Source organism: Pseudoalteromonas sp. MelDa3 (genome assembly GCF_002863625.1).
Taxonomy (GTDB): Bacteria; Pseudomonadota; Gammaproteobacteria; order Enterobacterales; family Alteromonadaceae; genus Pseudoalteromonas; species Pseudoalteromonas arctica.
In genome coordinates this window covers 1-49,238 of record NZ_PJBR01000014.1, presented here as the reverse complement: position 1 = coordinate 49,238, position 49,238 = coordinate 1, and the positions used below count along the sequence as shown (strand labels likewise).

Here is a 49,238-nt window from a genome sequence, read left to right as displayed (position 1 = left end):
ATTAGCGCCTTTTTTAGTTAGTTAAAAACTTACTTATAGTTTTCGTAAATTTTATCGAGCGGTTCTGATAAACCACTTTCTTGCACTATACGTACATGTTCACGTTTTAATTCGCGTGCACTAGTCACACCACAAGAATGGGCTATTAGCCCAGCTCCGTAATGAATGTATTTATTATAGTTAGCTACTCGTTGCGCTTTATCAGCTACATTTAAGCCGCGTTGCAAACGCTCGTTATGCGTAGTGATCCCGGTCGGACAGGTATCTTTATTACATTGCATTGCCTGAATACAGCCCAGTGCAAACATATGCCCTCGAGCCGATACAACAAAATCAGCACCGAGCGCTAACGCCCAAGCAACCTTTGAAGGAACAATTAATTTACCAGACGCGATTATTTTAATACGATCTCGCAGTCCATGTTTTTCAAGCATATTAACTACAAGCGGTAAACTTTCGCGCAGTGGTAAACCCACCGAATCCATAAGCGGTTGTGGTGCTGCGCCCGTACCACCATCAGCACTATCTATAGTAATAAAGTCAGGTGCAGACTCTATACCACGATGGTTTATTTCAGCGAACAACGTTTCTAACCATCCGTAAGCACCAATAACGGCTTTAAACCCTGTAGGTTTACCTGTCGCGTTACGCACAGTGGCAATCATATCGAGAATATCGGCTGGGTTTTTAATTTCAGGATGACCATTGGGGCTAATAGAATCTTGCCCTTCTGGTATGCCCCTAATTTTAGCTATTTCGGCGTTAACTTTGCGCCCTGGTAACATACCGCCTTTACCTGGTTTTGCACCTTGGCTCATTTTAAGTTCAAACATTTTTACTTGTTCGTGAGCCGCTATTTCTTTTAGCTTTTCAGTACTTAAATTTCCATGCTCGTCTCGTGCACCATATTTAGCTGTACCAATCTGAAACACTAAATCGGCACCACCTTCTAAATGATAAGGACTTAATCCCCCTTCACCGGTGTTCATCCAACAACCCGCTAGTTTTGCCCCTTTTGATAAGGCTCGTACAGCTGGCTTTGAAAGCGCACCAAAACTCATACCAGATACATTGAATAACGAGTTGGTCGTGTAAGGTGTTTTACAGTATGGACCCAAAGTAACATTACTCGGGTCGAGCGCTTCTTCGTCTAAAGTAGGAAATGCACAGTTCATAAACATAACCGTACCTGTTACTTCTAAGCTTTGCGTGGAGCCAAATGCAGCCGTACGGTCAACATCTTTTGCTGCACGATAAACCCAACTACGCTCTGCGCGGTTAAACGGCATTTCTTCTCTATCTTGAGCAAAAAAGTACTGTCTAAAAAACTCACCTTGGCGTTCAAAAAAATATCGAAAGCGACCAATAACAGGGTAATTACGTCTAATTGCATGCTTGGTTTGTGTTACATCTCGAATATAAAAAACGACAACGATTAAAACCAATAACCCTAAAACAACAATAAACATACTTGCAAATACATCAATACTAAACATTATAAAATTACTCACCCAAGGCCCCTTGATGACTGTTTTTAAAATAAAAAAGTGCTATATCACCAAAATGACATAACACTTTTATTTGTTCAAGGCTTTAACTGCCTTATATCTAATTCTGTTGTTTAGCTAACTCTGCTTTTATATATAAACGCACTTGCGTTTCAAGTACCGATAAAGGCACTGAACCATGGCGTAGTATTTGATGATGAAATTCACGAATATCAAAGCTTTTTCCTAGCGCTTGCTCTGCTTCAATGCGTAAACGCTTAATAGTAAGCTCACCTATTTTGTACGAAAGCGCCTGTGCAGGCCATGTAATATAACGATCGGTTTCGGTTTTAACGTTATGCAACGAAAGCGCTGTATTTTCGCTCATAAAGTTCATGGCACGCTCGCGACTCCAGCCATACATATGCATACCTGTATCAACAACTAAACGCGCTGCTCGCCACATTTCATACGTTAAACGACCAAAACGGCTATATGGGTCTTGATAAAAGCCGGCTTCTAAACCTAAATATTCAGAGTAAAGCCCCCAACCTTCGCCAAATGCCGAGAGGTAAGCATCACGACGATAGCTCGGCAGATTTTCAAGCTCTGCATTAAGTGATATCTGTAAATGATGACCTGGCACTGCTTCGTGCAGCGTTAATGCTTCTAAAACATACAAAGGGCGCTTATCTAAAGCGTAAGTATTTACCCAATAATACCCTGCTTCATCATCTCGATTAGAGCCTGAATATCGACCGGTTGTGTATTTAGGTGCAATACTGGCCGGTACAGGTGCTACACCATAAGGTTTGCGTGGTAAGGTATGAAATAACTTAGGCAGTTGTGCATCCATTTTTTTAGCAATATAAGATGCTTCTTTTAAAAGTTGCTCTGGTGTTGTGGCGTAAAATTGTGGATCAGTGCGTAAAAAGTGGATAAATTCGGCAAACGTGCCTTTAAAACCTACCTCTGCTATTACGCTTTCCATTTCACTACGAATTCGCGCAACTTCTTTTAAGCCAAGTTCGTGAATCTCTTTAGGTGTCATATCGGTAGTGGTGTAATACTTAGCTCTATTTTTATAAAACGCTTCGCCATTAGGTGTATCTGATATACCAATACTTGTACGTGCACCAGGTCGATATTGCTGCGTAAAAAACGCTAAATAATCTTTATAAGATTTTATAACCTCTTCTTTTATAATATTTTTAGCTTTTTGTTGTAGTGCTTTAAATTCACTTTCACTTAAACCAGCTGTGTTAGTTAAAAATGGTTTATAAAATTCAGACGTAGTTACATCGTCAACAATGTAGGCATTAATTGAATCTTCATAACCTTCCAATACAGCTTTAGGTTGAGTAAGCCCTGTCTCAAGCCCTTTTTTCATCCAATACATGTTTTGCTCAAAAAAGCGTGGAACTTGCGCCAATCGTGCAAGATACACTTGGTAGTCTTCCGGGTTTTTATATTGAGAACTATTTATTATGTACGACAAACCAGAATGAAACCCATATTCAGAGGTGAGCGGCATATAGTGCGCATTAAATACATATTCATCGACACTGTTTTGTACTTGAGCTCGAATAATATCGAAGTTAATTTGATTTTCGTCGCTTAGCTTTTCAATATTAATAGTGTCTAATTCAGCAAGTAATTGCGTTTTATTTTTATATTCTTGCGCTAAAAATTCAGGGGATAAATTTGGTAATAAATAACCTTCAACACCACCTACACTATCGTAAGGGTTAATGCTTTCTCTATAATCAACAATACTTTGCGCTACTTGAGTAAATTGTTGATCTGAATTTTGCATGGTCATCTGGCATGCACTTAATGAGCACAAAACCGTGATACCAAATAAAGATTGGCGAAGTGGCTTAATTAAAAAATGATTCATTATAATGTAACTTAGCAGTGTTATTAATTTCATAAAGCTATCGTAGGGTAAATAAATAGCAAGTAAATGAGACCAACCTCATAGTAATAATCCCTACTTATACTAAGTGTATTAATACGTTACATACATTAAATGAAGTAAAAACAAGCTTAATTGATGACAAAAACAGCTATTGAGCCGCTAAAGTAAAATTTAAGTTCCCTAACTCTCATTTTTCCTTTTAAATAGCGATTATAAAGATTACTGTAGATAAAAATAATAAAAAGCTGGGATGCATAACCGCCTCATGGAATGAGATATTTTAAAATTTGCACTTATGCGTACTTAGTTGGTATTTAAAATGATGTTCCATGATTCCATGGCTATTGCACAAGAAAAAATGACCAAAGTGTGTGTTTTTTTAGAGCGCTATACGCTCCCACCTACGCCGCTGAATTATCAAGTTATTTATGCTTATACCAGTCAAACTAATCTCAAGCTAAATAAAGCTTTAGACCGTGCTATCGCTGTTGAAGACAATATAGATAGCGTTTTAATTGAACAACTACATTCTGAGTTTTTAAATACTGGCCACAAAGCGCAAGTCAACATGATTCAAAATGTTGATGGTGTTATAAACTCACTTTCTCAAAATTCTCAAGCTACTGAAAAGCAAATAATTCGCTTTGCGGGTCAAGTGAGCGAATGCGTACATTCGCTAGATGAGAACAACATAGAACAAAGCCGTCAAGCGCTTGAAGTTCTTCATAATCAAACCGCCGAATTACTCAACCAACATAAGCAATTTAAGCAAGAACTAAGCAAAGCCAAACAACTACACGAAAAAACACAAAAGCAGCTAACTCAACTTCGTAAACAGCATATTATTGATAGCCAAACAGGGCTTTATAAGCGCCATTATTTAACGCAACAAACCCAAGTGTGGACTAATCAACAAAAATCTATTTGCGCAATAGCGATTCAAATAGACAACCTTGATCACTTTACTAAAAATTATGGTGATATTATTGGTGAAGTCATTTTGAGTAAAGTTGCTAAGCAAGTGCAAAAATATGTTTTTCAAAGTGGCTTACCTGGTCGCACAGCTAAAGATCAATTTACTGTTTTGCTCGCCGACATCGACCCAGATACGGCCAATGTGATAGCCGAGAAAGTAAGAAATGGGGTCGAAAAGCTACGCTTTGTTAGTTCAAAAACAGGTATCAAGCTACCAAGTATTGGCTTATCACTAGGAATTGCTCAGCATCAACAAGAAGATGATTTTAATCAGTTAGCAAAAAAAGCATCTCATGCGGCTTTTAAAGCACGGTCATTAGGTCAAAGTAGTTACACTGCAGGGCAATAAATTACCTGATAAATCATATTCAAATTGCACCTACTGTGTACAATAAAGTACACTAACCTCTATTGTCACGATAGAGATTAATCATGAACGAAACCGAACAAAAGACCACGCATTTTGGTTATAAAACAGTAGCCGAGAACGATAAAGCTTCTATGGTTGCTGATGTATTTCACTCAGTAGCTGCAAAATACGATGTAATGAATGATTTAATGTCTTTTGGTGTGCATCGTTTATGGAAACGTCAAACTATTGCAAGCTCAGGTGTTCGTAAAGGCCATCATGTACTCGATTTAGCCGGCGGCACTGGCGACTTAACGGCAAAGTTTAGCCAATTAGTGGGCGAAACGGGTCAAGTTGTTTTGGGTGATATAAACTCATCTATGCTTAAAGTTGGTCGTGAAAAACTGCATAATCTTGGATTAGTGGGCAATATCGACTACGTACAAATGAATGCAGAAATGCTACCGTTCCCAGATAATAGCTTTGATGTGATCACTATTGCCTTTGGCTTACGTAACGTTACCGATAAAGACAAAGCATTACGCTCTATGTACCGCATTTTAAAGCCAGGTGGTCGTTTACTTGTTTTAGAGTTTTCAAAACCAGAGCATGACGTACTTAGTAAAGCTTACGATTTTTACTCATTTAATTTATTGCCTACAATGGGTAAGCTAGTTGCTAACGACAGTGAATCGTATAAGTATTTAGCTGAATCTATTCGTATGCATCCAGATCAAGACACGCTAAAAGCGATGATGGAAGATGCAGGCTTTGAGCAAACAACATACCAAAACCTCACAGGCGGAATTGTTGCGCTGCACCGTGGTTTTAAATATTAAGGCTAGCAGTTATGGCGCTTGAGAAAATAACAAAAAATAATGATGCAATGCCATCTGAATTTTTTATGTTACCTAATTTTGTACTTTCGCTTATTGAGCGTGTACTAAATCAAGCACTTAGCCTTGACCCACAATTATCTCAAAAGCTAAGCGCCGTTAAACATCAGCGCTTAGTGGTTGAAGTAAGAGATTGGCAACAAAGCATCCAACTTGTTTATAGCGCTGAGCAATTACACTTATACAGTGCTCAAAATAATGAAAACGCAGATTGTATGATCAGCGCAGACATAGACACGCTTTTAGCGCTTAAAAACCCAGCTATGCTTACCCAGTTAATTCGCCAAGATAAGCTCGACTTACAAGGCGATTTAAATATTGCGCAAACTTATAGCAATGCGTTTTCAGGCATTGATATTGATTGGCCTGAACAGCTCTCTAGATACATTGGTGATACCCCCGCTCAGCAGTTATATCTGCACTTAAAAAAACTAAAACAAAAGAGCAGCAAAACCAACACTAAAATAAGTACAATGCTTACAAGTTTATGCCAAGATGAGCTCGCTATTACTATTCACCCATTAGAACTTGAGCAATTTAAACAAAAAAATAGAGAACTCAAAGGCCAAGTCGCTGCTGTTGAGCAGCGTATAAATACCTTGTTAAACTCTTTTTCACCTTCAAACACCCGCTAAGGATTTTTTGTGTCGACTGCACGTTTGTATAACATCACCAAAACATTACTTAGCTATGGGTTAGACGAGCTAATTCCAAAACATAAGATCCCTTGGTTTGGTAAAGTAGCTCGTGGCAGTTTGTTTTGGCTGCGTAATCAGCACAAAGAAAAACCTGCAGGGCTACGCTTACGTTTGGCACTACAAGAGCTTGGTCCTGTTTGGATTAAGTTTGGCCAAATGCTCTCAACTCGTCGTGACTTACTCCCTCATGATATCGCTTTAGAGCTTGCGTTTTTACAAGATCAAGTTCAGCCATTTGAAGGCGCACTTGCACAAAAAATCATAGAGAAAGCGCTCGAAATTAACGATATAAGTGAATTGTTTAGTGAGTTTTCACAAACTCCACTGGCCTCTGCATCTATAGCGCAAGTACATACAGCAAAGCTTATTGATGAGCAAAGCATTGAGCAGGATGTCGTAATTAAGGTTATTAGACCCAATATTTACGAGCAAATTAATGCCGACTTAGCGTTAATGGAAAAGCTCGCTAAGGTACTTGCAAAAGTCCATAACGAATCAAAACGTCTACGCCCCGTTGAAGTGGTTAAAGAATACAAAAAAACACTCCTAGACGAGCTCGACTTAATGCGCGAAGGTGCCAATGGCATTCAACTAAAACGCAATTTTGAAGGCTCTGATTCACTATATATCCCTGCAGTTTACAGTGATTACAGCCGTAGCAATGTGCTGGTAATGGAGCGTATTTACGGTATACCTGTGTCTGATACGGATGCATTACTGGCGCAAGACACTAATATGAAATTACTTGCTGAGCGCGGCGTAGAAGTGTTTTTTACGCAGGTGTTTAGAGACAGCTTTTTTCATGCCGACATGCACCCTGGTAATATATTCGTCTCTCGCGAGCATCCTGAAAATCCAATGTATATCGGTATTGATTGCGGTATAGTTGGTACGTTAAGCAAAGAAGATAAACGCTATTTAGCTGAAAACTTTATCGCCTTTTTTAATCGTGATTATCGCCAAGTTGCACAGCTACACGTAGATTCTGGTTGGGTACCACCAGATACTAGCATTGAAGAATTTGAATTTGCGATTCGCACAGTTTGCGAGCCTATATTTAATAAACCTTTGGCCGAAATTTCATTTGGTCACGTGCTCGTAAATCTATTTAATACTGCACGTCGTTTTAACATGCAAGTACAACCGCAATTAGTATTGCTACAAAAAACCTTATTATACGTTGAAGGATTAGGGCGTCAGCTTTACCCGCAACTCGACTTATGGAAAACAGCCAAACCCTTTTTAGAAGATTGGGTGAAGCAGCAAGTTGGACCGCTATCAGTATTGAAGCAAATGTATGCTAACTTGCCATTTTGGGCTGAAAAAATGCCTGAGTTACCTGATCTAATTTATCAAAATTTAAAGCGTACACCACACATTCAACCTCAAGAACAAAAGGTATCTCATAAACCTTTAATATTGAGTTTATTTGGTAGTGCTACAATGATTATGGCAACACTTTGTTATTTACAACACGATTTAATAGCTGCAAGTATTGCAATAAGCTTATCGGCTATTAGCTTTATAGCGGCATGGCGCAGCGCATAAACTGGGTGCTATTTGCGCTAGTGAGCGTATGATTAGTATTTAAAATAAACATTTAACCGTTTTATATATTGGAGAAAACCATGGGTTTTGGTGGTATTAGTATTTGGCAATTATTAATTGTTTTAGCGATCATAGTTTTACTTTTTGGCACAAAAAAACTACGCGGTATGGGTGGTGATATTGGAGGCGCTGTTAAAGGCTTCAAAAAAGCAATGTCGGACGACACAGCGAGTGAGCAAGAAAAATCAGAGCAAATTCAACAATCAGAAAAAAGCACCGTTGACGACTCAACCAATACTGAAAAAAACAAAGATAGCAATAAGGTTTAATTAGTATGGGGATGTGGGAGCTTGTTGTTATTTTTATTGTTGGCTTAGTGGTGCTCGGTCCTGAGCGCTTACCTGTTGCGATTAGAACAGTGAGTAAATGGGTTAAAACCGCTAAATCACTTGCCAACTCAGTAAAAGCCGAAGTAAGTGAAGAGCTTCGTATTCATGAGCTGCACGAAAACCTTAAAAAAGCAGAACAACAAGAACTAAAAGACTTAAGCCCTGAGCTACAAAGTTCATTAACAGAGCTACAAAAAGCGGCTGAGTCAGTTACTCACAGCTACAAGAAACAACAATCTGATACATCAAATAACCAACAACTTGATGAAAAAAAGTGAAATTTATTTCTCACTTTGTGGTCAACTTACTACATGGTATAAAAAATAATGGCTGAGGAAGTAAAATCGGGGTTTGTAGCGCATTTAATTGAGTTACGTGATCGGCTAATAAAAGCACTATTGAGCATTTTAGTTATTTTCATTGCCATAGTATATTTTGCGAATGATATTTACGCCTTTGTTGCACAGCCGTTAGTTTCGCATTTGCCAAGTACTGCGACTATGATTGCAACCGATGTAACTGCACCCTTTTTTGCACCTTTCAAACTTACTTTATTTGTCGCTTTATTTGCGTCGATTCCGTGGATATTGCATCAAATTTGGGGCTTTATAGCACCGGGGTTATATCAGCACGAAAAGAAAATGCTCATGCCCATTCTCGCCTCAAGTATAATATTATTTTATGGCGGCATAGCTTTTTGTTATTTTGTAGTTCTGCCAATTATTTTAGGCTTTTTTACAAGTACCGGCCCAGAGATGATGACTCTTGCGCCCGATATAAGTAGCTATTTAGGGTTTGTATTAAAACTATTTTTTGCATTCGGTATCGCTTTCGAAATTCCAGTAGCTATTATGCTGCTATGCTGGAGTGGCGCAACAACAACAAAAAGTTTAAAAGAAAAGCGCCCTTATATCGTCGTGGGTGTTTTTGTAGTGGCTATGTTCCTAACACCGCCTGATGTTTTATCACAAACATTATTAGCATTTCCGATGCTTCTTTTGTTTGAACTAGGTTTAATTTTAGCAAAATTTTATACCGCCAAACCACAAAAAGAATCTGAGGAATAAAATGAAAAAACAACTACTCTCACTATTGGTTTTATTAAGTACGCCTACTTTTGCTACGCAAACTGAATTGAATACTCAGGCCCTGCAAGCATGTAGCTTTATTGAAAATGACTTTAACCGATTACTTTGCTATGACAATACAATTACTGGTAAATCACTAACAAAGCCAACAATAACAAAAACGCTCACTCCACCAACGGCTAACAATGTACCTCTAGTCGTAGCTGCTGCACCAATGCAAGCAAAGGCAAAAACCGACGATTTTGGCTTAGAGCACAAAGAATCACAGGTAGAAAAAGAGACTGAAATTAAAGCTATGGTTACTTCAGTGAAAGAAGCAGCTTATGGCGAGTTAATTATTTCGCTAGATAACGGCCAACAATGGCGTCAAATTGGCTCTGACCGCATGCGTTTAAAAGAAAACGATACAATTGTAATCAGCCGTGGTGCATTTAACTCCTTTTTACTGAAACAAGACGGTAAAAACCGCTCTATTCGCGTTAAACGTACTAAGTAATGTCATATACGTTAATTGATGCTGGAGTTAACTTAACTAATCATCAATTTGATGACCAGCATCATGATGTAATTACCCGTGCAAGCGAAGCCGGTGTTACAAATATGCTTATGATAGGTTGTGATATTGCGAGTAGTCAGCAATCACTTGAACTTGCGATAAAACATCTTCAATATTCTACGGCGGGTGTCCACCCACATGATGCTAAATCGGCGACGAATGAATTAGAAGCACAATTAACTGCACTTGCTAACAATAAGCAAGTCATAGCGATTGGTGAATGCGGCCTTGATTATAACCGTGACTTTTCACCTCGCGATGTACAGCGTAGTGTTTTTAGACGCCACCTAGCACTTGCCGAAAAATTAGATTTACCTGTTTACTTACATGAACGTGATGCAAGTGACGACATGCTAAGTATTTTAAAAGAGTTTAATATTCGCGGTGTACTCCACTGCTTTACAGGTAACTCAGCAGCTCTAAAACAATATTTAGATTTAGGTCTGTATATTGGTATAACGGGTTGGGTATGTGATGAAAGGCGTGGTAAAGATTTACAACAACTAGTGCCTAGTATTCCTCTAGATCGATTATTAATAGAAACTGATGCACCATTTTTAATTCCACGAACAGTTAAGCCAAAGCCTAAATCGCGTAAAAATGAACCCGCTCTGCTTCCTTATATTTGCCAAACAGTTGCGCAACTTTATCAAATAGATGAAGAAGTTGTGGCCCGCAAAACTACAGAAAACTTTTACAATGTTTTTGGTTTAAAGAGCTGCTAATGGCGTGCGCAAAAGCATTACTAAGTCTATTGATGCTTCTTTGCACTTTTTGCTCTTTCGCAAGCCCTGTAATAATAAAACATGATTTTAACTCCCAAAACATTAATAACCTGCATTACTCTTTTGAACCAACTTCGCTATTAGATGCACATCAAAGTAGCCATATACAGTGGCAAAAAAACACAGGTAAACCTCTTAACCTAGGTCTTGAGCAGCGTTCTGTATGGATGAAATTTAAAATAAAAAACACGCTTAGTTATAATACCGAACAACTGTTGTCACTAAACAACCCTCTGCTAAACGACGTTCAAGTATATCAGTTACATAACTCGCAATTAATTTCTCACACCCAAATTGGCGATGCATACCCCCTTGATAAACGTGCGATTAAGAGTGAATCTTTATTAGTTAAACTAATTAGCCCTGCAAATAGCGAAACCATTATTATTATGAGAGTGACGAATAGCTCCGGCTTGCGAGTCCCTTTAACGCTGTGGCAACCAGAAGCTTATTTGGCACATAAAGGTAAACTTAATTTACTCTATGGCTTATTGATTGGTTTTATATTTTCTTTAGGCGTGAGTTGCTTAGTTTTATATAGTTTTTCACGTAAACGTTATTTTGTTTATGCTGGTTTAATTACCCTCACATTAGGTAGTTTATTAGCCTACATTTGTGGCTTTGGCCTAAAATATATTCACCCTAATTTGCCAGCGTTACAGCAAGTTATGATCCCTATATTACTTATGCTTATTGCTTTAATGTTTTTGCCTTTACAAAAGCAAATTTGCCATCCAAAGCCCTCTTTTTTACTAACGGTTCAAAAAGTGATAGTTAACGCATTAGGTGTCTCGTTATTGTTTATTTGGCTATTTCCAAACCATATAGTGACACTATTTTGCTTAACTACTATCCCAATCGTTTTAGGCTTTTATATTGCAACTACACTTATGTGCATACGTTTATCACCTTCTAAACCTAATAAAGCGCTACTGCTCGTATTAGTTTTTTTCTTGGTGGTGATGCTTTATTTTATTGTTGCAGTAATAGGGCTATACGCCTTTGACAGAAGTACATTAGCATTTGTATTTACATGCTTTTTTAGCTGCACATTTTGTCTATGCTACAGTGTAATGAAGTTATTTATTTTGCAACGTGATGAAGAAGTAATTGCTCAGCAAACCTTGATTGCTGAAAATGCAGCTCAAGATACGCTACTTAAAGAGCGCTTAAAGTTACAAGAAAAAACACGCCAAGAACTCGAATCACAAGTCGACGAACGCACCTTTGAATTGCAAGTTACACTCAGAGAACTTGAAGAAAAAAACCGCTCACTTGAGTTACTCAATACCGAAGACGCTTTAACCGGAATAAAAAACAGACGCTTTTTTGATAAAAAGCTAATAATGGAGATTCGTCGGTCTCGTCGAGAACAAACGCCGCTTAGTATTGTTATGCTTGATATAGACCGATTCAAAAGCATTAACGATACATACGGACACATAATTGGCGATCAAGTTATTAAAGCTGTATCTGACCTTATAAAAGATCATTTAAAGCGACCACTCGATGAAGTTGCTCGTTATGGCGGTGAAGAGTTTGTGGTGCTATTACCTAATACCCCCAGCGAAGGTGCACAAGACATAGCTGAAAAAATACGAGCAGCTATCTCAGCCAGTACAGTAACGGTTGCCAATAATGATATTCAATTTACAATTAGCGCTGGTGTATACACCAGCATTGCTGATGATGTTAGCAACCCTCAAATTTTTACTGAGTGCGCCGACAAAGCACTTTATTACGCAAAGCAACATGGCCGTAATCAAGTAATCACTTTTCCATTACCACAGTAGGAGCATATTAATATGGCCCAATCAGGATTAGACCTTTTCCCATATACTCGCATGCGCAGAATGCGCCGCAGCGACTTTTCTCGCCGCTTAATGGCCGAAAACCAACTTAGCGTAAACGATTTAATTTACCCTGTATTTGTACTAGAAGGTAAAAATCGTCGCGAAGCAATTGAATCAATGCCTGGTATTGAACGTCTATCGATAGATTTACTATTACTTGAGGCAAAAGAACTTGTTGATCTTGGCGTACCTGCCGTTGCTATTTTTCCAGTAACCCCTGCGGACAAAAAGTCACTATTTGCCGAAGAAGCATATAATGACGATGGCTTAGTGCAACGCACTGTTCGCGCTTTAAAAGAAGCCTTTCCTGAGTTGGGTGTAATTACTGATGGTGCACTTGATCCATTCACGACGCACGGTCAAGACGGCATTATTGATGACACAGGCTATGTAATAAACGACGTAACCACCGAAATTTTAGTTAAACAAGCACTCTCGCATGCAGAAGCGGGCGCTGATGTAATTGCCCCTTCGGACATGATGGATGGCCGTATTGCTGCAATTCGTGAAGCACTTGAAGCTGATGGGTTTGTGCATACCCGTATTATGGCCTACTCAGCTAAATATGCATCTAGCTACTATGGCCCATTTAGAGACGCAATAGGTTCTGCTGGGAACTTAAAAGGTGCCGATAAAAAAACCTACCAAATGGACCCAGCAAACTCTGATGAAGCAATACGTGAAGTCGCATTAGACTTACAAGAAGGCGCTGATATGGTCATGGTTAAGCCTGGCATGCCTTATTTAGATATTGTACGTCGTGTTAAAGACGAGTTTGGTGTACCTACTTTCGCATATCAGGTAAGTGGCGAGTATGCAATGCACAAAGCAGCTATTGATAACGGTTGGTTAAGTGAGGAAGCTACTATAATGGAGTCTTTACTTGCATTTAAGCGTGCAGGCGCTGATGGAATATTGACCTATTTTGCTAAGCAAGCCGCACAATACCTAGCTAAAAAGTAAGGTTTTTATAAAAAGGCGGTTAAACCGCCTTTTATTTACATTTGTTTACATTTTTGTATTATTTTCGTCATATTTATTCTCTAAACTGGTGTCCCATTTTGGGATTAATACACGGGAATAATAAAAAAATGTTTAAAACAAAAATAACACCACTCGCACTTGTTATAGCAAGTCTCAGTGCGCCAGCCTCTGCAGATCTAATCATTTCAGAATACATAGAGGGAAGCAGTAATAATAAAGCAATTGAGCTTTATAATAACTCGTCATCTCCACTAACTCTTGATCAGTACTCACTAAGTTTGTATGTAAATGGCAAAACTACAATTCAATCAACTCTTGATTTGTCTGGTACTTTGGCAGCTAACAGTACCTTTGTTGTTGTTAATTCAAGTTCAAATGATGCACTAAAAGAAAAAGCCGATTTAGAACATGGTGTTGCTAACTTTAATGGTGATGATGCATTAGTCCTAATGCAAGGTAGCACTGTAGTCGATAGCTTTGGCCAGCGCGGTGTAGATCCCGGTTCGTTTTGGTCTGAGGGCGCAGTACAAACACAAAATAAAACACTTCGTAGAAAAGATAGTATTACCGCAGGTAGAACAACACCTGACGCAGAGTTTAACCCAAGTGAAGAATGGGTACAGTTTGACCAAGATGACTTTGATGGCTTAGGTTCACATGCAGGTAATGGTGGGACAACACCTGAACCAATTCCAGAACCAGAACCACTTGAACCACTTGTTTGTGGCGCAGAAAGAGTACTAATTAACGCTATACAAGGCGATAGCTCTGCAAGCCCGCTTGTTGATACTTTAGTAGAGTTTGAGGGTATTGTAACCGCAGACTTCCAAGATGATGATCAATTAAAAGGCTTTTTTGTTAGCTCACTTGCTGCTGACATAGATGCAAATCCTCTCACCTCTGAAGGTGTATTTGTTTATTTTGCAGATATTGACGTAAACGTAGGCGACCATGTACGTGTACAAGGTACTGTAGAAGAATATTTTGATGCAACACAAATCGGCAGTGTTAGCCAAGTTGCCATATGTGGCACTGGCTTAGCTGCAGCAGCTACAAAAATCACTTTACCTTTAGCTGATACAACTGATTTAGAAGCTTTTGAAGGTATGTTAGTTACATTAGAACAACCATTAGTAGTAACTAATAACTTTGGCCTTGGTCGATATGGTGAAGTTGAATTAGCAACAGAACGCTTGTATCAAGGTACCCAAGTTGCATTACCTGGAGATGCAGCTAATGCAGTTGAAACTGAAAATCTACTTAAAAAGATTTTACTAGATGATGGCTCTACAGTACAAAACTTAGACCCTACAGCCTACCCAACTCCAGGCTTATCAGCAGAAAATACATTACGTACTGGCGATACAGTTAATACGGTTACGGGGGCACTTGCTTATAGCTTCAGCCTTTACAGAATCCACCCAACTGTAGCACCTTCGTTTATTGCAACAAATCCACGTGAAAATGCGCCTGAACTTAATGCTGAAGCAGATTTACGTGTAGCTAGCTTTAACGTACTTAATTACTTTAATGGTGATGGCCAAGGCGGAGGGTTCCCTACAGCCCGAGGTGCAGATTCAGAAGCTGAATTTACTCGCCAAGAAGCTAAAATTGTAAGTGCCATTAGCGCTATCCAGGCCGATGTTGTTGGTTTAATGGAAATTGAAAATGATGGTTTTGGCGAATTTAGTGCAATTGCAAGCTTAGTAGATTCATTAAATGACGCTGATAGTGCTAACAACTATGCATTTGTTGATTTTAACGTAGATCAAATTGGTACCGATGCAATTACTACCGCACTTATCTATCGTGCTAACAAAGTAGAAGAAGTAGGTACTGCTGCTATTACGACTGAGGCTCCATTTGATTTTAGTAACCGTGCTCCAATTGCACAAAGCTTTAAATCATTAGAAACTGATGAAGTATTTACTGTTGCTGTGTCACACCTTAAATCTAAAAGCTGTGGTAGTGCTTCTGGAAACAATGCAGATTCAGGTGATGGACAAGGCTGTTGGAATGAAATACGCACAGAAGGTGCTAATGCATTCGCAAATTGGCTTGATAGCAAACCAACCGGTGTTGACGACGAAGATACTATTTTAGTCGGCGATATGAATGCTTACGCAATGGAAGATCCTATACGTGCATTTGCTGATAAAGGCTACAAAAATGTAGTTGCAGAAATTGATGGTGATACGCTTGGTTATTCTTACAGTTTTTCTGGTCGCGCAGGTAGTTTAGATCATGCAGTAGCTACCCAATCACTACTTAGCAAAATTGTCGCAGCAACAGATTGGCACATCAACGCAGATGAACCTATTTCTCTTGATTACAATGTAGAGTTTAAAAGTGAAGGTCAACAATCTAGTTTGTACTCTGAAAGTGCATACCGCGCATCAGATCACGACCCTGTAATTATTGATATTAAATCTGAGGTAATTTTAACTCCTGAGGAACAAACACCAGTCATTACAGCCGCTCAAGCATTCTCAATTGATGAAAGCAGCTCCGTCGGAACAGTAATTGGTCAGCTCGTATTTAGTGATCCAAATCCGGATGTATCGCCAGTGGTTGAGTTTATAGTGTCGGGTAGTGAGACAATTTCAGTCAATGAACAAGGTCAACTTATTGTAGCCGGTGAACTTGATTTTGACGCTGAAGGTACAATTACACTATCAGTGCAAGCGAAAGATAGCGTAGACAACGTATCTGAATCGGTAACGGTTACAATTAACGTCACTGAAGCGAGCTCTGATGATGACGATTCAGGTTCATTATTATGGTTATCACTTCTTTTAGCACCACTATCAATAGTGCGTCGATTTAAAAAGAAATAACTAAGTTAAATCTAAACATTTAAAAGCCGCTCTTGCGGCTTTTTTATTTTATACAAATGTAATTCAGACAAGCTTCATTAAACCCCACGTACTATGTTCATACGATCCGTAAATCTTCTAGTCATTAATCAGTAACAACTACATACATTTGAGTGAATTTTACACAAAAAACCTCAATGAGTTACATGTGATAAGTTTACCTATTGAAAAATATAAACTTTTAAAGGGTTCACTTCTTGCTTTAGTAATCTAGAAGATACTTACAAAGAAATCAATATTTACCCTAAACGTAAAAATAAGTCGTGTTTTTATAAAGGAATGAGAATGAAACAACTAACCCAAAATCTGCCTAAATGGCAAAAGAAGTCAGCACCACTACTGGGTCTACTTATTATTTTTTCGACTTGGGGCAATAGCAACCAAGCGATTGCTGCAACCGTTGATGTAGCAATCCCACAAAGTAGCTTATTTGACGTAATTAGCGCCCGCGCTAAAAAGTTAGCAAGCGAAGAATACGTGGCGCCTAAAAACATTGAGCTTGAAGCACTTAACAATATTGATTATCAAGATTACCGTTCAATTCGATTTAAAAAAGACAAAGCAGTATGGAAAGATGAAGGCCTGTACGAGCTGCAATTATTCCATCCTGGTTTTTTATATAAAACACCTGTGACAATAAATACCGTTGATAGCGACTCTAAACGCAGTCGCTTACCTTTCAGTACTGACTTTTACCAATACGATGGCACTGCTGCACCACTACAAGAAGAAATAGCTAAAAGTGTTGCGGATACTCAACTAGGCCATGCTGGATTTCGTGTGCATTACCCGTTAAATACTAACGAGTATAAAGACGAAGTAATGGTATTTCAGGGAGCATCGTATTTTAGAGTTGTTGGCCCTCAGCAAGTTTATGGATTATCAGCTAGAGGCCTTGCCATTGATACTGCAGAAAATTCAGGTGAAGAATTTCCAATGTTCAAAGAGTTTTGGTTAGTTAAACCAAAGGCCGACCAAACCCAAATTACCATTTTTGCATTATTAGATAGCCCATCCATATCGGGTGCATACAAGTTTAGTGTTGACCCTACAACTAATATGCTAGTTGATGTTGATATGCAGATATTTGCACGTAAAGACATTAAAAAGCTCGGCGTAGCTCCATTAACGAGTATGTTTTACCACGGTGAAAACAGTACCAAATTTTTTGATGACTATCGCCCTGAAGTTCATGACTCGGATGGCCTATTAACTCAATCTGCTGATGATAAATGGGTATGGCGCCCTCTTAACAACCCTTCACAGCTAAGTGTAACTTCGTTTTCATACAATAATCCAAAAGGTTTTGGGTTAGCTCAACGAGACAGAGATTTTAATAACTATCTGGACACAGAAGCACATTACCACAACCGCCCTAGTCTATGGATTGAACCACAAGGTGAATGGGGAAATGGCCGTGTAGAGCTTGTAGAGATACCTACTGACACAGAAACTAACGACAATATCGTCAGTTACTGGGTACCAGAAAAGCCAATGAAAGCCGGTGATTCATTAAAGCTAAGCTACAAAATGACGACCTTTAATGCAATTTTAACTCAGCACGAAAAAGCGAGAGTACTGCGCACAAGGATCGGTAGCGCCGCTTTACCAGGTGAAGACAATCCACCACCAAAAAGCCACCGCCAATTTACTGTTGATTTTACTGGGTCAGAAATAAATCAACTCTCTGAACAGTTAAAGCTAGATGCCGACATTCAACTTACAACAGGCGAAGTAACCGACGTGAATGTACAAAAACTGCCTGATTCACGCGGATGGCGTGTAGCCTTTAAAATTGCACCACAGGACGATCAACCCGTTGATATGCGTTTATCGTTAAAACTACGTGACAAAGAAATTAGCGAGGTATGGAGTTATGTTTGGTACCCAAATGACATCAAGTAATAAAGGTAAGGGCACTCCAATGCCATTCAAAACATTAAGAGTTTGGCTATTTGCTATTGCAGCGCTTGGCACATCTGGCTACGGCATATCTATTATGTTTGAGATTTTAAGCTCAAACGGTATGACATTACTTGAGTATGCTCTTTTAGTATTATTCTCAATCACTTTTGCCTGGATTGTAACGGCATTTTGTAGTGGAACAATCGGCTTTGTATTACAGCTATTACGAATTGACCCACTTACGCTAAAGCGTATTAAACCAATTGAGTTCAATAGTGAGGCAATTAACGCCCAAAAAACCGCCGTTGTAATGCCTATTTACAACGAAGACACCCACCGTGTTATCGCGGGCTTTGAAGTTAGTCTGCAATCGTTAAAAGAAACAGGTCAACTTGCAAACTTTGATTTTTACTTATTAAGCGACACGCAAGACCCAGAAATAGCTAAAAACGAGCTAAGTGCATGGCATGCATTGTGTGAACGTTTAGGTGATACGGCTAAAAACGTTTTTTATCGTCGTCGCGAAGATAACAAACACCGTAAAGTAGGTAACCTAACCGACTTTTGTGAGCGCTGGGGCAGCCAGTACGACCATATGATTGTACTTGATGCAGATAGCGTAATGACCGGAAAATGTATGTTAGAGCTTACTACAAGTATACTCAACAACCCACAAGCAGGCCTGATCCAAACTATTCCGATCCCTGTTCGTCAAGATACCTTTTTTGGCCGCTTTTTACAGTTTGCGTCAGTGCTATATAGCCCAATGCTCGCTACTGGCTCAGCTTTTTGGCAAACTGATAAAGCCAACTACTGGGGTCATAATGCAATCATTAGAGTTGAAGCATTTATAACGTGCTGTGGCTTGCCAACACTAAAAGGTAATGCACCTTTTGGCGGCGAAATTTTAAGTCATGACTTTGTAGAAGCTTCACTACTTCACAGTGCTGGTTGGGATGTATTGTTGCTATCAGATATTGAAGGTAGCTATGAAGAAGTACCAAGTAACATTCTAGACTACGCTGTACGCGATAGACGCTGGGTGCAAGGTAATATTCAGCACTTAGGTTTACTATCATCATCAAAATTAAAATTAATGAGTAAGCTGCACTTTTTACTCGGTGCGACAGCCTATATTTCATCACTAATTTGGCTCTCAATGCTAGCGCTAAGTAGTATTGATGCAGTAACGCGCGCATTAAATAGTGATGTGTACTTTAACCGTGTTTATCAATTATTCCCTACATGGCAAATAGCTAAAACCGATCTGATTGATTCACTCTTGTATTTAACTATTGTTATTTTATTAATGCCTAAACTAATGGGCATAATAGTAACCTTAATACATAGAAACAAACGCTTTGGTGGTTCAATTAAGCTCATACTAGGTTCAATCATTGAAACCATATTTGCTATTATTGTTGCCCCATTAATGATGGTATTTCATGCTTACTTTGTACTTTGTGTGTTTTTAGGTAAAAAAGTGAAGTGGGATGCACAACCGCGCGAAGGTCGTATGGTTCCGTGGAAAGAGGCGTTTGGTTATACGTTATTCTCAACTATTGTGGCTATTGCATGGGGTTGTACGGCTTACTACTTCACGCCCGTATTCTTTTGGTGGTTATCACCTATATTGCTGGGCTTAGTATTAGGCGCTCCGATTATCCGTTATACCAGTAGCATTAAACTCGGTGTACAACTAAGAAAGTTAGGTATATTTATTTGCCCTAGTGAAGTTGATAACGACTCAACTCTAGAGGCACTTAAAATACATCTAAAAGAAATTTCGGTACCAGAGGAAGGTGCTTATCCACAAACAATACCAGCACTACCACAAGAGCAGTTGGTAACAATGCCTATCCAGTCTTTTAAGAAGCCACGCAGGCTAAAGATGAAAGCGCTAAAAGCTAAGGCTATAAAAAAGTTTAATTAGCGCGTTATAAAATACAAAAACAAAAAAGGAGCGATTAATCGCTCCTTTTTGCTATCTAAATTAAAGATCAAGCATTGCATTTATCGCTAATATTTTCAATTTTGTTAGCTAACTTATTGCAGTACATTTTAGAAATAGCTGATTGCGTTTCATCATCAAGTTGCCAGTTATAAAAATGGAACGTTTTACCATTATCTAACTCCACCTTAAAAATGGTGAAAAGAAAAAACGAACTAAATGATACGCAACTAATTTCCTCGCTATTGATATAACGCTTTGTGCATAAACGCGTATAACAAATGCCTGCTTTATAACAATGTAAAAAACGAAGATGAAGAATATTAAAAGTAGTAATAATCAGTAGAGCTGGCATTACAGTGAGAAAAACAATTTTTAGGTTCACAGAAAATATAACATGAATTAAAAATATTAAGCTGAATGCTAAAACGCATTTTGTAAATTGTAGCCACCAGTTTGGTGCTAATTTAATAGATTTCATGATTGTTACGTCTTATATAGAATTAATAGCAAACGTCTCTGCTGCGGAGACTTCCTTATCTGACTTTAGAGCTCTAGTCTAAAAGTGCTAGTATTCTACATTACGTATATAGACGCATCAATAGAAGTTCTTAAAATTCATATGGTTACATTTAATTTACAATTAACCTATTATAAACCAACCAATTAAGTAATTGAGGTAAATAAATTGCTCTCTAGTACCTTTTTATTAACTAGTAACATAGGACTAATTAATAATAAAAAGTAGTTATAAACAACTACAAAAAAATAAAACCAAATTATAGGCAATAAAAAACCCGCAACATGTGCGGGTTTTTTAAAGAATTAAAGAGCTAATTACTTAGCAGCTTTTTTCTCTTTTTCTGCAGCGATTACTGTATCAGCAACGTTTTGCGGACATGCAGCGTAGTGTGAGAACTCCATAGAGAACTGACCACGACCAGATGTCATTGTACGTAGTGTACCGATGTAACCGAACATTTCTGATAACGGTACGTCAGCTTTAATACGGCTGCCTGTTAAACCAGCTTCCTGGTCTTTCATCATACCACGACGACGGTTAAGGTCACCGATTACGTCACCAACGTGATCTTCTGGAGTGAACACGTCAACATTCATGATTGGCTCAAGAAGTTGTGCGCCCGCTTTAGGGATCGATTGACGGAAAGCGCCTTTAGCAGCGATTTCGAACGCGATTGCAGATGAATCCACGGCATGGAAACCACCGTCGAAAAGTTCAATTTCAACGTCAAGTACAGGGAAGCCAGCTAGAACACCAGTACCCATCATTGACTTGAAGCCTTTCTCAACTGCAGGCCAGAATTCTTTAGGTACGTTACCACCAACTACTGATGATTTAAACGTGAAGCCTGAAGCAACTTCGCCTGGCTTGATGCGGTAGTCGATTTTACCGAACTGACCAGAACCACCAGATTGTTTCTTATGCGTGTAGCTATCTTCAATTTCTTTAGTGATAGTTTCACGGTAAGCAACTTGTGGTTGACCAACAATAAGGTCTACGCCGTAAGTACGCTTAAGAATATCTACTTTGATATCTAAGTGAAGCTCACCCATACCTTTAAGGATAGTCTCGCCTGAATCTTCATCAGTCTCAACTTGGAAAGATGGATCTTCTGCAACCATTTTACCGATAGCAACACCCATTTTCTCATTACCGCCTTTATCTTTAGGCTGTACAGCAATCGAGATTACTGGAGTTGGGAATACCATTGGCTCAAGTGTTACAGGGTGCTTAGGATCACATAGAGTGTGACCAGTTTGCACGTTTTTCATGCCTACGATAGCAATGATGTCACCAGCTTGTGCGCTAGTTAATTCGTTACGGTCATCTGCTTGCATCTCAACCATACGGCCAACACGCTCAGTTTTACCAGTAAACGAGTTAAGGATAGTGTCACCCTTGTTTAGTTTACCTGAGTAAATACGTACGAATGTTAATGCACCAAAACGGTCATCCATTATTTTGAATGCTAACGCTTTGAAAGGTTCGTCAGTAGATACTACTGCGAACTCGCCATTTTCGTTACCTTCTTCATCCATAAGAGGTTGAGGATCAACTTCTGTAGGACATGGTAAGTAATCAACAACAGCGTCAAGAATAAGCTGCATACCTTTGTTCTTAAACGCAGAACCACAGTATGTTGGGAAGAAAGCAAGGTCACGAGTACCTTTACGGATACAACGTTTGATGTCTTCTAAAGAAGGTGCTTCACCTTCCATGTAAGCTTCAAGTAGTGCATCGTCTTGCTCAAGGGCAGTTTCAACAAGCATTTCATAATACTCGTCAGTTTTATCTACCATGTCTGCAGGGATGTCTGTGATTTCGTAGTTTTCAGGAAGACCAGTGTCATCCCAAACGTATGCTTTTTTAGTTAAAACATCTACAACACCAACAAACTCATCTTCAATACCAATTGGTAAAGTCATGATTAGTGGAGTTGCGCCAAGTACTTTACGTACTTGCTCAGTTACACGGTAAAAATCAGCACCCATACGGTCTAATTTATTTACGAAGATAATACGTGCAACTTCTGAATCATTAGCATAACGCCAGTTAGTTTCTGATTGTGGTTCAACACCACCAGAACCACAGAACACACCGATGCCGCCATCTAGTACTTTAAGTGAACGGTAAACTTCAACTGTGAAGTCAACGTGTCCAGGAGTATCGATAACGTTAAAGCGGTGATCTTTCCAGAAACAGCTTACAGCCGCAGACTGAATAGTAATACCGCGCTCAGCTTCTTGTTCCATGAAGTCAGTAGTAGATTCACCATCATGAACCTCACCAGTTTTATGGATTTGACCAGTAAGCTTTAGGATACGCTCAGTAGTCGTGGTCTTACCCGCATCAACGTGCGCGAAAATACCAATGTTTCTGTACTTCGATAAATCTGCCATTAATTTTGCTCTTAATAAAGTCGATAAATTATTCCGCAGGAGTATAACATCACTTAAAGCGAACATCACCATACAAGCCGCTTAAAATGCAATCAATTCAACATATTTTTTTTATCGTCAGTATCTATTAAATATCAAACATAACAAAAAAAACGTAAGACACTGAAATAAATAGCATTTAATATTTTAGCATCAGGTACACAAAGTTACTTCGCTATTTTATAGCAACGTTCAGGGCGGCCAATACTGCCATAACTTTGATCCGCTGTTAACTTACCTGATTCAAGCAAATACTCCAAGTAACGGCGTGCTGTAGAGCGACTAACACCAACCAAATCGCCCATTTGCTGAGCGGTAAATGCAGTGGTTGCGTGCTCTACAAAAGCATCATGTATTTTTTGCAGGGTAAGTTGATCGACCCCTTTTGGTAAACGAACAGACGTGTTGGTTTGCTGCTTTGAACCAAATAACGTATCAACCATTGACTGCGTTACTTCACTTGCATCAGAAAAACATTGTTGACGTGATTCAAAACGTGCAAGTGCTTGATCAAGTCGGTTTAACATTAATGGTTTTACTAAAAAGTCGCATGCACCTAACTGCATTGCTTTTTCAAGGGTTTCGACCTCTTTTGCAGCAGTGAGCAGCATAACCTCACTTTTAATCGTTCGACGTCGTAAGTCGGTCAATAAATCAAGTCCGTTACCATCAGGTAAATGTATATCGAGTAAAATCAAATCGGGTTCAATTGCATGCAGTAAGGCTGTTGCCGTGCTTAAATTACCTGCAATGCCCACTACCTGATACTGTGCTTGCCTTAAACTTTGCTTTGGCGTTTGACTACCTGCGACACCATTTGGTAATAACAAGTACTGCGCTAATAGCTGTGCTACCTCTACTTCGTCTTCAATTATTACTACTGAATACGTCATGTTTAATGCTCTTATTATTTTGGAATGTAAACACTTAGTCTTGCACCAAGTAGGTCTGACTCACCAATTTCTAACGTGCCACCGCATGAGTCTAAATTTGTTTTTACTAAATATAAACCAATACCATGCTCTGCTCCTGATTTAGAGCTGTACTGAGGGGTAAAAATAACATCATGGTCAGAACCTAACCCAAAGCCTGTATCTTCTACATCAAATAAGAGAGTTTGGCTGGTTTCATCAACGGTTACCCGTACTTTTGCAGAGCGAGAGTTCGATGACCTAATAGCAGCCTCAATCGCATTATCTATAAGGTTACCTAAAATAGATACAACTCGCTCGAGCATATCTTTACGTGCAATAACACCAAGTAGGCTGTCGGGGTTAAGCTCAAGCGCAACATTTAATTCTCTTGCTTTATGATATTTACCCACCAACAAACCAGCAAGCACAGGGTCTTGTATGCGCTCTAACAAGTTATGAATTTGCGCCTGAGAGCCCTGGCTTTCTTGCCCTATTATTTCTATAGCTTGTTCGTTTTTGCCCATTTGCACTAACGCACCAATTAAGTTGAGCTTATTAGAATAGTCATGAGTTTGTACCCTTAAAAGCTCTGCAAAAGCCTGAACTTTAGTAAGTTGTTGGCTTAAATACTCAAGTTCATCAGAGGGGCGCATACTCAGTAAAATACCATCCGCCTGCCCTTGCACTTGCAAAGAAAATCTCGATAATATAAGGCGTTTATCGGCGGCAAATAATTCAAAACCCACTATTTTACGTCGCTGATTACGCAATAAAAATTCTGCATGTTCAGGTAATAAATCGTTTAAGCTGAGGTTCTGATTAATAATTGAAGTTGGTTTATCTAATATTTCGCAGGCGCGTTGATTGAGTTTTCGTACTTTTCCGTCCGGGTCGAGTGCAATAATACCGCTGCGTACCGTATTTAAAATTGCATCTTGTTCTGAAAACAAACGTGCAATTTCATCTGGCTGCAGGCCAAAAATAGCATTTCTGACACGCTGTCCAATATAAATAGCCGCCAGTATACTTAAACCTACAAGTATTAAGCCCCATATTAAAATTTCACTACTGCGAGAGAGAATAAGCGGATCGATTGATTGTACTAAAAAACCAACCGATACAACGCCTACTATTTCATTATTACCTGCGTACACCGGCACTTTGCCACGAATTGATTCACCTAAGCTACCATGGGCCACCGAAATATAGCGTTCACCTTTTAATGCAGCTTGGCTATCGCCTCCGACCATTTTTTTGCCAATTTTATCTTCATCTGGATGCACAATACGAAGCGCATTTTCATCGCCAACAACAATAAAATCAGCACCTACAAGCTGTCGTAAATCTTCAATTTGCATGTTAATAGCGGTTAAGTCACTAGGTATTTTCAGTGCATTAATTACATCAGCACGTGTGGCAATACTGCTTGCCACAGCTAATGCTTTATCACCAATATGGTTATGTAAGCTTTGCGCTGTAAGTTGATACACCAACGCGCCAAATAATAAAGCCTGCAATACACACAATCCTGTTACCCAAATAATTAATCGTGTTTCTAATCGCTTAGGTTTTGTGACCATGTTTTGCAATGGATTTAGCTTGTTGGTGTTTTTCATTTCATTCTCAATTATGCATTTACTTTGTCTGCACGGCGTTGCATTAAATAATCTTTTAACGGAAACAACAGCACTAAAATTGAAATTACAAATATGCTCAATGTTAGCGGACGATCCCATAAAAAGCTTAATGAGCCATCAGAAATCATCATTGAACGACGGAAGTTTCGCTCAATCATATCTCCTAATATAAAACCTAATAATAATGGTGCCATAGGAAATGACAGTAATCGCAATACTAGCGCAACCACCGCAAATCCTACCATCATAAATAAGTCGAAGGTATTGAAGGACACTAAGTAAACACCAATTAAGCTAAAGAACAATATCATCACGGTGAGTACCGACTTAGGCATTGCTAATACTTTTGCAAAGTAAGGAATAAGCGGCAAATTTAAAATAAGCAGTACAATATTACCAAAGTACATACTTACAATAACCGCCCAAAATACACTTGGGTTTTCTTGCATAAGCATTGGACCTGGTTGAATGCCGTAAGCAATCAAAGCACCTAGCATAATTGCCGTAGTACCTGAGCCCGGAATACCAAGCGTTAACAGTGGAACAAACGATCCTGTACACGCCGCATTATTTGCCGACTCTGGCGCAGCTAAACCACGTAATGAGCCTTTACCAAACTTTTCTTTCAAACCTTTTGGCGCTAAATTTCGCTCTGTTGCATAAGCCATAAAGCTTGCAATAGTTGCACCAGCACCCGGTAACACCCCCACTATAAAACCTAAAATAGACGAGCGACCAATCACTGGTGCTATCTCTTTAATCTCGGCTTTACTTAACTTGGTTGAACCTATTTGCGGTGTGTCTGAGTCATTAATGTTTTTAGCATCTTTTTTCTCTGGTTTTACAACATTTACAAGCGCCTCGGCTAATGCAAACGTTGCCATAGCAACCAGTAAAAAGCTTATTCCGTCGAGTAAATCAGGTTGCCCAAAGGTAAATCGGTCAGTCCCTGATGATGGATCAATACCAACCGTTGCTAGCATCAAGCCAAACACAGTCATCATCATTGCTTTTAAAAATTGCCCTTTATTTGAAAATGCTGCAATAGCTGTTAAGCCTAAAAACATCAACACAACATAATCAGGGGATTGAAAACTCAATGACACTTTTGCTAATAAAGGTGCAGCTACCATTAATAATATGGCGCCAATCGTTCCGCCTATAAAGGAGGAATAAGCAGCAATTGCCAATGCTTTACCTGCGTGCCCTTGTTTAGCAAGCGGGTAGCCATCAAAGGAGGAAGCTACCGTACCCGCCACGCCAGGCGCATTAATTAAAATAGATGACGTAGAGCCACCAAAAATAGCGCCGTAATAAACACCCGCCATTAAAATCATGCCCGAATCGGCGCCAATGCTGTAAGTAATTGGGATCATCAAGGCAATTGCGGTAATTGGCCCCAATCCTGGTAACATACCTATAAAAGTACCTACCAAGCAGCCAGCTATAACGTACATTAAATTATTAAAGTCGAGCACGGTCGACAAACCAAGCATAATTCCATCAAACATAACTTAACTCCACAAATCGCCCGGAACCAAGTAAATACCTAATACTTGAGTCATCAAAAACCAAAAAACCACCGCAACCGGTATCGATGCAAATAGCAAAATTCCCTTACGTCTTTCGCCCATCACAAAAAAGCCCGCAAGCAAAAACGCACTAGTAGAAATTAAAAAACCAATTGGCTCCAGTGCCGCGCTATAAATTACCATTAATATTAATAAACCAAAGGTGCGCAGTACGTGTGACTTTTCAAGAACATCATCAGTATTAGTTTTCTCTCTTGGTTTAAGCAATGTTGAACCAATAGAAAGTAAGCACACCACAATACCAAACCCGGCATATACTTTAGGAAGTGTCGCTGAGGTAACCGTTTCGTATTCTTCAAACGGTAGTAGCGGAATTTGCCATGCAACCACAGCGTATAAAGTAAATAGCGCCAAGAATAAACTTGGCCCTATTAATTCTCGATTCGTCATTTTAAAACCTCGATTACGGCAATGTGCGGATAAAGCCAAGCTCTTCCATTACAGCTCTAAGCTGCACTTCTTGTGCTTCTAGTGACTTAATAAACTCATCTTTTTCTTGAAAAAGATTTAGCCAACCGTTACGAGCTCGTACAGCTTCCCACTCAGGTGTACTTTGCAACTCACGTAGTTTTTTTGTGTACTGTGCTAACTTTTCAGCGGGTAAATTAGGCGCAGCAAAAAGACCACGCCAATTAACAAATTCCATATCGTAACCTAGTGACTTAAGTGTGGGTATTTTTGGGTAATCAGGTAAGGGCTCACCCGATGTAACCGCTAAAATACGTGCTTGACCACCGTTAGCTACTTCAAGCGCTTCACTTAAGCCAGTAGAAAGTAAATTCACTTCGCCTGAAAGCAACCCAGCCTTAGCTTTACCGCCTGCATCGTAAGGAATATAACGTAGGCGTCGACCATCTATACCCGCAGCTTTAACTGCTTGAGCCGCCACTAAGTGATCCATACTGCCGCGAGCAGAACCGCCCGCTACTTTTACCGAACTTGGATCTTCTTTTATTGATTTAATAACATCCTCCCAAGTTTTAAATGGAGAATCGTTACGCACTACAAACGCGCCATAATCTGCAATCATACTGGCTACAGGTGTTAAATCGCGATAGCTATAAGGAATTCGGCCACTTAACGCGCGCAATACGATAGGCGTTGAGTTAACCATTAAAATATCGCCCTTTTTAGTGCCCGACTCAATTAAATACGCAATAGCACGACCGCCTCCACCACCAGACATATTTTGAAAAGATGCATTATTTTCAATGCCTGACTTAACTAAACCTTCGCCTATACCACGGGCTGTTGTATCCCAACCACCACCAGGTCCGCCAGGGATTAAAAAGTGAGTGTCGGCCATTGCCATTGGGCTGCTAAGTACTAATGATGCTGCAAGTATGGTCGTTTGTAATGATTTAAATAATTTCATTGTGTGTCCCTTTAAAATAAATACTGCATACGTGCACTAAAGCCCATACCAGAGTCTTCGTCGCCAACCAGCGCAGTAGTACCGGCACCTTCTACATCGCTGTAAATTAGATTACCCATAAACTTAATATCACTACTTACGTAATAAGATGTACCTAATGTATAAGTTGTCGCTTTTGTGCCTTGTAAGCTACTTGTAGCATCTACTTCTGAAACACGTGCCACCAACTCCCATGCATCTTTAATATTTTTAGGTTGTACAAATAATGCAGAGCTCGCTTTGTATTGGCGCTGTTCTCCACCTAAAAAGTAACTTGCCGATACATGAAAACCATCAAAGCGCTCGCCATCTAAAAAATCAGCACTATTAGCGGCATCAAGTGAGCGGCTTGCATATTCAGCCTCAAGTGTTAAAGAATCCGCCTGATAAGCAAACTCAAGACCGGTTTGCGATAAACTATCAAGTGGGCTTGTTACACCACCAGCAGCATAATCAACAAGGCGAGTATTAGTCTCGCGCACTTCACCACGCGCAAAACGTGCGCCTAATTCATTGCCACCCATATCGCGATATGAATGCCACACGCCTAAATGAATTACATCGCCAGGTGATGTACTCGACCATGTAGCACGCCCAGTAATAGCAAGAGTAAGCTTATCGTTTTCATCGCTACCTGTTGCACCAAATGCATCATTTTTATAAACGCCTATCGCGTAACGAAAGCCAGAGTCTTTAAAATATTGATAGGCAGAAGCGCCCCAACGAAAAAATGGGGAGAAAGTATTGGCAAGCGAACTACGCTCAATTGTATTAATGTGCTTTGAACTGGTTAATGCATTTAGCGATATATCTTCGCGAATTTTACCTGCTTTAACTTTAAGTCCGTTATCAAACGCATAACGAACACGCGCCATCACTATTTCAGCAGTGCCTTCGGCAAACTCGAGTAACAACTTGTGATCCCAATTTCCGTGCTCACTTTCAACGTAAGTACGAATACGACGAGGGAAAAAATCGCTCCCGCCAGAGCCCTCGTTATCAGCATTGTAAGCACCATCAAAATAGTTGTAGTCGAGCTGAACTCGTCCACCAAACTCTAAATTAAAACCACTGGTTGTTTTTAATGCACTTACTTCTTTTTGTAACGCATCTAATTGCTCTTGTAGTTTTTGCGTATCGTTATCGGCTAAAACGGATGTACTTGCTAATGCAGCAGCAACTGCCAAAGCGAGTTGTGTGTTACTTGCTTTCATTATTTTCTCCACGCTTGTGTATGTATTTATTGTCAGGTAGATAAGCGACGACAAACTGCTATCTAACTCGCAGCTTATTGTTAACGTGAAATTAACTAAATATTTAGAAGGTAAGGTGCATTGATGATCGTTATGTGCTTTTTGCTCATAAAGTTCATGAACAAAAAGAGCAAAAAAAGTTACTGTTATATTTTGATTTATAAACACTTTTAAAGGTTTGAATGATTACCGTACGAATAAATAGATAGGATTTTTGCAGCTCTAACAAAGCCCACAATAAAGTAGGCTTAGCTAATTATGATTTAGCAATACAACTAAAAAATCATTTTAGGAACATTTGAGGGGGGGGTTAAGCGTTTCGCACTTACATAGCAGTTTATTTATATACTATTAATTAACTGCTCCACAATGAATTTGTTAACATCTCATTGTCAAAAAAGCCTAAATTTGGTACATTATTCCTTCAATAGTATTTATAAAAACGACTATAAGACCCTACAATGAAATGGAACTTCCTTCGACTCAGCTCTTGGCTAATTGCACTTACCTTATTAATTTTCTCTCATAATATTTTTGCGCAGCAATATAAAATAGATAAACCAGCTAATTGGGTTAATACACATATTATTGAGCAACCCAAGCATTCCGACATAACCAAGGTACGTGACGGCACACTTTATTTGTTACTCGATAACCAATCCTATATACCGAGCAGACAAAAACAGCAACGCTATACGCGTTTGGTTATGAAAGCTTTAAATCAAAGTGGTGTTGATTATATAAGCCAGCTTAATCTTGATTTTGATCCAAGTTACGAGTCGCTAACACTAAACAGCTTAACGATTATTAGAAATAATGAGCGCATTGATAAGCTCGGTAGCGCGAGAATGACGGTTATACAAGGTGAATCTGAATTAGCTGATCGTATTTATAATGGTAGCTTATCACTCAACATTATTATTGATGATATGCGCAGTGGCGACATACTCGATTACAGCTACACAGTGACAGGTAGCAACCCTATATATGCTAATAAATTTAGTACAAGACGCACGCTTAACTGGTCGGTACCTGTAGTGCAACAAAATATGCGTGTACTTTGGGGTAAACAAACGCCTTTACATATTAATACAATAAACGGCGCAGCTGATATTCAAGAAACGCTTAACGAATATGGCAAAGATTATTCTATAACTCTTTTTGAAGAACCCTTACTCGAGCAAAATTCTCAAACCCCAACGTGGTACGACCCATATACACAAGTTTACTTTTCTGAGTTTGACGATTGGGGTCAGGTAGTTAACTGGGCATATCCACTTTATCAATCAGCCATAGAAACCCCAAACAGCATTTTGGATGTAGCTGAAGAAATAAAAGCAAAACACACAAAAACATCAGACAAAATTGCAGCAGCACTGCGCTTTAGCCAAGACGAAGTTCGATATTTAGGGCTTGAAATGGGCACTAACTCGCATCAACCAACGTCAGCTTCAGAAACGCTTTCGCTACGATACGGCGATTGTAAAGATAAAACAGTACTGCTTATTTCGTTATTAAAAGCGATGGATATAGAGGCCTTCCCTGCGCTAGTTGATACAGAGGAAACCAAACGTTTAAAAGAACTTCCACCTTCTGCAAGTGTATTTAATCACGTAATTGTTACGCTTAAACAAAACGGAAAACGCTACTGGCTCGATCCTACGGTTAGCTACCAACGAGGTACTCTCGAATATTTAGCACAGCCTGATTATGGCTATGCCCTAATTATTGATAAAGGTGAAACCACTTTAACTTCAATGGCGCAAAAACCTGTACATACAAATGTATCTGTAGAAGATAACTTTTTTATTGCTGAAAAAGTATCTGAGCCATCACGTTTTGAAACCCAGTACACTTATGCTGAATTTGAAGCGATTAACCGAAGAAGCAATATAGCCAGCAGTGGTCTAAATAGCGTTGCTAAATCTTACTTCGAGTATTACCAAGGCTTTTTAAATGGTCTATCAATCAATGAAGCAATGACTATTAGTGAACAAGAACAAACGGGTAAACTAATAACCAAAGAATCGTATTTAATTAGTGAATTTTGGGAAAAAACAGACGAAGGCTACGAAGCTAGTTTTTACGCGAATGAAATACAAAATAGCGTTTACGAACCAAAGCAGGTAAATCGCACCGACCCACTCTACTTTGGCTACCCCAATATAATTAACACCACAATAAAACTGCATTTTGCAGAAAAAGGTTGGGGATTTGATAGCGATCAAGAAGAAATTGATAACGACTACTTCAACCTAAAAACAACTACTGAATTTAATTATAACGTTTTAACACTGAGTTATGACTATTACGCAAAACAAGATCATATTAAAGCCGCTCAAATAGATGATTATTTAGCACAGCGTAAAAAGTTAATATCAGCAACCCATTACCCTATTCTAAAATACGCGGAAACGACCGAAACGCCTCAAACAACAGCTGATGTGCTAGATAGCTTTGGTTATAGTTGGCTTAAATATGTGTTGGCTGGCTATATTTTAGTACTCATATTCTTTTTCGCCGATTGGCGATTAGAGTCAGCAAAAAAAGTGAAATTTGAAGATAGTCCATTTTATGCAGTATCTGTAAGTAAGTTTATTATTTACAGTATTTTAAGTTTAGGCATATTTGTTAACTACTGGAGTTATCGTAACTTTAAAGCCATTAAAGAGCGCGATAACTCAAGTATTATGCCTATTGCTCGAGGTATATTTGCATTTTTATGGTATTACCCTTTGTATCTCGCACTTGCAGAGCACAGCCAACAACAGTTAAACAAAAATAGAGTAATGCCTAACTGGACTGCCTTAACACTCTGGCTAATGGTACTTGCCAGCGCCTTTGCTTATCGAATGGACGAATACGCAACCATAGTGATTTGTATAATGCCATTTTTATGGTTGCCTCTAGTTAGTTACATTGAACAAACCGATACAAGTAAAGAAGCCCTACATTACAACTCGTACTGGCGAATTAGACAGTATTTAATCTCGCTTGCGTTTGCACCTCTATTATTTTTAGGCGTACTTCAAGAAATAAATATTTTACCCAATGCCGCAATTATAAAAGGCGATAGTTTATGGTCTTACCAAGTACACTTTTTAAAACGTAATCGCCTATCACCTGAAAACGAAGAAATACTTTATTTTTATAGCGATGCAGTATTTGATTACCGAGAAGACGGTAACGGAATAACCGAGAACTATATTTTTAGTTACTACAAAAACGATGACGGCAGGCTTGAATCGGATCTTAGTCACTTTAAAGACATAGAAAAAATAGAAACCACCTACGGTAAAACCAAACTTGATAACACAAGCATTAAAGTAATAAAAACTGACGGTAGTGATTTCTTGCTCATTGTAGGGCGTCTAAACAAGCAGGATAAAGTACTAGTGGAGCAGATTAATTTACGTATAACAGCAAATAAAGTGCGTTAGTGGCTGTTGATCTTCGGGGGCTAAGATTTTACAAGAGACTATTTGATTTGATATCAAAGCAGTAGCTGTCTTGGAAGGCGATAAAATCATTCCTAGCTTGAATTTATTTTAACTTTGAAAGATCAATACTTTTATAATAAAAATTCATATCAAATTATTCAACCAAGATAAGCATTTTTATGAAATGGCAGTGCTAACTAGCCGATTTATATATGCATAAAAAACAAGCGCCGCAATAATAAGAATTATTTGCATTTAGGTGTTGACAGATAGTTAGATCTAACTGATAATCAATATCAACAAGACGGATTGCATACCACTTGTTAAGGAATGAATTGATTTGTTTCTCGACCCTGAAACAACGTGTGGCGCACGTAAACAGCTATGGTTACTTGTTATGAACCGCAACGCCCCTTGATGTTGATGATGAGTAACCGCCCTACTATTTTACTTGCTACATTGCTCATATCGGTGACGGTAGATATGAAACTAAAAAAGCCCTTACGGGCTTTTTTTATGTCTGTAATTTAGTAAAACTAAATCTCTTTAATTAAATAACCTGAACTCTGGTTAAATATTAACGACGGTTTTTACGAGCTCGCGCTCGGCGTTGAAGCTTTTCTTCTTCTTTAGCTGCTTTTTTAGCTTCTGCAGCGGCGCGTAAACCAGCAACCATTACTTCTTCTTCCTCACGCATTTGCGGAGTTTCCATAGTAATACGGCCAATAATACCGTCGCGTAATTCGTTGATTAGTATTTCAGACATTTTATATGTGTCTATTTGATTACCACCACGAATACAGCCGCGTTTTTTACCTGCCATTTCAACAAATTCCCAATCACTTTCTGGTAATTCGTCTATTTTATAACGCGCTTTTAAAAGCTCAGGGTATGCACGCAATAAGTACTCAGCTGTATAACTTGCTACTTCTTCATACTCAAGCGCCGTATCACGAATGGCACCGGTAGCGCCTAAGCGATAACCTGAGTTTTCATTCTCTACTTTTGGCCACAACATACCTGGCGTATCGTAAAGCATAATACCGTCTTCAAGCTTAATGCGTTGTTGTGCTTTGGTTACCGCAGGTTCATTACCTGTTTTTGCAACTATGCGTCCAGCCAGTACATTAATTAACGTAGATTTACCCACGTTAGGAATACCCATTATCATGGCTTTAATTTGCTTATCTGCACCCACTTTATGCGGCACTAACTTTTTACAAAGCTCATTTATACGACTTACTTCAGCTGCTTTATCATGTCCAAAAGAAATCGCTTTAACACCGTTTTCTTGCTCAAAATAATCTTTCCAGATTTGAGTCATTTTAGGATCAGCTAAATCAGCTTTGTTCAAAATTTTGATGACCGGCTTACCTTCACGTAAGGTTGCCACCATCGGGTTTTCACTACTGTAGGGAATGCGCGCATCAAGCACTTCAATGATCACATCCATTTGTGGCATTATTTCTTTAATTTCATTGCGGGCTTTATTCATATGCCCAGGGAACCACTGGATAGCCATTTTTAACTCCTAACGTATAATTAACCGCTATTTTAACTGGCAATTCATTTAATTGCGCTATACTGACGCAAATTTTTTCAGATTAGTTGTTATGGCTCTTAAATCCACCATTATGAAAGTGCAGTTATCGCTTAGCGATATGGACCGCCACGTTTATCAAGATTTTAATTTAACCTTGGCTCAACACCCATCAGAAACCGATCAGCGGTTGATGATTCGCTTACTCGCTTTTGCACTCAATAGCTGTGATGGTTTAGAATTTACTAAAGGATTAAGCGCTGATGATGAGCCTGAACTTTGGCATGTAAGCTATAGTGAAGAGATAGAGCTGTGGATTGAACTTGGCTTACCAGATGAAAAACGCCTTAAAAAAGCCTGTAATAAATCTAAAAAAGTGGTGCTATATACTTATGGTGAAAACAATCAAGCAATTTGGTGGCAAAAACACCAACCTAAATTGTATGAATTTAAAAATCTAAGTATTTTTAGCCTTGATTATGCAGCAACACAAGCACTTGCTGCTTTGGTTGATCGTGGAATTAAGCTCGCCATTACCATTCAAGATGGTGAAGTATGGGTAAATACCGATACAACCAATATTGAAATAAAACCGCTGCAATCAATGTAATTACGGTAGTTATACCAATTGCATTAAATTAGTTATCTATTATAGCGACAAATAAATAAGTCGATAACAAGGCGAAAATTATGACATATAGTTGTTCTATATAAATAATTTTTAACGCAGGTAGCGGATTATTTAATACGCTAGAATGATCATGTTTTTAATAAAATTGGTATTAGGGAGCATATGAAAGTTAAACACGTTATTGTTTTACATGGCTTGTATATGTCTGGCTTTGTTATGCGCCCACTTTGTTCACGACTTGAAGAATCGGGGATGACGGTATTAAACATTACCTATAATACGCTCGACCCTCACCGCGATACCATATTTGCACAAATTGATGAGTGTATTTCTAACGAACCTGCAGCGCTTGTATGCCACTCAATGGGAGGGCTTATTGCACGTGCTTACCTAGAGGCAAACTCCCCTGCTAGCCAGAATGTTACGAAGGTAATTACACTGGGTACTCCACATAAAGGCAGCCATATAGCGCAAAAAATGAAACAAAAAGGGTTTGAATCATTTTTAAAAAATAGTGTTGAATTTTTACTCACTAAAAATGGTAATTGGCCTTTTAAAGCTAAGCTTTACAGTATTGCGGGCGATTTACCTATTGGGCTTATGCCCTTAATAGTTAAAGGTAGCCGGTCAGATGGCACTGTATTACTAGATGAAACCAAACTTAAAGGTATGGCCGAACATAAAGTGTTTCATTTAAGCCATACCAGTATGATTTATTCGCGCCAAGTACTCGATTACATTTTAAAGTGCTTAAACGAGAAAGATTAATCCTCAGCATTGGCTGCTATTTTATAACTAATTAAAAATACCACTGCCAATATAAGCGGAATCGGCGCCGCAATGTAGCCAAAAAAATCTGAGTTCGCAAAGCTTGCACCCGCTAAGTGCGCTACTAACCCAAGTACAAATGCGATGACTGCAATTCCTACCACTATTAACTCTGCTTTATTTTGTTTCGCTGTTTTTGCATGCATGTTATCTCTCCTAATTATTTCGACAACATTATTATGCGCCGTTAGGGTGGATGATTTTTGACCTGCATCAATAAAAAAATAGCTAAGTTATTACCTTGAATAAAGTTTGTTTTAGATCATGATTTATATACTTTTGAGGTTTATTTACTTTTGAGGGGTAGTATTTTTATTAATCAGACCCACTTCTATTAATAGTCTAAAGTGAATATAGGTATCAAAAACAGCTAATAGGTTAAAACTATTAACTAGATACATTTAAACGATTTTACTAATTTATCGAAATTAGTAATACTTATCACAAGTTCACAAACAAACGGTTATTCAGGAGCAAGTTATGTCACATGTAAACGCAATTGGTCTAAACAGCGCAAAAAGCGAAGACATCATAAAGTCACTCAATACATTATTGAGTAGCTACCAGATTCAATACATGAACGCGCGTGGCTTTCACTGGAATATTAAAGGCCGTAACTTTTTTGAACTACACGTTAAGTTTGAAGAGATTTATAACTTACTACTTCTTAAAGTAGATGAAGTTGCAGAACGTATTTTAACGTTAGATGGCGCACCTCTACATGCATTTTCTGATTACCTTGAAGTAAGTAAAATCAAAGAAGCTAAAGGTATTAGTGATGGCGTTACAGCCGTAGAAAACCTACTTGCTGGTTACAGCACATTAATTCACATGCAGCGTGATATTTTAAGCCAAGCTGGTGATGCAGACGATGAAGGTACAGCCTCACTAATGAGCGATTACATCTCAGAGCAAGAAAAATTGGTTTGGATGCTAAAGGCTTACTTAGACTAAACTAGCAAAAAAAAGCCCTCAATGAAGAGGGCCACAAATAGGGATAAATCGTTAAATAATCAAGCGATTCGGTTACTATATTAGTCTCCTCCCAATACTAAACAACGCCCCTGTTACCAGTGGCGTTGTTTTTGGTTTAAGTGGGCACAATGCTCATATATTGGGATAAACAATGTATAAGCATTACTACTACATTATTTTTCCCCATGAAAAAGCCCCAGCAATACTGAGGCTTTGTGAACGTTACTAATTAAGTAACTATATTAGTGTCGTTATTGTTGGTTAGAATTTACTTCTAAAACCTATGTAGAATGATTGACCAATTGGGTCGTACGTACCAGCATCAGTTTCAGTACCAGTACTTGAACCGCTCACACCCGATAAAATGCGTGGTGGCTCTTTATCAAATAAGTTACTTGCACCAGCGTAAAGCTCTGTTGAATCGCTGATATGGTAACTTGCTTGAACATCATGATACGTTACTGAACCAATCCCTACTCCACCTGGAGCAATACCAAAACCACTTAAGAATTGATCATCAAAGTCTGCAGCGCCAATGTAAGTTAAGCTCCAGTTAAAATCAAAGTCGTTAAGTTTATAACCAAAGTTCCAGTTAGCTTTATGCTCTGATGCACCAATTTCTCCAGCAAACTCATCTTTATCAGCGCCTGGAAGTGGAATGCTATAACCATCGATTAGGTAAGTATAAGCAAGGCGAGTTCTAAACGCACCCGGACCAATATCAGCAGAGTACGTTAGTGTTAAATCAACACCTTCTGTACCTAAACCACCACTGTTAGATACACCACTGTCGATAAATTCTAGTGAACCAGCACTATTATTACCTGATGGCGCACTACGACGAGTTACAAAGTCACAAAAGCTTGTATCGCCGCCGCCATAACATTGGTCAAGAATAAACTGACGAGGTGTTGATACGATTGCATCTGTAATTTCGATATCAAAGTAATCAAGCGTAATATCTAGTCCTGATATTAGGTTTTCTGGTGTAAATACTAAACCTACTGTTACAGAGTCACCAACTTCTTCTTTTAAATCTTGGTTACCACGGTTAAAGCCACTAATGCCTTGTAAGTCAGACTGGTTAAGCGTGAACTCACCATTTGAAGCGATATTAGTTGTAACACCACCATCTGTTCTACAAGCATCGCCAGCAGCACCACCGCCACTATTAGTAACACCTAAACATGGATCGTTTAAACCACTTGGGAAAGTTTGTGAAGGCGGAGAAAATAGTTCATCGATATTTGGAGCCCGTGTTGAACGAGCACGAGTAGCACGTAAACGTAAGCTATCCATTACTTCCCAATCAACACCCACATTCCAACTTTCAGTGCTACCTACAGTTGAATAATCAGATAAACGAACTGCTGCATTCATCGTTACAGAATCAAGTACTGGGATATTTGCTTCTACATAATACTCAGTTACATCAAACGAGCCTTCTGTTGCTGGGATTGCATTACCCGCATTAAGACCTGCTTGCTGTAGTGCATCAAATTCACTGCGTGAAAATTCTTCGCGGTATTCAAAACCAGCTGCAATACCTACCGTACCTGCTGGTAAATCAAATAAATCACCTGAAATATTACCACCAATGATTTCTTGCTCAACCGACGTTGAAAGTGAGCTAGGTGCACTTACAAAATCAATAGCACCTTGCGATAACGAATTAAAACCATAAATGTCTACTGGTGCACAATTAAAGCCACGTGCTGTCGCATCGATACAGATAGCCTCATCAGTAATACCATCACCATCTAAATCTTGGCTATCGATCACAGCTTCTAAACCTTGACGGAAGCTTTGTACATTAACTAGACCGCCTGAAACTTGTTGCTCTTTTGTTTTACCGTATACATAGTAAGTATCGTAAAACCAACCATCGGCTATTTCACCTTGAAAACCAAGTGCTAAACGGAATGTATCACGCTCTGCTCGTGCTCCACGATTACCGATATCACTTAAACGTTTTGCAAAGAAGATATCTCGTGCGCCATCACCGTCGGTATCGGTTGCTGCGTTATATATATCGTCTGGAACAAACGCGTTACGTAAAAGCTCACCATTTACATTAAATTCAATTGGTACCTGGCCATTTGCATAAATGTCGTCAGAGGCAAAAGGAAATGGCTCTAATTCAGAAACGGTTGTTGTTGCAGCGTAAGTGCCTTCATAAAAAAAGCTATGCTTGTCGCTTAACTCGTAGCTACCATTTGAGGCGAATAAGTAACGCTCTGTAGGTATTGCTATTGTACGTACACCGCTTCGGTTAAAACCATTTGCAGCTACGCCATCGCCGCCATTAGTACTAAATGAGTTTTGTAGGTTGTTTGCATCATTAAACGTAAATGTTTCATCCCCAGCGCTAAAACGACCTTGTGGTGGAAATGAAGATAAAAACGGGCTTACTGCATCAAATACAGAACCTGGATTTGCTACTGGATCATCTTCGAAGAAAATACCTGAAAATTGGTCTACCGCTGAGCGATCACGGTCACGTGAGAAAACAGCGCCTTGATCAGAGTAACCAAGATGAAACATTGCGTGTCCTTTACCATCTGAGCTTGATAAGCCTGAGGTAAAGTTAAATTGGCGTGACTCATCATCACCTTCACTCGATTCACCGTACTGACCATCAAACTCAACGCCTTCAAAGTCATCTTTTAAAACAAAGTTAACTACACCAGCAACAGCGTCAGAGCCATAAACAGATGAAGCACCACCTGTCATAATTTCAACACGTTCAATAAATTGGCTCGGAATAGTGTTTAAATCGACAGCAGAGCTACCTGGTACACCTGATACATAACGACGACCGTTAACTAATACCAATGTACGGTTAGAACCTAAATTACGTAAATCTACAGTCGCAACACCTGCACTAGCTGTACTAAAGTTTGAGTTAGTACGACTGATTGCCGGTGAACCAAATGCTGGATTATCTAGTAGTAAATCTTGAATATTTAATGAACCAGATGCGTCGATTGCTGTGCTATCTACAACTTGAATAGGCGCTGATGACATCGCCTCAGCTGAACGAATGCGAGAGCCTGTAACTTGTACACGTTCTATTTTAGTAATTTCGTCATCTTCTGCAGCCACACCTTGAAATGAAATGCTTGCAAGTATCGCGCTGCTTAGCGCAACTGTTAACGACGATTTTTTAAATAATCGCGCGCTACCTTTGTTAGTTAATGTCATATAATTCCCCTGAATTGTTATTTTTGTAACTAAATAGTTACTTCGCGGATTACAGTAAGGGGATTTATTTAAACACTCTACGTACGTTATTTATTAGGCGTAATCTTTGGTATGAATAGCTAGTTTGATGGGACGAATTAGTACGTCACAATTATTTTATAAATATATTGTACTTTTCATAACAGTTTTTCCGCTAAGCACGGTCTTTATTATTATATACAGCAAGAGATATAAAATAATGGTCGCTTCTTTTCATGCATTAACTTTTGTTAGTAACACTAAGTTTGCAACATTTTTAACAAAGCGCGTGCAAGAGCACCGACACTTTGAATCTCAATCTTTTATTCAGGCAAACAGATTAGATCAGATAGATACAGATCAATACAACGTACTGTTTTACGAACTAACTAATCTGGCAGACCCTATGCAAATAGTGCATTTAACGGAGCTCGCTAAAAAGCTTAAGTTAGTCATTATTGCCCAGTCGGGTCATTTTGCGAGTTTTGCTTTTGAAGTTGGCGCTGTTGATTTTTTAATAGTAGATTCAACTGCACCACGTATCGATAAATGCTTTGATAAACTGATTCACCTTTGCCCGATTGCAAGCGCGGCCGAACGTCAATATCAACAAAGCACACAAACCGAAAAACCATCATCACATATCGTAGTTAAAGATGTGGGTAAGGTAAGGCTAATTGATATAAAAGATATTATTTGGATTAATGGTGCGGGCAATTATGTAGAGCTGCATTTTACCCAAGGTAGTACACCGGTATTACACCGCGAAACCATGAAAAATATTGAACAGCAGCTAGAGCCAGAAGGGTTTATTCGTATTCATCGCTCAACGCTGGTAAGAAAACAAGCTATCTGCGAACTGATGCCTACTGACAGTGGCGATTATAAAGTCAGACTTAAAAACGATATGTGCTTAAACCTTTCAAGGCGCTATAAAGGGTGTTTAGAGAGTATTATAAGCCCTCTTCAGTAGCGGTTTATAATACTCATATTAATTACCAGTTCTGTTTTATATAACTATCACTTGGATGCACTAATAAATAGCTTTCGGTATCTTTATAAAAATTAACTTCTACATCGCTATTTTTCCATACTTTTTCAAACATGTTTTTAGCTATGATATTAATGTTTATATAGTCAACTCGTTGATAGCCACGTTCTTTTACACCCGCAAAATAGGCCTCTAACGAATCAAGACTATCTAAAGTTAACAGTTCAAACTCTTTTAAGTTAACAATCACAAACTTAATCGTATTTTCAGGGTGAGTGCTCAATTCTTGAATAACACCATTAGTTAATGATGTTATACCTTCATTGTTAAAGCTCCCCTTCAATTTTAAATACATATGAGGGGGCTGTGAACAAATCTGAAATTCGCCATGTGCTCCAAACATAAATTACCTTATATATATCAACTTCTATATATAGAGTAATACAATTTTCCGATTTTGCAGTTAATTTAACAGCGCAATAAAAAAGGCCATTTCGAGGGCTTTTTCTTCTAAGCTTTTAAAACGACCTGATGCACCGCCATGACCTGCATCCATATCGGTTTTAAATACTAAAATATTACTGTCTGTTTTAAGTTCACGCATTTTTGCAACCCACTTCATAGGCTCCCAATACTGTACTTGTGAGTCATGAAGACCGGTAGTAACGAGTATGTTCGGGTAGTTTTGTGCGCTAATATTGTCATAAGGTGAGTAAGCTTCAATTACATCATAAAATTGAGGCTCATTTGGATTACCCCATTCATCGTATTCATTTGTTGTGAGCGGAATACTCTCATCAAGCATTGTGGTTAATACGTCTAAAAATGGTACATGGCAGCCAACACCGCAATATAACTCGGGTGCCTGGTTTACAACCGCCCCCATTAATAGGCCTCCGGCACTGCCACCTGAGGCAAACACCTTATTGCTATCACAATAACCTTGATCAACAAGCGCTTTTGTCACATCAATAAAGTCACTAAAGCTATTTTGTTTATGCTCTTTTTTACCTTGCTCATACCATTCGCGACCTAGCATTTCAGAGCCTCGAACATGCGCAATAACATAAACAAAGCCACGATCGAGTAAGCTCAGTGACGAACTAGAAAAACTAGGATCAATCGTATAACCATAGGCGCCATAGCCGTATTGAAATAACGGATTTGTGCCATCTTTTTTAAAGCTGTCTTTTCGATAAACAACAGATACAGGTACTTTAACTCCGTCGCGAGCAGTTACCATTAATCGCTCCGACTGATAGTCATCGGCATTAAAACTACCGAGTACTTTTTGCTGTTTAAGTAGTGTTTTTTCGCCAGTTGCTAAATCAACATCATATAAAGAGCCTGGTGTGGTTAAACTTGAGTAATAAATACGCGCAGTGCGTGTGTCTGGCTCTGGGTTCATTGCTATTGCAGCATAATAACAAGGATCGGCAAACTCAAGTGCCATACGATCCCCTAGCCTATTAACAACTACAAATCGAGCTTGCCCTTGCTCGCGTTCACTCAATACTAAAAAGTCATTAAATAACTCTACACCTTCAAGCAGTACATTTTCTCTGTGAGCTGTATGCTCAAACCATTGTGTTTTATCAGCAATCGTTTCGTTTGTTGCCGTCATTAATCTAAAGTTTTTAGCTTGCCAGTTGGTCACAATATAAAATGTGTCACCTAGCTTATCTACGTCAAACTCGTGGCCATCTTCACGCGGCATTAATGCTTTAAATTCGTCAGTGGGCTTATTAGCATCAAGCACCCATGTATCGTTGGTCTCTGTCGATGCTAAATCAATAATAATTAAGCCTTCGTCGCGGCTTTTACCAAGCCCCATAAAAAAGCTGCTGTCTTGCTCTTCGTAAACCATTACGTCTTGGCTTTGCTCGCTGCCAAGCTCATGCCTAAATACTTGGTATCCTAGTAGCGTTTTTAAATCTTTTTTTACATAAAAAACTGTTTTATTGTCGTTAGCCCAAACAACCTGCCCTTCTGTATTTTCAAGTACATCAGGTAGCATTTCACCGGTCGCTAAGCTTTTAAAGCGAACATTATAAATACGACGCCCTTCAGTATCTTCAGAGTAAGCCATAAGCTGCTCGCATGGGCTTAGTGCGACTTCTCCTAGCTCAAAAAACTCAAATCCCTCAGCTAATATATTCACATCGAGTAAAAGCTCTTTATTATCAGCCTTTATGCTCGTGCTTCTATAATGGCGAGAGTACTCATCATCACCACGAACTTCTGAGTGATACCAGTATTTCCCGTCTTTAACGGGTACCGAGTTATCGTCTTTTACAATGCGTGCTTTTAACTCTTCAAAAAGTGTATTTTGAAGTGGCTTCATTGCAGCTAACTGTTCATCGCAATATGCATTTTCAGCATGTAAATGAGCAAGTACTTGCTCATCCTGACGATCGTCATCACGCATCCAATAGTAATTATCAGTGCGTATTTTATTATGAGTACTTAATGTATGGGCTTGCTGTTTAGCAATCGGGAAATTAGGTAATAAACTTAAAGAATAGTCAGGACGAGACACAACAAAACCAATTAAAAAAATAACGTGATTTACAGTTTATCATAAAAATAAAAAAGCCCATCCAATAGTTGGATGGGCTAAAACGGTAAACGCTTCATCACTAAAACAGCTATACCTTTGGGAAGATAATTCACTAACAGCCTTATATTTGCTGCCAAGCCATAGCCCAACTTTGTCCAACACCGGGCTCGAACATAAACTTTTTATCGTTACTCGCGCGGCAAAACTCATTAAATGGCCAAGGCCTACATTGATAAACATACCCTGTTTTTGGCTGTAATACCTTTGTACCCGCATTATAGTTTTCACAATTTTCAGGGTACACGTAATCATAAGTATCAAGGTTATTAACAACACGCTCATCGCATTTTGCAATACAATGAAAATCGACATGCGCTTTACATATACCACTGCTTTGCAAAGCAAAAATTTCATTGTTTCTATAGGCTACAATTAAACCTTGTTCGGTCATTTTACCTGCGCTAACAAGGGGTACATGCACGTTAATATGCTCGGCAACTAAACGTGGCCATGCGTGAGGTTCACCTTGTTCAAGCGAGGTGATTTTGTAATCAAATGATAAACTAACTAGCTCTCCTTGCATGTCATAAAAGGTTACACTCACCACATCGCCAATAAACAATTGGGTATGATGATTTAAGCAACCTATTGTTGACCACTTTCCACAGGCCAACGACGTATGCATAAACACGGCAACACCTTAAGAGTTACAAAATCTTATCCATACACTATGGATACACAAAAAATACACTGAGGGCAAGTGATACATAACAACACGTTATGCAGTAGTCCCGCTACCATAGCTTTATAAAAAGCCTTAGACCGGAAACTTTGCGCCCTAATCTTTCGATTAGTTTGCCAGCAATGCGGCGATTATAATTCGGCCTCGCATAACAATCAAACAAAAGAATGTAACCAAAAATAAAAACCAACCCTTTAAGATTGGTTTAATGTGTTTTTAACTAAATAAATAAGTTAAAGGTTCTTTTGCCCACGTAAATATCAGCAACACCAATAAAGATATAAATATTAGCCACGCAGGCCAAGACGCTTTTGTTACTTTAGCCTCAGAGTCATCCGCTTTTAACTCTTTTGAGCCTGTGATCATCGCCTTAACTAGCGGCTTACCTTTTATTCTATAAACAATAATAGCTAATACATGTAGACCAATAGCATAAAGTAAAATGTCAAAATTCAGCTCATGTAGCCAATTTGCAAAATCAATCGTATCGCTAGACACATATTGAGCAAGCGGGCCGTCAGTTAAAATGCCATCACTACTCATTAACCCGGTAATAAGCTGCGTAATTATAATTATAAAAAATACTATTACCATACAACTGCCAGGTGCTGAATGACCTAGCGAGTCGCTTGGTGTCTTTAGTGCCTTTAAAATAGCACGAGGAGAGTGCAGCAACCCACTTAATCTCGCGGTTTTACTTCCGATAATGCCCCATATTAAACGCGTTACGATGAGTGCTAAAGTAAAGAACCCAGCAACAAAATGAAGCTCAATCATGCCCTCTTCAATACTAAAATAAAGCACCGCAATACTTACAACCAAAAACCAATGAAAGCATCTAATAAACCCATCCCACACTTTTAACGTCGTCATTGCGCCTATCCTTAAAAAAACAGTATTATCTAATTCGTTAACTACTTTAACATCATAATATTAAGGTATCCTTATGAGCCATTCTACAAGCCGTGCGAGTAAATATCATGCAACCAGTTAAAAAAGCTATTTTAAAAGGCTTTTTAGATATGCTACCACTGTGTTTAGCTGTTGTTCCTTGGGGCATTTTATGTGGTTCTTTAGCGATTCAAAATGGCTTTAGTGCACTAGAAACCCAAGCAATGTCGTTATTAGTCTTTGCAGGCTCTGCACAGCTTGTTGCGATTGAACTTATAGCGGGCAACACACCATTGCTCACAATTTTATTCACAACATTTATTATTAGCTCTCGGCACTTTTTATACGGTTTAGCTGTGCGTCATAAGGTAATTGACCAACCTATGCGTTGGCGCTTACCAGTAAGTTTTGTATTAACCGATGAGCTATTTGCATTTTCTCACCATAGAAAAGCATACAGAACAAAAACACGTTTAATATACGCATTGAGCGCTGGTTTTAGCTTTTATATTGCATGGAATATTTGGACGTTAATTGGCATTGTAGCAGGCACAATGCTGCCCGATTTAACTAATTTAGGGCTCGACTTTGCCATTGCTGCCACGTTTATAGCTTTGGTTATTCCGGGCATTAAAAATTTGGCCTCACTCGTTACGGTAATTGTAGCAGGCATTACCGCAACGCTTTTAAAAAGCACAGGATTTGAGTTATGGCTTGTTTGCTCAGCGCTGCTGGCAATGGCCGCAGGTTACAGCACTGCAAGACTAACCACTAAAAAGGAAGTAACGCCATGATGACGACTATTTTACTCATGGCGTGCATTACATTTTTTACGCGTTATTTGTTTTTACACCGTGCTTTGCCGTTTAAAGTAGGCCCTAAAATGCAGCAATTTTTAAGCTTTAGTGCACCGGCAGTGCTTACAGCAATTTGGGTGCCTATCGTGCTTTTGAATGAAGATGGCATTAACTTAAACTGGCAAAATCCTTATTTAAGCGCAGCAATAGTCGCCATTATTGTTGCCTACAAAACACATAATATTTATTACACTACGCTTGCCGGTATGGGGCTATTTCTAATTTTAAATTAGTGCGATCTTTATACTTTATGAAATATTGTACTCAGGTTAAAATACGGCTAACAACAATAAAAAGACGCCAATATGCACAAATTCCATCAATTAAGCGCAACAAGCTTGCAGGGTCAACCTATCAACTTTAATGATTTTGAAGGGAAGGTTGTGCTTATTGTTAATACCGCAAGTAAATGTGGATTTACCTACCAGTACGAGTCACTGCAAGCTTTGCACAATAAGTATGCCAGCCAAGGTTTAGTTATTCTGGGATTTCCGTGCAATCAATTTGGTCAGCAAGAACCCGGAGACGCTACACAAATAGAGCAAGGGTGCTTAATTAATTTTGGTGTGAGTTTTTTAATGGCGGCCAAAGTAGATGTAAACGGTGAGCATGCACATCCTGTATTTCGTCACTTGAAATCGGCTTTACCTGGTTTTTTAACACGTAAAATAAAGTGGAATTTTACTAAGTTTTTAATTGCTGCAGATGGTACGCCAATTAAACGTTATGCACCTTTTACTAAGCCCGAAAAGCTAGAACTTACAATTCAAAAAGCATTAGCACAGGCTAAAAGTACGCTTTAAAAAGTAATAAAGAGGCGCAAGGCCTCTTTATTGCCAATACTATTGAAACTTAAACATACGCATAACTGCACATTTAAACTCTCAATATTAATTGGTATTTTATTTATACTAGTGAAATTTAATCGGTGTAATCGCTTAAATCGTCTTCGCCTAGATTTTTACGCAAGCGTTTTTGCTCAAGGTAGTCTTCCAACTTCTTTTTAACCTTTTGCTTGTTCTTATCGTGTTGATTACGTCCGAGCATTTCGTACTCGTCTTCAACAAAATCGTCATCTAGCGCATCGTAACTAAATGTCTTACCCACAACCCACTCCATAAAGTGTTTGAGACCAACCAAGGATTTTATTATCGCAATAGCCGGTAAAATTAAAAATGTTTAATGCCAAAGTGCTCTGCAAATTAACATCAAAATAAAGCCACGCGACTACTGTAAATAGTCTTCATGTCAGTAATGTGAATAAATAGCGCTAAATTTGAATTGAGGAAAGTGAGAGTTTTTTATCGTATCGATAAATAAAATTTATTAATTTTTATTAGTTAGCCAATTTGACTAAAAAATAGCTATTTATTAATTATTTTGACTTGCTGAAAAATAAAGAAAAACACTTAATCAATTGTTTTTTATGAAAAAATAAAACTGGCATCAAACTTGTTATTAATTAATCGTCATCAACAAAAAGTAGAGAACAAACATGAAAAAATTACTATTAGTTAGCGCATTAATTTGTACGCCAGCCGCTATGGCTCATAACGACAACGATTCTACAATTTCATTTAGTAACGATGAATGTAACGTCGAATTTAAAAACGATGTACGTATTAAACCAAACGAATTAGAAATTTTTACTGCCAATAATAAAACTATGCAATTTAATGCCCATGGTGACTTAACCGTAAATGGCGAGCTTGTAGCGCTTAATAGCTCACAACGCGAAGCACTGAATAAGTACTCTGACAGCTTACGCACTCAATTACCTGAAGTAGCTAACATAGCGTTAGAGGGTGTTAAAATTGCCGGTGTGGCATTAGAAGAAGTAGGCAATGCATTTAATATTGACGGTCTTGATAATATGTCTGAGCTTATGGACGACATTAAAATTGAGGTAGAAAACACATTTTACCAGCAAGGTACATTTGTAATGGGCCAACAAAGTTTTAATCAATTTGGCGAAAACTTTGAACAACAATTTGAGCAGCAGATAGAAACAGCGGTTGAATCAGCAGTAATGCAATCAATGGGCAGTATTTTAGTGGCTTTAGGTTCTGAGTTACTTGGTTCAGGCGGCGATATGGATGCCTTTGAACAACGCATGGAAAATATGGGTGCACAAATAGAAAAAAAAGTAGAGCTACATGCAAGCGCACTTGAAGAGAGAGCTAACTCTTTATGTGAAAACTTTGCTGATATTGCAAAACAAGAAGAGCAATTAGTAATGCAAGTGCCAGAGCTTAAAGGTTACCAGTTATTTAGCTTTAAACACAATTAGTACAGCAAACGTTATTTAACATCCCTTTGGCAGCACTTAAGTTTACTTAAATGCTGCTTTTTTGTGTTTCCCAAAGTTATACCAACCTGCATAAATCTTTGATCAATTTAACGAATTAAATTGCACTATAACTTCGTTAAAAATTTTTTATTTAGAACAACTAGATACAAAAACTTTTGCCTAGTTCTAGCGTAATTTTCTTAACGTTAAATAGACCCCATATATAAGCAGATTGGTAT

Annotated in this window: 40 protein-coding genes and 1 riboswitch; of the genes, 23 read left to right on the top strand and 17 right to left on the bottom strand. The window is 38.7% G+C overall.

From position 1 onward, the window contains the following. Positions 1-29 precede the first annotated feature (29 nt). Positions 30-1,496, bottom strand: coding sequence for an FMN-binding glutamate synthase family protein (locus CXF89_RS05220; protein WP_007579865.1), 1,467 nt, complete (start codon positions 1,494-1,496; stop codon positions 30-32). A gap of 112 nt (positions 1,497-1,608) precedes the next feature. Beyond that, entirely contained in the window at positions 1,609-3,387 is a 1,779-nt protein-coding gene (locus CXF89_RS05215) for a DUF885 domain-containing protein (protein WP_121953989.1), read from the bottom strand. A gap of 358 nt (positions 3,388-3,745) precedes the next feature. Between CXF89_RS05215 and CXF89_RS05210 the strand changes: the two genes are divergently transcribed. From CXF89_RS05210 to mdoH, 14 genes are all read left to right on the top strand, one after another. Further along, the gene (locus tag CXF89_RS05210) at positions 3,746-4,732 is read left to right on the top strand and encodes a GGDEF domain-containing protein (RefSeq protein WP_007579862.1); all 987 of its coding nucleotides are present in this window, start codon (positions 3,746-3,748) and stop codon (positions 4,730-4,732) included. Between the two features lie 83 nt (positions 4,733-4,815). Continuing rightward, entirely contained in the window at positions 4,816-5,571 is a 756-nt protein-coding gene (gene ubiE / locus CXF89_RS05205) for a bifunctional demethylmenaquinone methyltransferase/2-methoxy-6-polyprenyl-1,4-benzoquinol methylase UbiE (protein ID WP_024589468.1), read from the top strand. An 11-nt stretch (positions 5,572-5,582) separates the two neighbouring features. After that, entirely contained in the window at positions 5,583-6,263 is a 681-nt protein-coding gene (locus CXF89_RS05200) for a ubiquinone biosynthesis accessory factor UbiJ (RefSeq protein ID WP_121953988.1), read from the top strand. Positions 6,264-6,272: 9 nt separating this feature from the next. Beyond that, positions 6,273-7,874: a ubiquinone biosynthesis regulatory protein kinase UbiB gene (gene ubiB / locus CXF89_RS05195; RefSeq protein ID WP_121953987.1), complete on the top strand. Its 1,602-nt coding sequence runs from the start codon at positions 6,273-6,275 to the stop codon at positions 7,872-7,874. Between the two features lie 80 nt (positions 7,875-7,954). Continuing rightward, positions 7,955-8,203, top strand: coding sequence for a Sec-independent protein translocase subunit TatA (gene tatA, locus CXF89_RS05190; RefSeq protein ID WP_007579853.1), 249 nt, complete (start codon positions 7,955-7,957; stop codon positions 8,201-8,203). Positions 8,204-8,208: 5 nt separating this feature from the next. Further along, a complete protein-coding gene (gene tatB / locus CXF89_RS05185; RefSeq protein ID WP_024597077.1) occupies positions 8,209-8,541 on the top strand; it encodes a Sec-independent protein translocase protein TatB in 333 nt (110 codons plus the stop codon). A 48-nt stretch (positions 8,542-8,589) separates the two neighbouring features. After that, positions 8,590-9,330, top strand: coding sequence for a twin-arginine translocase subunit TatC (gene tatC, locus CXF89_RS05180; protein WP_121953986.1), 741 nt, complete (start codon positions 8,590-8,592; stop codon positions 9,328-9,330). 1 nt (position 9,331) lies between these two features. Then, positions 9,332-9,847 carry a hypothetical protein gene (locus CXF89_RS05175; protein WP_121953985.1) on the top strand — a complete coding sequence of 172 codons (516 nt, stop codon included), beginning with the start codon at positions 9,332-9,334 and terminating at the stop codon, positions 9,845-9,847. After that, on the top strand, positions 9,847-10,632 hold the full coding sequence (locus tag CXF89_RS05170) for a TatD family hydrolase (protein ID WP_121953984.1): 786 nt from the start codon (positions 9,847-9,849) through the stop codon (positions 10,630-10,632). The genes CXF89_RS05175 and CXF89_RS05170 overlap by 1 nt, the downstream gene beginning before the upstream one ends. After that, positions 10,632-12,485: a sensor domain-containing diguanylate cyclase gene (locus tag CXF89_RS05165; RefSeq protein WP_007579840.1), complete on the top strand. Its 1,854-nt coding sequence runs from the start codon at positions 10,632-10,634 to the stop codon at positions 12,483-12,485. The genes CXF89_RS05170 and CXF89_RS05165 overlap by 1 nt, the downstream gene beginning before the upstream one ends. 12 nt (positions 12,486-12,497) lie before the next feature. Then, positions 12,498-13,508 carry a porphobilinogen synthase gene (gene hemB, locus CXF89_RS05160; RefSeq protein ID WP_024609387.1) on the top strand — a complete coding sequence of 337 codons (1,011 nt, stop codon included), beginning with the start codon at positions 12,498-12,500 and terminating at the stop codon, positions 13,506-13,508. A 128-nt stretch (positions 13,509-13,636) separates the two neighbouring features. Continuing rightward, the gene (locus tag CXF89_RS05155) at positions 13,637-16,366 is read left to right on the top strand and encodes an ExeM/NucH family extracellular endonuclease (RefSeq protein ID WP_121953983.1); all 2,730 of its coding nucleotides are present in this window, start codon (positions 13,637-13,639) and stop codon (positions 16,364-16,366) included. Between the two features lie 324 nt (positions 16,367-16,690). Further along, the gene (locus CXF89_RS05150) at positions 16,691-18,310 is read left to right on the top strand and encodes a glucan biosynthesis protein G (protein ID WP_121953982.1); all 1,620 of its coding nucleotides are present in this window, start codon (positions 16,691-16,693) and stop codon (positions 18,308-18,310) included. Next, positions 18,282-20,243 (top strand): glucans biosynthesis glucosyltransferase MdoH, encoded by a 1,962-nt coding sequence (mdoH, locus tag CXF89_RS05145; protein WP_121953981.1) that lies wholly within the window; start codon positions 18,282-18,284, stop codon positions 20,241-20,243. The genes CXF89_RS05150 and mdoH overlap by 29 nt, the downstream gene beginning before the upstream one ends. Before the next feature lie 855 nt (positions 20,244-21,098). On the opposite strand, the gene fusA is transcribed toward mdoH, so the two are convergent. From fusA to CXF89_RS05105, 7 genes are all read right to left on the bottom strand, one after another. Next, on the bottom strand, positions 21,099-23,183 hold the full coding sequence (gene fusA, locus CXF89_RS05135) for an elongation factor G (protein WP_010554859.1): 2,085 nt from the start codon (positions 23,181-23,183) through the stop codon (positions 21,099-21,101). A gap of 206 nt (positions 23,184-23,389) precedes the next feature. After that, positions 23,390-24,115 (bottom strand): response regulator, encoded by a 726-nt coding sequence (locus tag CXF89_RS05130; protein ID WP_024589479.1) that lies wholly within the window; start codon positions 24,113-24,115, stop codon positions 23,390-23,392. Positions 24,116-24,129: 14 nt separating this feature from the next. Beyond that, a complete protein-coding gene (locus CXF89_RS05125; RefSeq protein WP_121953979.1) occupies positions 24,130-25,752 on the bottom strand; it encodes an ATP-binding protein in 1,623 nt (540 codons plus the stop codon). An 11-nt stretch (positions 25,753-25,763) separates the two neighbouring features. Next, on the bottom strand, positions 25,764-27,284 hold the full coding sequence (locus CXF89_RS05120; protein WP_008136529.1) for a tripartite tricarboxylate transporter permease: 1,521 nt from the start codon (positions 27,282-27,284) through the stop codon (positions 25,764-25,766). A gap of 3 nt (positions 27,285-27,287) precedes the next feature. Next, a complete protein-coding gene (locus tag CXF89_RS05115; protein WP_008136528.1) occupies positions 27,288-27,755 on the bottom strand; it encodes a tripartite tricarboxylate transporter TctB family protein in 468 nt (155 codons plus the stop codon). Between the two features lie 13 nt (positions 27,756-27,768). Beyond that, on the bottom strand, positions 27,769-28,740 hold the full coding sequence (locus CXF89_RS05110; RefSeq protein ID WP_008136527.1) for a Bug family tripartite tricarboxylate transporter substrate binding protein: 972 nt from the start codon (positions 28,738-28,740) through the stop codon (positions 27,769-27,771). An 11-nt stretch (positions 28,741-28,751) separates the two neighbouring features. Beyond that, entirely contained in the window at positions 28,752-29,993 is a 1,242-nt protein-coding gene (locus CXF89_RS05105) for an OprO/OprP family phosphate-selective porin (protein ID WP_121953978.1), read from the bottom strand. Between the two features lie 500 nt (positions 29,994-30,493). Here CXF89_RS05105 and CXF89_RS05100 point away from each other — a divergent pair, with 500 nt between their 5' ends. Continuing rightward, complete coding sequence (locus tag CXF89_RS05100) at positions 30,494-33,472, top strand: DUF3857 domain-containing transglutaminase family protein (protein WP_121953977.1); 2,979 nt, start codon at positions 30,494-30,496, stop codon at positions 33,470-33,472. A 577-nt stretch (positions 33,473-34,049) separates the two neighbouring features. Here CXF89_RS05100 and ylqF read toward each other — a convergent pair. Beyond that, positions 34,050-34,994, bottom strand: coding sequence for a ribosome biogenesis GTPase YlqF (gene ylqF, locus CXF89_RS05095; protein WP_024589485.1), 945 nt, complete (start codon positions 34,992-34,994; stop codon positions 34,050-34,052). Between the two features lie 91 nt (positions 34,995-35,085). Between ylqF and CXF89_RS05090 the strand changes: the two genes are divergently transcribed. Then, positions 35,086-35,622 carry a YaeQ family protein gene (locus CXF89_RS05090; protein WP_121953976.1) on the top strand — a complete coding sequence of 179 codons (537 nt, stop codon included), beginning with the start codon at positions 35,086-35,088 and terminating at the stop codon, positions 35,620-35,622. 183 nt (positions 35,623-35,805) lie between these two features. Next, positions 35,806-36,411: an alpha/beta fold hydrolase gene (locus tag CXF89_RS05085; protein WP_024609379.1), complete on the top strand. Its 606-nt coding sequence runs from the start codon at positions 35,806-35,808 to the stop codon at positions 36,409-36,411. On the opposite strand, the gene CXF89_RS05080 is transcribed toward CXF89_RS05085, so the two are convergent. Next, on the bottom strand, positions 36,408-36,617 hold the full coding sequence (locus tag CXF89_RS05080; RefSeq protein ID WP_007579816.1) for a hypothetical protein: 210 nt from the start codon (positions 36,615-36,617) through the stop codon (positions 36,408-36,410). The two genes, CXF89_RS05085 and CXF89_RS05080, sit on opposite strands and share 4 nt — an antisense overlap. Before the next feature lie 334 nt (positions 36,618-36,951). Between CXF89_RS05080 and CXF89_RS05075 the strand changes: the two genes are divergently transcribed. Further along, the gene (locus CXF89_RS05075) at positions 36,952-37,425 is read left to right on the top strand and encodes a Dps family protein (RefSeq protein ID WP_004334993.1); all 474 of its coding nucleotides are present in this window, start codon (positions 36,952-36,954) and stop codon (positions 37,423-37,425) included. A gap of 282 nt (positions 37,426-37,707) precedes the next feature. Here the strand turns inward: CXF89_RS05075 and CXF89_RS05070 are convergent, their stop codons facing one another. Beyond that, positions 37,708-40,650 carry a TonB-dependent receptor domain-containing protein gene (locus tag CXF89_RS05070; RefSeq protein ID WP_007579812.1) on the bottom strand — a complete coding sequence of 981 codons (2,943 nt, stop codon included), beginning with the start codon at positions 40,648-40,650 and terminating at the stop codon, positions 37,708-37,710. A 238-nt stretch (positions 40,651-40,888) separates the two neighbouring features. Between CXF89_RS05070 and CXF89_RS05065 the strand changes: the two genes are divergently transcribed. Continuing rightward, positions 40,889-41,641: a LytR/AlgR family response regulator transcription factor gene (locus CXF89_RS05065; RefSeq protein WP_007579810.1), complete on the top strand. Its 753-nt coding sequence runs from the start codon at positions 40,889-40,891 to the stop codon at positions 41,639-41,641. Between the two features lie 22 nt (positions 41,642-41,663). Here CXF89_RS05065 and CXF89_RS05060 read toward each other — a convergent pair whose 3' ends face one another. The 4 genes from CXF89_RS05060 to CXF89_RS05045 all read right to left on the bottom strand — a co-directional run bounded on the left by CXF89_RS05060 (position 41,664) and on the right by CXF89_RS05045 (position 45,834). Then, on the bottom strand, positions 41,664-42,062 hold the full coding sequence (locus CXF89_RS05060) for a hypothetical protein (protein ID WP_007579808.1): 399 nt from the start codon (positions 42,060-42,062) through the stop codon (positions 41,664-41,666). 60 nt (positions 42,063-42,122) lie between these two features. Continuing rightward, complete coding sequence (locus CXF89_RS05055) at positions 42,123-44,198, bottom strand: S9 family peptidase (protein WP_121953975.1); 2,076 nt, start codon at positions 44,196-44,198, stop codon at positions 42,123-42,125. A gap of 142 nt (positions 44,199-44,340) precedes the next feature. Next, a complete protein-coding gene (locus CXF89_RS05050; RefSeq protein WP_121953990.1) occupies positions 44,341-44,904 on the bottom strand; it encodes a chitin-binding protein in 564 nt (187 codons plus the stop codon). Positions 44,905-45,000: 96 nt separating this feature from the next. Further along, positions 45,001-45,089, bottom strand: a riboswitch (cyclic di-GMP riboswitch). A gap of 88 nt (positions 45,090-45,177) precedes the next feature. Continuing rightward, positions 45,178-45,834: a cytochrome b/b6 domain-containing protein gene (locus CXF89_RS05045; RefSeq protein ID WP_121953974.1), complete on the bottom strand. Its 657-nt coding sequence runs from the start codon at positions 45,832-45,834 to the stop codon at positions 45,178-45,180. Positions 45,835-45,941: 107 nt separating this feature from the next. Here CXF89_RS05045 and CXF89_RS05040 point away from each other — a divergent pair, with 107 nt between their 5' ends. From CXF89_RS05040 to CXF89_RS05030, 3 genes are all read left to right on the top strand, one after another. Continuing rightward, on the top strand, positions 45,942-46,646 hold the full coding sequence (locus tag CXF89_RS05040) for an AzlC family ABC transporter permease (RefSeq protein WP_101163143.1): 705 nt from the start codon (positions 45,942-45,944) through the stop codon (positions 46,644-46,646). Continuing rightward, positions 46,643-46,942: an AzlD domain-containing protein gene (locus CXF89_RS05035; RefSeq protein WP_101163144.1), complete on the top strand. Its 300-nt coding sequence runs from the start codon at positions 46,643-46,645 to the stop codon at positions 46,940-46,942. Before CXF89_RS05040 ends, CXF89_RS05035 begins: the two co-directional genes overlap by 4 nt. A 72-nt stretch (positions 46,943-47,014) precedes the next feature. Beyond that, a complete protein-coding gene (locus tag CXF89_RS05030; protein WP_010554845.1) occupies positions 47,015-47,512 on the top strand; it encodes a glutathione peroxidase in 498 nt (165 codons plus the stop codon). A 118-nt stretch (positions 47,513-47,630) separates the two neighbouring features. Here the strand turns inward: CXF89_RS05030 and CXF89_RS05025 are convergent, their stop codons facing one another. Next, positions 47,631-47,816, bottom strand: coding sequence for a PA3496 family putative envelope integrity protein (locus CXF89_RS05025; protein WP_007579801.1), 186 nt, complete (start codon positions 47,814-47,816; stop codon positions 47,631-47,633). A gap of 388 nt (positions 47,817-48,204) precedes the next feature. Here CXF89_RS05025 and CXF89_RS05020 point away from each other — a divergent pair, with 388 nt between their 5' ends. Next, complete coding sequence (locus CXF89_RS05020) at positions 48,205-48,999, top strand: YggN family protein (RefSeq protein ID WP_101163145.1); 795 nt, start codon at positions 48,205-48,207, stop codon at positions 48,997-48,999. Positions 49,000-49,238 lie beyond the last annotated feature (239 nt).

Coding starts and splice junctions, on each gene's coding strand:
- CXF89_RS05220 (WP_007579865.1), bottom strand. CDS start 1,496: ATGTTTAGTATTGATGTATTTGCAAGTATGTTTATTGTTGTTTTAGGG.
- CXF89_RS05215 (WP_121953989.1), bottom strand. CDS start 3,387: ATGAATCATTTTTTAATTAAGCCACTTCGCCAATCTTTATTTGGTATC.
- CXF89_RS05210 (WP_007579862.1), top strand. CDS start 3,746: ATGGCTATTGCACAAGAAAAAATGACCAAAGTGTGTGTTTTTTTAGAG.
- ubiE (WP_024589468.1), top strand. CDS start 4,816: ATGAACGAAACCGAACAAAAGACCACGCATTTTGGTTATAAAACAGTA.
- CXF89_RS05200 (WP_121953988.1), top strand. CDS start 5,583: ATGGCGCTTGAGAAAATAACAAAAAATAATGATGCAATGCCATCTGAA.
- tatA (WP_007579853.1), top strand. CDS start 7,955: ATGGGTTTTGGTGGTATTAGTATTTGGCAATTATTAATTGTTTTAGCG.
- tatB (WP_024597077.1), top strand. CDS start 8,209: ATGGGGATGTGGGAGCTTGTTGTTATTTTTATTGTTGGCTTAGTGGTG.
- tatC (WP_121953986.1), top strand. CDS start 8,590: ATGGCTGAGGAAGTAAAATCGGGGTTTGTAGCGCATTTAATTGAGTTA.
- CXF89_RS05175 (WP_121953985.1), top strand. CDS start 9,332: ATGAAAAAACAACTACTCTCACTATTGGTTTTATTAAGTACGCCTACT.
- CXF89_RS05170 (WP_121953984.1), top strand. CDS start 9,847: ATGTCATATACGTTAATTGATGCTGGAGTTAACTTAACTAATCATCAA.
- CXF89_RS05165 (WP_007579840.1), top strand. CDS start 10,632: ATGGCGTGCGCAAAAGCATTACTAAGTCTATTGATGCTTCTTTGCACT.
- hemB (WP_024609387.1), top strand. CDS start 12,498: ATGGCCCAATCAGGATTAGACCTTTTCCCATATACTCGCATGCGCAGA.
- CXF89_RS05155 (WP_121953983.1), top strand. CDS start 13,637: ATGTTTAAAACAAAAATAACACCACTCGCACTTGTTATAGCAAGTCTC.
- CXF89_RS05150 (WP_121953982.1), top strand. CDS start 16,691: ATGAAACAACTAACCCAAAATCTGCCTAAATGGCAAAAGAAGTCAGCA.
- mdoH (WP_121953981.1), top strand. CDS start 18,282: ATGTTTGGTACCCAAATGACATCAAGTAATAAAGGTAAGGGCACTCCA.
- fusA (WP_010554859.1), bottom strand. CDS start 23,183: ATGGCAGATTTATCGAAGTACAGAAACATTGGTATTTTCGCGCACGTT.
- CXF89_RS05130 (WP_024589479.1), bottom strand. CDS start 24,115: ATGACGTATTCAGTAGTAATAATTGAAGACGAAGTAGAGGTAGCACAG.
- CXF89_RS05125 (WP_121953979.1), bottom strand. CDS start 25,752: ATGAAAAACACCAACAAGCTAAATCCATTGCAAAACATGGTCACAAAA.
- CXF89_RS05120 (WP_008136529.1), bottom strand. CDS start 27,284: ATGTTTGATGGAATTATGCTTGGTTTGTCGACCGTGCTCGACTTTAAT.
- CXF89_RS05115 (WP_008136528.1), bottom strand. CDS start 27,755: ATGACGAATCGAGAATTAATAGGGCCAAGTTTATTCTTGGCGCTATTT.
- CXF89_RS05110 (WP_008136527.1), bottom strand. CDS start 28,740: ATGAAATTATTTAAATCATTACAAACGACCATACTTGCAGCATCATTA.
- CXF89_RS05105 (WP_121953978.1), bottom strand. CDS start 29,993: ATGAAAGCAAGTAACACACAACTCGCTTTGGCAGTTGCTGCTGCATTA.
- CXF89_RS05100 (WP_121953977.1), top strand. CDS start 30,494: ATGAAATGGAACTTCCTTCGACTCAGCTCTTGGCTAATTGCACTTACC.
- ylqF (WP_024589485.1), bottom strand. CDS start 34,994: ATGGCTATCCAGTGGTTCCCTGGGCATATGAATAAAGCCCGCAATGAA.
- CXF89_RS05090 (WP_121953976.1), top strand. CDS start 35,086: ATGGCTCTTAAATCCACCATTATGAAAGTGCAGTTATCGCTTAGCGAT.
- CXF89_RS05085 (WP_024609379.1), top strand. CDS start 35,806: ATGAAAGTTAAACACGTTATTGTTTTACATGGCTTGTATATGTCTGGC.
- CXF89_RS05080 (WP_007579816.1), bottom strand. CDS start 36,617: ATGCATGCAAAAACAGCGAAACAAAATAAAGCAGAGTTAATAGTGGTA.
- CXF89_RS05075 (WP_004334993.1), top strand. CDS start 36,952: ATGTCACATGTAAACGCAATTGGTCTAAACAGCGCAAAAAGCGAAGAC.
- CXF89_RS05070 (WP_007579812.1), bottom strand. CDS start 40,650: ATGACATTAACTAACAAAGGTAGCGCGCGATTATTTAAAAAATCGTCG.
- CXF89_RS05065 (WP_007579810.1), top strand. CDS start 40,889: ATGGTCGCTTCTTTTCATGCATTAACTTTTGTTAGTAACACTAAGTTT.
- CXF89_RS05060 (WP_007579808.1), bottom strand. CDS start 42,062: ATGTTTGGAGCACATGGCGAATTTCAGATTTGTTCACAGCCCCCTCAT.
- CXF89_RS05050 (WP_121953990.1), bottom strand. CDS start 44,904: ATGCATACGTCGTTGGCCTGTGGAAAGTGGTCAACAATAGGTTGCTTA.
- CXF89_RS05045 (WP_121953974.1), bottom strand. CDS start 45,834: ATGACGACGTTAAAAGTGTGGGATGGGTTTATTAGATGCTTTCATTGG.
- CXF89_RS05040 (WP_101163143.1), top strand. CDS start 45,942: ATGCAACCAGTTAAAAAAGCTATTTTAAAAGGCTTTTTAGATATGCTA.
- CXF89_RS05035 (WP_101163144.1), top strand. CDS start 46,643: ATGATGACGACTATTTTACTCATGGCGTGCATTACATTTTTTACGCGT.
- CXF89_RS05030 (WP_010554845.1), top strand. CDS start 47,015: ATGCACAAATTCCATCAATTAAGCGCAACAAGCTTGCAGGGTCAACCT.
- CXF89_RS05020 (WP_101163145.1), top strand. CDS start 48,205: ATGAAAAAATTACTATTAGTTAGCGCATTAATTTGTACGCCAGCCGCT.